A 56,825-nucleotide genomic window follows, 5' to 3' on the forward strand; every position below is an offset into this window, starting at 1 on the left:
CACGGGGGTAAAGTAACGTACAGGGGAATCGTCCAATTCGGGCGAAAAGCAGAAGGTGCTCGTTCCAATGTTGAGTGTGATACACTCATCATGGATAATCAGTCAACTTCTGATACGATTCCTTATAACGAAATCATGAATGAGAATATCTCCCTTGAACACGAAGCGAAAGTTTCTAAAGTTTCCGAGGAGCAGCTGTTCTACTTGATGAGCCGCGGTATTTCTGAAGAAGAAGCAACAGAAATGATCGTCATGGGCTTCATCGAGCCATTCACTAAAGAACTTCCAATGGAATATGCGGTAGAAATGAACCGCCTGATTAAATTCGAAATGGAAGGTTCCATCGGTTAATTATTATAGTTCAACCGTGTTGCTGATCAAATCAGCAGCACGGTTTTTCTATTTATGAAAGGGGTATGTGCTGAAAAAGGTGTGAAACCCTTCAGTGCCCTACATAGAAAATGGTATGCTAGTATAAAGATGAACAGGATTCAGAGTTGGGTGTGACGTATATGGTAATCGTATTGATCGTGTCAGCAATCATAGGGCTGGTATCAGCTTTTGTTGGCAGCATCGCCGGGCTTGGCGGTGGCATCGTGCTGGTTCCGACGATGTTATTCTTAAGTCAGATGTTTGATGTATTCAGCTGGGCTACTCCTCAAAAGATTGTAGGAATATCCATTGTCACTATGATCTTTACAGGAATGTCCTCCGCATTTTCTTATATGAAAAGTAAACGGGTAGATATAAAAAGCGGGTGGATATTCTTAATCGGAAGTATCCCTGGAGGTATACTCGGTTCCTACCTGAATCAGTTTTTCTCGGGAGATAAATTTTCATTATTCTTCGGGGTATTGATGTTGTTTCTATTTGGTGTGTTTTTTTTGCCTCGAAAGAGCAATATGGGAGTATTAGAAAAAGAGCAGGCAGGTATGCAGAGAGAAGTGGAAATTGAAGGTGAGATACATCGTTATGGTTATCGGCCGCTTGCAGGTGTCCTGCTTGCCTTCTCCATCGGCATGCTTTCCGGTTTATTTGGAATTGGCGGGGGATCGATGATGGTTCCGGCTATGATATTATTATTCGGTTTTCCGGCGCATATTGCCACTGCTACCTCCATGTTCATGATTTTTTTCATGAGTATTTCCAATTCCATTACCCATATACTTTTAGGAAATATTGAGTGGATATATACATTAGCTTTTATCCCTGGTGCTTATATAGGTGGAATGTTAGGAGCTCAAGTGAATAAATTATTGAAAGGACAATATGTGGAATGGGTTCTCCGAATAATGTTGCTCATAATAGCCATACGTTTGATTTTACAGGGGATAGGATAAGGAGATTGGTTTATGAAGGAGAAAATATTCTTTTATTACACAAATGATCTTCACAGCCATTTTGAGAATTGGCCACAAATTATTGGTTATTTTAATCATCAGAAAGCAAAACGGGAAAAACACAAGCAAAGTTATTGGCTGCTTGATAATGGTGATCATGTGGACAGGTTCCATCCGATTGCTGAAGGATTGATGGGAAAAGGGAATATTCAGCTGTTAAATGAGGCAGGATATCATTTTGCAAACCTTGGTAATAATGAGGGTATTACATTGTCACGAGAAGGGTTGTTTGAATTATACGACGAGGCTGACTTTAATGTCCTATGTGCCAACTTATCCAGGGAAGAGGACCCTCAGCCTTCCTGGCTGCAAGCGTCCAAGGTAGTGGAGAGTGAGCATGGAGTTAAAATTGGTCTCATCGGGCTCACAGCTCCATTTCAACTGTTCTACAGTATGCTCGGCTGGCGAGTGGAATCGCCAATGGAAACACTGGAGCGGGAATTGAGCTCATTAAAGGATAATGCAGATATTATCGTTTTATTATCCCATTTAGGAATCAATGACGATGAGGAAATTGCAAGGCACTTCAAGGAAATCGACCTTATCATAGGTGGACATACACATCACTTGTTCCGGCATGGAAAATATGTGGGTAACACGTTGCTAACGGCGGCAGGAAAATATGGCACTCATCTTGGAGAAGTGATGATGGAGTGGGATCATGAATTAAACGTAGTGACACGTAAAGAGGCATACGCGATTCCTACGGAAGAGATGGCGAAAGACCAGATCACTGCGGAAACATTGAAAGCGATAGAGGAAGAAGCTGCGGCGAATTTAAAAGAACATATCACGGAGTTGAAGAGGCCGGAAGAAGTAGGCTGGTTTCATGAAACGAAATTAATGAAGGGATTGGTTCAGACGCTTCAAGACTGGACCGATGCTGATGTAGCTATGCTGAATGCTGGTGTATTACTTGATCATTTGCAAGAAGGAAAAGTCTGCTACGAAGATGTACACCGCATATGCCCTCATCCCATGAACCCATGTAAAGTGGAATTAACTGGGGATGAACTCCTTGAGGTAATCAGAGCTGCCCACACAAAGGAATTTACAGAAATAAAATTAAAAGGGTTCGGTTTTCGAGGGGAAGTTATCGGACGGATGATTTTTACTGGTGTAGAAATTGAGAGTAAGAAGGATAGTGACGGAAACGAACGTATACAATCGGTGCATTTCAATGGCGAGCCCCTCGAACACGATAAGGTGTATCAGGTAGCTACTGCAGATACTTTTACATTTGGACGTTTGCTCCCTGAAGTGGCATATTCAAAAAAGAAAAAATATTATATGCCGGAATTATTAAGGGATTTGCTTGTTACAACACTGAAGCGAGAGGAATAACCTCCGAGTCTTTCACACCTTCACATCCAGTCACATAAGGTAAAGCAAAAAGGATGTGGGGACCATTATTGATGTGAAACCGATGTTCATAGAAGGTTACCCTTTTACTGCTATTCGTGTGGCACTGCCAAAGACAAACTTACTGATCGTGTCCAATGATGTTGGATATATTATGTGTGCTGCCCTGGATGTTGACCTGCTGAGTGAAAAATTGGCTGATCGGAAAGTCATTGCCGGCAGGGCTGTCGGGGTTCGGACAATCGAGCAGTTGTTAGAAGCACCGCTGGAAAAGGTGACAGACGCCAGTCGGGAAAAAGGCTGGCGCCCGGGAATGAAAGGAAAAGACGCTCTACTTAAACTGGCAGATCAATAATCTTATGAAAAACCGCCTGAAATGGGCGGTTTTTTCATTTGCTCAGTTAAATCACCTCATGGATCCTACAGTAAAGCTCCCTTTAATGTAAGACTCAGTTTCGAGATAGTTGGGTCCGTTACCGAAAGGTAAGGGATGGGCTGTGAAACGACTCGCTTTCCTGCGGGGGATCTGGCGAGCTTCCTCGGGCAAAAAAGCCCTGCGGGATCTCGCCTAGCCCCTTCTCCCGCGGGAGTCTCCCCGTTTCCCTGCCCATCCAACCAGTTATGGAACAAACGGACCCTTCAAAAGGTGTATAACTAAAACCTTTATCTTAGGGCAACTATAAACGGCAAATCGTCTTTTTTCATTATGATGGGCCTGTCCCAAAAGGTGATTTCGAGAACTTTTTATGGTAAGGGGCGATGGGGAAGGTTGAGACTCCTGCGGGAAAGGATAGACTGGCAAGACCCCGCAGAGCTTTAAGCTCGAGGAGGCTTGCCGTCTTCCCCGCGGAAAGAAATTAATGCGTAATCACCTTGGGAGACACGACACGCATAAGCAGAACAGCAAAAGGGAAGTGATTTTTCTTCCCGTTGATGGACTGCTTATGTCGCGAGTGTCTAGGTGATGGAGCTGGAAAGCGAATCCTTCCCCACCGCCCCTAAACTCCCAAATAACATTTCGAAATCAAGTCTTCGACTTTTCGGCCCTATTGTTGAATAAGGAGTCTTTTCATCAAGAAGGCTTATACTATTTCCTCTTTTGCATACATATGATGTGTTAAGGGGGTATGGCAATTGGGGAAATATACAAGAAATAATGGTCCTCCTTCTATGGGCAGCATTTTCGTGGTCACCTTCATTTTCTTTATATTTTTCACCTTTTTAAGTCTATGGATTATCAATCGAGGAATCACACCTACATTGATTGACATTGCCGAAACGAAAACACAGCAATTTAGTCGTGATGCTATATTGGAAGCTGTCAGTAAAAGAATTGCAGATGATTTGAGTTTTGAAGATCTTGTGAAAATGGAAAAAGATGAAAATGGAAATATCGTTTATATGGGATGGAATTCTGTTGTTGTCAATCGTGTGCTTCGTAATACGACATTTCGGGTTCAAAATTATTTGAAGCAGATGGAGCGGGGGGAAGTCCCAGATCCAGGCACACCATTGGATGTGCCGTTGGAAGAGGAAGAGGAAGAAACCCCCGAAGATAAACGACAATCTCCTACATTAGTTGAGATTCCCATCGGTCAGGCCACTAATAATGTGCTATTGGCTAATTTAGGCCCTCGGGTACCGGTGAAATTCGAAGTAATTGGATATGTCCAGTCCAATGTGGAAAATAAACTTACAGAATACGGGATCAATGCTGCTATGTTTGAACTGACGATACATATCGAAGTAGATGTACGGATCGTCATCCCGTTTTCAACCAAAACTACCGTAGTGACTGCAGATATTCCAGTAGATCAAAGTACGATCATGGGCGAGGTCCCAGATTTCTATAATGGTTCAGGCAGTCAGAAATCACCTTCCTTCTCGTTGCCAATGGATGGTTTCCAGGTTGATCCATCACCATAAGAACTTAAAAAAATCTTGCATAACTCGCTATTAATTGATACAATACGTGAGGAAATTTTAATACTGCGTGACCTTATCAGATCGGTGAGGTAGAGGAGCAGGCCGCATCAGTAATCAACTGGAGGATGACAACGGAGATGGTTGGTGAAAGGGTTGTCTGCCGAAGCATGAAGTAATGTCAGATACGGAAATGCTGGTGTTTTTCCTAATAGGAATTACACTGTCATGCATACTAAAAAGGATGCATGGTGCGCTACTGATCGAAATGAAGGATAATCAAATTTGCTATATAAAGAGCAATGAAGGATTATTTTTCTTTCATTGCTCTTTTTTTATTCCTCATTTTCCCCAGTAGAAGCCATATCCATGACATCCCCACATTCACTTAGAATGTGTCATCTTTCAGAATTACAAAATGGAGGGGAAAAAGCATGGAAGGTACAATTTATTCTTTAATTCCAGCAATTTTAATGCTTATTTTAGTCATTGCCACACGAAGAGTGATTTTGTCTCTTGGTATCGGAATTATAGTCGGAGCTCTGCTTCTTTATCAATTCAATTTTATGGATACAGTGGCAGCCATCTGGACAATGTTCTATGAAATCTTTATTGCAGATGCCAGCAGTCTGCTATCACTTGAAGGTTGGAATATGGGCAATATATATCTATTCTTATTCTTAATTTTTCTTGGAATAGCCACTGCATTCATGACAGCTTCTGGAGGGAGCAAGGCATTTGGCGAATGGGCCATCAATAGGATTAAAACTCGCAGAGGAGCTCAAGCAGTGCCGGCCTATCTCGGCATTATCATCTTTATCGATGATTATTTCAATGCGCTTGCAGTCGGGCAGGTTTCAAGACCATTAACGGACAGGTATAAGATATCCCGGGCAAAGCTAGCGTATTTTATTGACTCCACATCGGCTCCGGTTACTGTTATTTCACCGATTTCCAGCTGGGGCGCCTATATCATCGGTACAATCGGAAGCATCCTGGTTGCCAACGAGATCTCAGATTATCAGCCATTGGAAGCCTTTGTGAAAATGATCCCGGCTAATTTTTATGTTTTTGCTGCCTTGTTGCTTGTATTTATGGCAGCTTATATGAAATTGGATATCGGACCGATGAGGAAACATGAAAAACGTGCGTTGGAAACAGGAGAACTTACGGACCCGTCCCGTGGAGATATTCCAGGTGATTTGAATGATGAATTTAAGTCACATACTAACGGAAGAATTTATCATTTGTTGGTACCAATTGCTGTGTTGATTCTTGGTACGGTAAGCGCCATGGTGGTTACTGGAATCCAGAATACAGATGGTTCAGCGACACTGCTGTCAATCTTTGAGAATACAGACGTCAACATTTCCCTGTTTACAGGAGGGCTACTTTCTGTCATTGGTGCCGCGCTTTTATATGTAAGTCAGCCAGGACCTAAGTCGAAAATCACCAATGTTTTGTGGGAAGGTACGAAGGCTATGCTTCCTGCTATTTATATTTTGGTGTTTGCGTGGATGATCGGGACTGTAATTGACCAGCTTGGCACGGGAGAATATTTAGCCAACTTGGTAGAGCAAGCATCAATCAGTCCTGCATTTCTGCCATTTTTAATCTTCCTTGTATCTGGCTTTATGGCGCTTGGAACTGGTACTTCCTGGGGAACATTTGGCATCATGCTGCCGATTGCAGGTGAGATTGCAGCTGTTACTGATGTCAGTCTTGTTTTACCTGCATTATCTGCGGTTCTAGCCGGGGCTGTATTTGGAGACCATTGTTCACCAATTTCTGACACGACGATATTATCTTCAACAGGTGCCGGGTCCAACCATATCGATCATGTACTCACCCAGCTGCCTTATGCCATGATTGCTGCTACGGCAGCAGGAATTGGTTATCTTGTGTTAGGATTCAGCGGGCAAGTATTGTTGCCATTGATTTTGACATTAGTCATTGTGGCAGCGATAGGTCTTTTGATTCATTTATTCTCACCAGCTATTCAAGTGAATAAACAATAACAGGAAAGAAGCGCGTTAAAGTCATGACGCGCTTCTTTCCTGTTATTTTCCTGTGATAGAAAAATCTGAATAATATAATATTTCTTTGACACCCTTCTTTAGTCACGGTATAATACAAGCAGATAATGTAAATTATCTGAAAAAAGTAAATTTTTCTAACATTCTCTCTTGAATACAAGCATAATAGAAGAGTGAGGGAGAATTAAAACAAAAGGGAGGTCTTGAAAAAATGGAAAAACGTTCACAATGGGGGACGCGGGCTGGTTTTATCCTGGCAGCTATGGGTTCTGCAATCGGCCTGGGTAATATTTGGCGATTTCCTGCAGTAGCTTATGAAAATGGTGGTGGAGCATTCTTTATTCCGTATTTATTTGCTCTACTGACAGCAGGTATTCCATTATTGATCCTGGAGTTTACCATCGGGCATAAATACCGGGGGTCAGCACCGCTTTCATTTTTCCGAATGAATAAGAAAACAGAGTGGCTTGGCTGGTGGGCTGTGCTGGTATCATTTGTTATATCGACGTATTACGCAGTAATCATCGCCTGGGCTATTTCTTACAGTTATTTCGCTTTCAACCTGAGCTGGGGACAAGATACTGAGTCTTTCTTATTTAGTGATTATTTGAACTTATCCGTAGATCCTGGTCAAACAGGAAGCCTGGTACCTGGAGTATTTTTCCCACTACTCATCGTATGGTTGATTACCCTGGGAGTCTTGTTCAAAGGAGTTAAGAAGGGGATTGAAGCCGCTAACAAAATCTTCATTCCTACCCTTATTGTCTTATTCCTTATCATTGTACTTCGTGCAATCACGCTTCCTGGTGCGGCAGAAGGTCTCCAGACGTTCTTTGCACCAAACTTTGAAACGATCACGAATGGCAGTGTCTGGGTAGCTGCTTATGGGCAGATTTTCTTCAGTTTATCCATTGCCTTTGCTATCATGATTACGTATTCCAGCTACCTGCCTAAGAAATCAGATATTACAAATAATGCATTCATTACTGGTTTTGGTAACTCAAGTTTTGAATTGCTTGCAGGTATTGGTGTCTTCGGTGCACTTGGTTTCATGGCACAACAAAGCGGTGTCGGTGTTTCTGAAGTCGTCAGTGGAGGAGTAGGTCTTGCTTTTGTGGTATTCCCGCAAATTATTAACGAAATGCCTGCGCTGAACGGGCTATTCGGTTTCTTATTCTTCTTGTCATTGGTTTTGGCCGGTCTCTCTTCATTGATCTCAATTTCTGAGACTTATATTGCCGGTATTAAAGAAAAGCTGGGTATTTCCCGTACCGCTGCAGTGGGAATGGGTGGTGGTTTAGCAGCACTTATTTCTGTCCTGTTCGCTACCCAGGGAGGTCTGTTCTTCCTTGATGCAGCAGACTATTTCATTAATCAATTTGGTGTAGCCTTTGTAGGATTGGTGGAAGTTGTGGTGGTTGCCTGGTTCCTTCGTAAGCTAAACGATTTCCAGGATCATGCCAATGCTATCTCTGACATCCGTCTCGGCAGCTGGTGGAAAATTAGTTTAGGAATTATAACCCCAGTTGTCCTTGGCTATATGATGTTCGACTTGTTTAAACAAAACCTTCTCCGTCAATTTGACTCACCTACAGGAAACTATGAAGGGTATGCGGATACATTCATTCTTTTCGGTGGATGGTTCGTAGCAGCATTCGCTCTCGTAGTAGGTTTCCTATTAACATTCAAACGTTGGCATTCCAGCTCTTTAAGTGAGGATCATACCAACAAAGAGGAGGTCGTCTAATATGACAGGAAGTGCAATTGTCATGATGGTTATTGGGATGATAGTAATATGGGGAGGACTGACAGCAAGTATTACGAATGCTGTCCGGAAGTCTAAACAGTAAAAATAGTAAGCGCCGTACTCCTAGTGAGGCGGCGCTTTTATTTTACTTTAATCTCTTGCCATTCGTTCCCATCTTCTTAAATAAGGATACGGGTCAAAAGACCATTCACTGTAACCATTATCTTTGTACATCCCATAGTGCAGGTGAGGTGGGAATTTCCCGGAGGTCCCAGGTGGTCCATATCCGGTAGCACCGACCGAACCTATAACATCCCCGGGTTTGACAACATCGCCAACCTTCACTCCATCTTCAAATCCGTTTAAGTGTGCGTAATAGTGATAAATATTGAAGATATCACGGATGCCGATTCGCCATCCTCCATACCTGTTCCAGCCCTTCATTTCCACTACTCCATAGGTGGTGGAACGCACAGGGACACCATAGTTTGCAAAAATATCTGTTCCTTCATGAATCCTTCTTCCTCCAAAACCTCTCGCATCCCCCCATGTACTTCGATAGCTATAATTAGCATGAAGAGGAAGCGGAAAGTCTCGATCGGTCAAGTGGATCGTGTCAAAATGCTTAAATACACGAGCATTGTTCATAATAGTCTGTACGGTAAGGTCCCGCTTATAATACTTCCATAAAGCTATTTTTATGTCGTCGGGGTTATGACCAAATGAAGAAAGATAGGAAGCGATACTATACAATATATCTTCATCATTATTCCTATCTGCCATTTCATCACCATTCCCATCATCTCCCCAGCCATTGAACATTTTCGTTATAGCCGGGGCCTGCCGGTCAGCTGAATTAGGATTGTCCAACCCATTCCAGAATAGCCGGTCTGGCTGAATGGCAGTAACTCTATCTTCAGGAAAATCATCATGTATCTGGCGTTCAAATTGATCAACCGCTGCTAAATAATACCACGGAACCAATGTGGTAGCTGCTGTCTTTTTATATAAGTCCATTCGGGTTTGGTTTTCTTCTTTTTTAATTTCTTCTTCACTTTTCTCTGTTCCATACGTAACTGTAGGGGAAATTCCTCCTGTTAATATAAGTGTGGAGAAGAGAAGCATACACATTCGTTTCATAATACGTCACTCCAACCAATTGATGACCTTAGCTTATGATAGGCAGGCCGCAACTATTAATGGAAATTTTAGTGAAAGTGTAAAAGAGACAGGAAAGCTTATGTTACTTTCCTGTCTGGCAGTTAACGGTTCATACCCTCAGAAGAAGAGTCGCGTGGATCTTTTGTTGATTTTGTTTCATCATTGTACGTGTCTTCTCCTTGAGGAGCTTCCCGCATTCGGGTAATTATATTTTCTAATACGTTATCGTAATTTTGATCGGAGGTGCTGGTATTGCTTAAACTTTGAATATCCTTAAACGCACTTTCCTGGTCGGAAACATACACTTCATAGTAACGCGGAACAAGTGACAGTACTGTCTTTTTCACCATATCAGCGGCCTGGTTCCTTTCTGCATCATCGGCTTTCTTATAGGCAACAAGAACCTCATCATCGGTAACTAATGTACCTGCATCATGGATTTCATCCATAGTCAAAACCATTTTAGTGATCATGTCAGCAGTTTCTTCCCGATTTACTCCGGTATTATAATTACCCTCAGGATCTATCTGGCTCTTGTCGTAACGTACATAGCCTAATTGATCATTTAAATCCCCATCGCCATCCTGATCGATTGGATCCTGGTAATTATCCATAGCATTTCCGTTTAAAGACCCACGGTCCTGGTTCTGTTCACCGTAACGATCCATAGTATTTTCTTCTTCATTAGCAGTACATCCAACTAACAATACCCCGCTGATCATGATGGAAGCTGCAAAAGTATATCTCATTAAAATCCCTCCTTGTTATCCATTCTCCCTCTTCATTTATTTTTGTCGAAACAGCAGATTACATACGAAATAAATATTCTGTGACTACTTACCGTCAAGTGTGATAAAATTTAGTTATTGTAAGAGGTGATGGTAATGATTGAATTGTTTGGAAAGAAGTATGAGATCGTAAAAGATTACAGAAATGGGTATCAGGCGGAAGCGTTGGAGCAGCGGTTCAGTGATATTCTGAGCAAGTATGATTATATTGTGGGTGATTGGGGATATGGCCAGCTTCGACTGCGTGGATTTTACGATGACCAGAATCCTAAGGCTGCCTTTGATACAAAAATCAGTACCTTAGAAGATTATTTATATGAGTATTGCAATTTTGGCTGTGCCTATTTTTTATTGAAAAAAATCGATTAAAAAAGCAATCCTTCCCAGTGATCGGGAAGGATTGCTTTTTTATGTTTTAAATAGCTTCTCGTAAGAACTCCCTAAGTTCTTCAGCATCTACTTCTGTCAAATTAAAAGCATGTTCCAGATACCCAGGTTCTTCGATATCATCGTGGCCGATAATACCAAAACGATTGCCTTGGATGTCAAGCACTAAAGTCTTGCCATAATAACGACTGGTCTTCACCAGTGCCAGATCATGGCGATGGGTTTCTCCCATGAAGCTTACAAAGCGGGTGTCGCTTTTTTCTTTTTCATCATATAGAAAGAAACGTTCCTCTTCCATTTTAAGTGCCTCCTTATTCTTCATTCATTACGAGATGAGGTTTATGGGCAAGGTGGTGGTGAGCTTTCACAAATCGTACGGTTTTCGTTTTCGCCCGCATGACAATCGAATCTGTTTCGGTTAAATCGCCACCGAGAAATTTAACTCCATTCAACAGTTCTCCCTCTGTTACTCCTGTTGCAGCAAAAATAGCATCATCACTTTTTACTAAGTCGTCCATCGTCAACAATTGATTTGGGTCATCCAACCCCATGGACTTACAGCGTTCAGCCTCTGCTTCATTTTGAGGAAGCAGACGGGCTTGCATATCCCCTTCAAGACTCTTAATCGCTGCTGCTGAAATGACACCTTCAGGAGCACCTCCAGTACCGACAAACAAATCGACACCAGTGTGACTTAAACAAGTGGCGATTGAAGCTCCAACATCTCCATCACCAAACAGTTTAACTCTGGCACCTTTTTTGATGACTCGCTGGATAAGGTCCTCGTGGCGGTCACGTTCCTGGATGATCACAGTCAGGTCTCTTACACGTTTATTGTTGGCACGGGCGACAATGTCGATAGTTCGTTCTATCGGATCATCCAGATGGATCAGCCCTTTTGCGTTTTTACCGACTGCGATTTTTTCCATATACATATCAGGAGCATGAAGCAGGGCGCCTCGTTCTGCTGCTGCAATTACAGCCATAGCATTATTATGACCTTTTGCAACGATGTTCGTTCCTTCTAATGGATCGACAGCAATATCAACAGCAGGCCCAGTCTTGTTACCGAGTTCCTCTCCGATGTAAAGCATTGGTGCTTCATCTAATTCGCCCTCACCGATTACCACCACACCTTCCATAGCAACCGAATCGAACATTGCTCTCATGGCTGATGTAGCTGCATCATCTGCATTCATTTTATCGCCGCGGCCCATCCATTGTGCTGAGGCAATAGCAGCTGCTTCTGTTACACGTACAAGTTCTAATGCGAGTTCTCTATCCAATCATTTCTCCTCCGATACAATGAAGTTCTTATATATGATAGCAGAGTTTACACAAATCCGTAAATATGCATCCTTTTCCTGTTATGTATGTAAATGTGATATCATGGTGAAAGAATTAGGTTATGATGCAATTGTATGGAGGTGGAGTTATGTATTTTGTCGATCGAAAAAAAATTGAGAGTACCTTGCTTTATATGGAAGGTCTTATGCAGGAATACCAAAATCATGACTTTGAGTCTTTTTTAGAAAAGTTAAGCCTGGAGCGGATCACGCATATGACAATTGAAGCGGTTATTGATGTCGGCAATATGATGATTGATGGGTTTATTATGAGGGATCCAGGGAGTTATGAGGATATTATCGATATACTTACAGATGAAAAGGTCATACCAGAATCTCACCAGGAGCCATTCAAAAATTTCATCCGGTTACGTAGGATGCTAATTCAGGATTATTTGGAAATCGAACATACTGTCATAGAAAAGAGCTGGAAAAACACACAGGGAGTGCTTGAAACCTTCCCGGCATCCGTCAGAAAATATCTCGATGAAGAGCTAGGACCTGTTTCTGCATTTTCAAATTCCTAAACTGTGACTATGTTAAAAACATAGGAATTATAAATTTAATCTCTTCTTTCTCTTCTTTATAATGTAAGAAAGAAGAGGTGATGGATGATGAAGCAATCCTCTACGAAAGAGACACTATGGCTGAGAAGAGCATGATAAGCGGGGAAGCCTGCTGTGCTTTTCAAATCACCCATAACAGTGAATGACAGCTTCTCGCATTATGGTGCGGGAAGTTTTTCTGTTAACAAGTAGAAAGCAGGTGTACGTATGAAAAAATATCAAGCATATCTGATTGATCTGGATGGAACCATGTACCGGGGAACGGAACGAATTGAAGCTGCATCAGATTTTATCAAAAAACTAAATGAAAAAAAGCTGCCTTATCTTTTTGTAACCAATAATTCATCTAGAAGACCAGAGCAGGTGGCAGATAAACTGAACCACATGGATATACCAGCTGCCAAAGAACAAGTTTATACCACGAGTATGGCCACTGCTCAATATATCAAAGATCAGCATCCAGGTGCTAAAGTATATGCAATTGGCGAAGAGGGATTATTGACAGCATTAAAGGAATCAGGGCTGGAACTAGTGGATGAGGGTGCAGACTTTGTCGTAATCGGTATTGATCGAGGAATCACTTATGAAAAATTGGCGAGCGCTTGTTTAAATGTGAGAAATGGTGCTGTCTTCCTGTCTACGAATGGCGATGTAGCGATTCCGACAGAGCGAGGCATGATGCCAGGAAACGGGTCACTGACGTCTGTTATAACGGTTAGCACTGGAGTCGAGCCTATATTTATCGGGAAACCCGAGCCCATCATCATGGAGCAGGCGATGCAAACATTAGGGTATGCCAAAGAAGGTGTTTTAATGGTAGGGGATAATTATAACACGGATATTAAAGCCGGGATGAACGCCGGCCTGGATACGTTGATGGTTTTCACTGGCGTCACATCAAAAAAAGATTTGGAAGCATATGAAGAACAGCCGACTTATACTATTGATTCTCTGGAGGATTGGTCCTCTCATTTATAAGTGAAAATGCCGTCTATTCCAAAAGGAAAGACGGCATTTTGTCTTTATTAAACGGTTATAGCATAAAAATACCAAAGACCTATCGTAGGGCGACAAGCTACTCTAATCTTTTAAGACTATCATTCATCATCTTCTGCTTCTTCTTCTCCGACTGCACTATGCGCAAGGCGGCTTGAAGCTGCAGCAGCAATGGCTCCTACAATATCATCAAGGAAAGTATGGCATTCTCCAGTAGATTTATCATTCAGCTTTTTGAGTATGCCTGGTTTTTGTTTATCGATAAAACCATAGTTGGTAAAACCAATAGATCCGTATACATTGACGATGGATAGCGCTATGATCTCATCGACGCCATACAAGCCTTCATCTTTATCGATTGTCCCTTGTAACGGTTCTTCCAGTTGATTTTTTTCCGCTAATACATCTAATTGTATCCCTGTGAGTATCGCGTTTTGAACCTCTCGTTTCGTCAGCACCTTTTCCACATTATAGCGACATTCGTCAATGGTAAGATCCTCATGGTATTTCGATTGGAGATAATAGACAAGCTCTGAAATATCATTAATGGTTACCCCTCGTTCGACTAACCATTCACGTGCTTTTTTTTCTAATTGACTCATTTTTCTAGCCTCATTCATATATACTCTATTGACCTCCCTTTTATAAAATAAGCTTCCCTGACCGGTGAAAGATAAAACATGGTGCTAGGTGTATTGGTCTATTATATCATGATGGATAGGAGTGTATATGCTGTGAAAGAAATTATAGCAGATTATATCGACATCTCAAACGCCGCCATTGTTGAGTTTGATCAGAACCCCGGTTATGTTCACAATGGGGAGGTGTATTTTGTCATTCCAGCACATGGCCGAGAAGGAATATACCAAGAATTACAGCATGCCTGCGAGTTTTTGCAGCAGGCTGGGTTTAAAAATATCGTAAGTCCAATTCCTATCGAGGAAAGCCGTTATCAAATTAACAAAAATCAACGTCACTATGTGATTGCTAAAGCTAAACCTGATTCCTCCTGGCAGCTGCCGTTTTCTGCCCAGGGGTTAGCGGATTTTCATGAACTCGGCTCTTCTTATCCTTACCACCTTCCTGGTATATCAACCTATGGACAATGGAAAACATTATGGGGGAACCGAATCGACCAGTTCGAATCTGGAATACGGCATTGGCATGAACAGCGTCCGGTAGGTGAAATGCATCGGTTGTGGGTCGATACTGCCCCTTATATTATTGGCTTAGGAGAAAATGCTATCCAGTATGTGCAAGAAAGTGAACAGGAAACTCGCCACCAAAGAAAGGACCAGGCAACATTTACTTTCGACCGATATTTATCTGATAAGAAGAAGCTGCTATGGTTTGATCAATTAAGATATGATCATCCGGCCCGGGATTTGTCGGAAGCATTGAGAAATTATATGTTGACTGACCATTCTCCTGAACAATTAACTTCATTTTTTTACAATTACCACACGAGGTCTCCGTTATCCATATTTGGTTTGCGATTAGTATATGCCCGGCTTCTATTTCCGGTTCATCTCCTCGATAAGTTTGATGATGTATACCAGAATCCTTTTGATGAATCGTTATTAAAAGAAACAAAGATACTTTTCAAGCGGCAGAAGCGATATGAAAAACAACTTCGCCATTTCTTTCAATCATTAGGGATTAATCCGGCACCATTGAAAATTCCTGTACTTGATTGGTAAAGACTTCTCACATCCGAGTTGGATGATGGGAAGTCTTTTCTTTTACTGAGGAGCTTATGCTAAAATCAGTGGTAAGATTTTCTTTAAATGAGGGAAGGGGATTAGTGATGGCCAAACCTAAGGTGTTTATTGCTCGTAAGCTTCCAGACGAGGTAGTGGAAAAGTTCAAAGAAAACATGGAGATAACCATGTGGGACAGTGAAGAGGAACCTGTAGACCGGACAAGGCTTCTACAGGAGGCGGGGCAGTGTGATGGGCTGATCACCATGCTTACCGATCGAGTTGACGATGAGTTAATGGACCAGGGGAAAAAACTGAAAATCATTGCTAATATGGCAGTAGGATATGACAATGTAGACATTCAGGCTGCTGATAAACATGGAATTCAGATAACCAATACTCCTGATGTTCTAACAGAAACAACAGCCGACTTGACATTTACCTTGTTGATGGCAGCCGCACGCAGGATTATTGAAGCGAACGAGCATATTAAAGAAGGTAAATGGGAGAACTGGTCGCCGTTATTTATGGCTGGTACCGATGTCCATCATAAATCAATTGGTATTGTAGGTATGGGGAGAATAGGCCAGGCAGTAGCACGCAGGGCTAAGGGTTTCGGCATGGAAATTCTTTATCATAACCGCTCTCGCAAAGAAGAGGCGGAAAGGGAGCTTGGGGCTTCTTATCATAGCTTTGATGATTTACTGGAGAAAGCCGATTATGTGGTTTGCTTAGCACCTTTAACGGAGGAAACAAGAGGCATGTTTAATCAGGAAGCCTTTAAAAAAATGAAAAGCAGTGCTATTTTTGTAAATGCTTCCCGGGGAGCGCTAGTGGATGAACGTGCCTTATACGAAGCTCTGGTTAGGGGAGAAGTGAAGGCTGCGGGATTGGATGTATTTGAAAAAGAGCCAATCGATGCGGATCATCCGCTTTTAGGGTTGGATCAAGTGGTATGCCTTCCTCATATTGGATCGGCAAGTACGGAAACTCGGACAGCTATGATGGAACTATGCTTGGAAAATACCTGGAAGGTTCTCAATGGCGAAAAGCCAAAAACGCCTGTGAACTGATTCGTAATAATAGAGGGTTTATGGAGGTGTGGCAGGTGAGCATAAAAGAAAGGGGCTATCCCGTTGGGACAGCCCCTGAATAATTAAGTTATGTGTTTAGAATACCTGTTCAACCTCACGGATACCAGGTACTTCTTCGACAAGTGCGCGTTCAATACCAGCTTTCAATGTGATGGTAGAACTTGGGCAGCTTCCGCATGCACCCATCAGACGTAGACGGACAATTCCTTCTTCTACATCCACTAATTCCACGTCCCCACCGTCACGAAGCAAAAATGGACGTAGCTTATTCAGTACTTCTTGGACCTGCGTTTGCATAAGCAATCTTCCCCTTTCTCATATTCACATTATAAAACGGATAGAAATAAAAATCTATCTATTGGTTTTAATATCTCTATAGCTAAGTTCTCGTGTGTACGACACGACTGTAACGGAGCGGTCGCCTCCGCCTTTGACACAATGGCATCTAGCTACGGCTCCCAGCGTCTCGTGTACTTCCTTCACCTCCGTACGATAAGGCGACATCAAATCGCTACGCTCTTTGTGTCTTCTTTTCGCTTACGAGCACAAAATTCACTACGAGTTTCGCCATTTGGGCGATAACTCAAGTGAATCTAGTCTCCTACGGTTCAGTCCAGTCCAATCGTCGCTGAGCGGTCGCCTCCGCCTTTAATTGTATTGAGAACTATTTTCATTTTATCTTTTTTTGGTTATTTTGTAAAATGGAAATATAGGTTCAGAACAATTATGGAGGCGGTTACATGAAAAAGGATTCTGTACAGCTTATTGTGTATGGAGCAGATCAGGTGTGCGCCAGTTGTGTCAACTCACCTGGTTCAAAAGAAACGTATGAATGGCTGCAAGCGGCTATTTCAAGAAAGTATGGCGAAGAAGGTATTCATTATAAATATATTGATATTTATTCGAATCCTAAAAATGAAGAACACCAGCATTATATTCAGCAGCTGCTGGATGATGAGTTATTTTATCCATTGGTGGTTTTGGATGGGGAAATTGTTGGGGAAGGGAACCCCAGGTTGAAAACTATTTATCAGGCACTCGATGAAAAAGGATTTCAGCCTGTTTCTTAAAACATCAGTGTTGTCTGAATAAAACTGGATATGATAATATTGATGATTAGTGGGGGATTCATCTAGGTTGAAGAGGGTGACGCAGATGAATCCGATTATTGAATTTTGTATTAATAACTTAGCAAGTGGTTCCCAAAAGGCTATGGAAGAGCTGGAAAAGGATCCGGATCTTGATGTTATAGAGTATGGCTGTTTAAGCCATTGTGGGCTATGTGCCCAGAGTATGTTTGCTTTAGTCAATGGAGAACGGGTTACGGCAGATAGTGCTGAAGAGCTTGTGGAAAACATTTATCAGCACCTAGAAGAGAATCCCCTTTTTTAAGTGCCTGTTCTCAGGGTGAAAAGCAACGGAAAGCCGTGCACCAGTTGTACGGCTTATTTTTATACTTCATGGAAAGATTGATTGTTCAAACACAAGCTTCCGCTATAAAAAAGAAGGGCGACAAGCAGAGCCTTTCTGATCATAACGAATCAAGGATGTGGCAGAGATGGAAATACCGTTTATTAAAATGCATGGGTTGGGCAATAACTACATATTCATTGATACATTTAAGTTTAATTTAGAAGAGGATATGCTTCCGGCGCTGGCCAGAAAGGTCTCAGACCCCCATACAGGTATCGGCTCCGATGGTCTTATCCTGATTCATCCGAGCGATCAGGCAGAGGTCGGTATGCGTATCTTTAATAAAGATGGCTCCGAGGGGAGAAATTGTGGAAACGGGCTACGGTGTGTGGCGAAATATGCTTATGAATATGGCCTGGTTAATCAGACTTCTTTTAAAATTGAAGCAAAATCAGGGGTTGTAGAGGCTTCAGTTTCGGTGGAAGATAAGCAAGTTACAGATATTACAATTGATATGGGGAAACCGAAGCTGGAGCGCTCTCTCATTCCAATGGCAGGTCCAAAAGCGGATCAAGTGGTAGCGGAACAATTTGAAGTCAGTCACCACCCTCTTGAATTGACAGCAGTATCGATGGGAAACCCGCATGCTGTTTTCTTTGTTGAAGATATTCAGACTGCACCAGTTCATGAGTTAGGTCCAATAATCACGGATGATCAACGTTTCCCCGAAGGAGTTAATGTAGAATTTGTTGAAGTCGTTTCAGAGCAGGAAGTGCATTTTCGTGTATGGGAAAGAGGGTCTGGTATTACTCAGGCCTGTGGTACAGGCGCCTGTGCAGCCGGTGTTGCAGCCGTCCTGAACGGTTATGCACGTAAAAACTCCGAGATTCTCGTGCATCTGAGTGGTGGAGATTTAATCATCCGCTGGGATGAAGAGGACAGGGTATGGATGACTGGCCCGGCAGCAATCATTGCAGAAGGTACCTATCACTATTGATTCCACATATTTGAAAGTAAATGTGATTGTTTAGTATACTGAATATAAAGAAACGAAAGGGGAGACACGGATGGTTCTCAATATTACGGATGCTGCCAGCTCGCAAATCAAGGAAATGATGAAGGAAGAAGAATCTGCAAACATTCGTCTACGCTTCGGTGTTAAAGGTGGAGGCTGCAGTGGTTTATCCTACGCGATGGGATTTGAAGAGGATATCAACGAAGAGCTGGATGTGTTAGAAGATGCTAATGGCATCCCAGTCGTCATCCATCGTCAAGATGTGCCGATTATCGAAGGAACTACCATCGATTTTAAGCAGAATATGATGGGTGGAGGGTTTACCATCGATAACCCGAATGCTATCGTTTCATGCGGCTGTGGCTCGTCATTCAAAACAGCAACAAATGCAGGTACACCAGACGAAAACTGCTGATTTGTGCAATGTCAGGGCAGACAAATCTTTTTTAATTATATATAATCGTGGCAATAAATAAAACAGCTCTTCCTGAAGGCCCTCTTAACAGTGAGTGATAAACTTCATTGTAAGAGGGCTTTTGTTATGGGAATTATTATTAATTTTATATCCATAGTTCCTATGTAATTGCCAGCTTTAATATAAAAGGGTTCGGTATTATCTTATCAAAACAAAGGAGTTATAGAATGAATAGCTTTTTCCAAACATTTTATATCGTAGCTATACTGCTGCTATTATCTGCCTGCAACGCAGACGAAGAAGTAGAAAGAACAGAGGATAATAACAATAATACGACGGAAATGAATGAAGATACGCAGGAGGAAAATAGTCATAGCTCTCGTGAAGAAACAAAAGCAGAGGCTGCAGATGATCAATGGACATACTATGAAGATGTAAAAGCATCCGAAGAATTTGAAGAGGTGAGCTATACTATTAAGGATATCGGTGTAAGCGATGACGCTCCTATGATTAATGATGAAGGAGAACGAGTCTCCACATCGGTTTTGGGTATGACTGTAAAGGTGGAAAACAATTCTGGCTCTAACGCCTATTCTACAAATATAGATGAAGCTATTTTAATCACTTCAACAGGGGAAAAAGTAGAGGCAGATGAGATTTTTTCTGATGATTTAGGAGGAGATCTCCATGAAGAAGAGAAAAAAGAAGGGCAGCTTATTTTCTATCCTGAGAATGGTAAGGCCGCTGATATAGAGTGGATTGAGTTAAATTGGAAATCAAGTATAGTAGAAAACGAAAATTCTAGTGAAGATTACGATCATAGGGTCAAAATTGAGCTGAAATAGAAGAAATAAAACTAAGAAGATTTATTTATAATAAAGCCGCGATTCCAAAGAATCGCGGCTTTTGTCATTGTTAATTTATTGTCCGAACATACTGGTTGAGTGTTTCGGTTGTACTCTTGCGTCAGGATCAATATATGCTTTTGCATTGTTCACAGCGGTTGGACCTTCACCGAAGCCGGAAGCAATCAGTTTTACTTTGCCGGGGTAGGTACAAATATCACCTGCTGCATAAATGCCAGGAATGTTCGTTTCCATTTTTGAATTGACGACAATGCTGTTTTTTTTAATTTCGAGATCCCATTCTTTGATCGGACCTAAGGAGGAAATGAAGCCGTAGTTAATGATCAGGTCATCAACATCGGTAGTTTCCATACGGTCACCCTTCGTCTCTTTAAGGACGACCTGTCTGATGCAGTCCTCGCCAAGTACTTCTTCTGGGGCAAATGGTGTCTTGACATTGACAGATGATGCCATCAATTTCTCGACACTATGTTCATGAGCGCGGAATTTATCACGCCGGTGCACGAGTGTAACTTCATCTGCAATAGGTTCCAACATTAAAGCCCAGTCGACAGCAGAATCTCCACCTCCGCAAACCATTACTTTCCTGCCTGCGAATTTATTCATATCGGGTACGTGGTAATGAAGGTTTACTCCTTCGTAATCGGAGCAATTAGGAAGCTCCAGTTTACGCGGGCTGAACGCACCATTACCAGCTGTAATAATTATAGTTCTGGAATAATGCTCTCCCTTTGTTGTAGTCAGCTTAAACGTTTCATCCTCTAGTCTTTCTATTTTCTCCACAGCTTGATCCAGAGAAACAGTAGGATTGAAAGCCATCGCTTGTTGTTTAAGATTATCAACAAGCTCCTGAGCTCTTACCTTAGGAAAGCCTGCGACATCATAGATATATTTTTCCGGATATAAGGCAGTCAATTGTCCGCCAAGTTCTGGCAGACTTTCTATAATATTTACACTTGCCTGCCTCATTCCGCCATAAAATGCAGTAAATAAGCCGACCGGTCCTCCCCCGATGACCGTAATGTCATGTACTTTTTTACTCATAACTTTTCCCCCTATTCCAACTAAATTGTGCAGCCTTTTCCATTTTATCATAAAACAAAACCTTATGGGCTCTTGTGGAAATATTCCAATTCTGCAAAAAGGAAAATTCTAAACATTCGGATTAATACAGAAAGGGTTGAAAATTATTTTGAAAGAGTCTAAGATGGTGACTAGAAAAGTTATTACGATTTTGTGACAATATAACAGAGGATTCTGGTTTTTTTTTATGGAGTCGTGTGTGAAAACCGTCACATACATTGTATATCCCTATGCAGCAGCGTAGGAAAAAATGTAGAAAAATACTAATTGGAAGTGATAATGATGAAGAAACCTAATATTGTCATTCTTGGTGCCGGATATGGCGGGATTATGACTGCAGTCAAATTGCAAAAGAGTTTAGGTGTCAATGAAGCTAACATCAAGCTAGTCAATAAGCACAGCTATCATTACCAGACTACTTGGCTTCATGAAAATGCTGCCGGTACATTACATCATGACCGCACGCGTATTCAAATCAAAGATGTGATTGATACAAGCAAAATTGACTTCATCCAGGATACAGTTCTCTCGATTCAGCCTGATGAGAAAAAGGTTACGCTTGAGAATACAACCTTGGACTATGACTACCTCGTTATGGGACTAGGTTTTGAAGCGGAGACGTTTGGAATTCCAGGTTTGAAAGAGCATGCATTCGGAATCAATAACATCAACAGTTCCCGTTTGATCCGCCAGCATATTGAATACAACTTTGCTAAATACAATAATGTCAAAGAACCAGGTGAAGAGCTGCTCAACATCGTAGTAGGCGGAGCAGGCTTTACTGGAATTGAGTTTGTTGGTGAATTAGCGAACCGAGTTCCAGAACTTTGCAAGGAATACGACATTCCGCGTGAAAAGGTCAGAATTATTAACGTTGAAGCCGCACCTACTGCACTTCCAGGTTTTGATCCTGCTCTAGTAGAATATGCGATGAATTCTTTAGAATCACGTGGGGTAGAGTTTAAAATCGGTGCCATGATTAAAGAAGTTACTCCAAAAGGGCTCGTCTATGAAAAAGATGAAGAACGAGTCGAAATTCCTTCCAATACGGTCGTTTGGGCTGCTGGTGTACGTGGTAACTCTATCGTTGAAGACTCCGGTTTTGAAGCTATGCGCGGTCGTGTGAAAGTAAGGGAAGACATGCGTACCCCTGATTATGATGACGTATTCGTTGTAGGCGATTGTGCGCTGATTATTAATGAAGAAACAGATCGCCCATACCCGCCAACAGCACAGATGGCTATTCAACAGGCTGATACAGTAGCCCATAACGTAAAAGTATTAGCAAGAGGAGAAAAAGAACTGGAACCATTTGAGCCTAATATTCAAGGAACGGTTGCTTCTCTAGGTCATGATGATGCTATTGGAGTGGTTTTCAATGGCAAAAAGTTATTCGGATGGTCTGCTTCTGTTATGAAGAAAGTGATCGATAACCGCTATCTATTGAAGCTTGGCGGCATCGGACTACTGCTTAAAAAAGGTAAATTCAATATTTTTCACTAATCATACAAGGCAAAGGCGTTACACCGCCTTTGCTTTTTTCTTATTGGCCAGCTTTCATCGCCCAGACACTCGTGAAATAATCAATCCATTTTGCTGAAGGGAGGGACACCTTTCTACAGCTATCACTTATGTATGTCGTGTCTTTTCAGGGCGCTTGCGCTTTTCTTACACTCATAATAAAATGTAGTTTGGAATTCTTGTATAACAAGTTTACATACATAGAGGGGGAGCATGTTGGATATTGTTCAACTAGTAATAGGGATATTGTTGTATTTTGTTCTGTTTTTTTCCATTGCTTTTCTTTTGAATATGCTGTTAAGGTCGACCTGGTTTATGGCTTTTGTCTACCCCGTAATTATATTCTTAATTGTCGATGATTTTTCATTTGGTAAATATTTCACTGAACCCTCCTGGGCTTTCCCGAGGGCTCTCAGTATGATTGCTGACTTGAAGCTTTTTGATATTTTAATTTTATCCGGGGGTTTTGCCGGTACGATTGCTGCCGGAATCGTCATTCGTATGTTAAGAAAAAGTGGTTATCAGATGTTTTAATATTCACCCACCTTGGTGGTTTTTTCTTGTATATCAGTCGTATATTGACCTTCATTTTATGCAGAAATGAATAATTCATAGTCTCATTGGACAAGATGACACCGAGAGAGGTGTTAACAATGAATTGGAAAAAATGGATATTTCGCGTTGTTTTTAATCTGTTGTTTGTGGGGGCACTGTACACAACAGCAACGAATATATCCAATGTTTCTGCAAATGACTTGAAATTATGGTTAACAGAGGATCATGAGGCGGTATCATTGAAAAGTAATAGTCTTGAAATCAGAAAAACAGTATTAAATCAAAAATCCTTGAATGAGCAGCAGCCAAATCAGCAGTATATCAGTAATGCTTCGACTGGGGCAGCAGCCACATTAGAAGAAACCATAGATGTCACAAAGTATCCCTCAACTACTGTTATAGCGACCGGTTATACAGCAGGTGCTGAATCTACAGGAAAAACGCCAGAGCATCCTGGCTATGGAATCACTTATTCTGGTATCGAAGTAAAAAGAGATTTATATTCCACGATTGCTGCAGATTTAGATGTATTCCCGATTGGAACCATTTTATTTATCCCGGGATATGGTTACGGGGTAGTGGCCGATAAAGGATCTGCTATTAAAGGGAATAAGATCGACCTTTACTATCACACAGTAGATGATGTTTATAACGAATGGGGTAAACAAACAGTTGATGTTTACGTTATCGAAGAAGGAAATGGTACGCTCACAGAAGAGCAATTTCATGAGTGGAACAATGATGAAGCCTTACAAGTATTTCGGAAAGATATCATAAAGAACTAAGGTAAATACCCGCCTGTATCTTATGCAGGCGGGTATTTTTGTTCACAGATGATTTAAAAAATCGCATAATAAAGAATAGTGCTCAATAGAATTCCTGTCAATCCACCGAAAAACACCTCAATCGGTTGATGACCAAGCAATTCCCTTATTTCCTCGCGTTTTTCAAATTCTTGTTTCTTGTTCCAAAGTTTGGCTTCATCGACAAATCGCTGAAAATCATTGATCAATAAATTTAACACAATCGCTTGTTCTCCGCTTTGTCTCCTTACACCAGTCGAATCGAACATGACAATGATACTGAATACAGTAGCAATGCCGAACATAGAAGAATTAAAACCCTCTTGCAGGCCGACTGCCGTGGCCAGTGCTGTTACTGCAGCTGAGTGGCTGCTAGGCATGCCGCCAGTACTGAATGCCAGTCCCGGGTTGAAATCTCTGGTTGCAATCATTCGAATCGGTACTTTTACTGCTTGAGCGAATAAAATCGCTATGATAGCAGACCACAATGGAAAGTTATACATTAACTCCATGATTTCCTGTCATCCTTTCCAGCTAGTATGACTATAATTTCTATACTTCCCTTTGGTATGATAGGTGTAACATCCTATTTTTATCCGCCGGGGGTTGCTGATGTGTAACTTATACCCAATGTCTTATTATGAATTTTTCATTTCCTTCAATGAAGGTGATTATTACACTTGCCATGATCTGCTTGAGGAAATATGGTTGACAGATCGGCAAAATCTGTTTATCAAAGGTTTGCTTCATTTAAGTGTGGCATTATATCATTACAGCTACGGTAATGTAAAAGGTGCCCGCGCGATGCTTTTATCATCACATACCTATCTTTCAAATTATGAAGGTGTGTATTGGGGGATAGCAGTCCCTGAGGTAGTTGACTATATAGATGTTTGCTTGACTATTATATCACAACTTTCAGCAGAGGAAGACTGCAAAGACTGGGATGAACTCCCCGAATTTCCGCGGCTTTATTTGAACATTCGGGGAGAGGGAGAAATTTTTTAATCACTATGGAGGTGTTAATATTGTATACCATTCGTAAGACTCTGTTAGAACAAGATGAGGCACTAATCGTAGGGCTTTTTCATGAAAACAAAAATCAACAGCCGATCTACCAATTACTTAATGAACAGTTTGACGAAGGCTTAGATAGTTATGTGAAAAGCGGAGATATTTCCAACAACTATAAAACTGTCTCAAAAATTCTTACATATGGAAAAATTCCGGTTAAGCGTGTTTATTTTCTAGGGCTTGGGAAGAAGAAAGAGTTGACACAAACGAAAATAAAACTTGCCTTTGGTAAATTATTTCAACATCTGCAAAAGGATGGCCTGACCAAAGCTGCGATTGCTTATGATAGCTTTTCATTTGGTGAAACAGAGGAGGAGCAGATGGCAAAAACAATAACTGAAGCGATGGTTATGGCAACCTACCAATTCCCTCATTACAAAACGAGCAATTACCAGCTAAAAAAGGTAATCGATGACTTAGTGTTGATCACTGATGAAAAAAAGGAAAAAAAATTGCTGCAATCGCTTACCGCCGGAGAAGCTTTTGGTAAAGGAGCCAACACGTCACGTTATTTGGTCAACCTCCCAGCTAACTTATTGACAGCTAATGACATGGCTGAATTCTCCCGTACATTAGCTGAAGAACATGGTTTTGAAGCAGAAATTCTTGAAAAAGAAGATTTACAAAATCTCGGAATGGGTGCTTTACTTGCGGTGAATCAAGGCTCTGAAGAACCCCCTAAAATGATCGTTCTAAAGTATCAAGGGCGTACAGAGTGGACAGATGTTATCGGTCTGGTAGGCAAGGGCATTACTTATGATACGGGAGGATATTCGCTTAAGTCGAAAACAGGTATGCCAGGAATGAAGGGTGATATGGGAGGTGCAGCAGCTGTCCTGGGGGCAATGGATATAATTGGGCGGCTGAAGCCTGCTCAAAATGTAGTGGCGGTCATCCCTTCGACAGATAATATGATTTCAGGCGGCGCGTTTAAACCGGATGACGTCATTACCTCTTTAAGTGGAAAAACAATTGAAGTATTGAATACCGATGCAGAAGGACGTCTGGCATTAGCAGATGGTATCACCTATGCCAAACACCACCGTGCTCAAAAATTGATTGATGTTGCTACTTTAACCGGAGGTATGGTAACGGCTCTCGGTGAATGGATGACAGGGGCAATGACAAATGATCCTAGCTTTTTCACCCAGTTGAATAAAGCTTCAGATGAAGCGGGCGAGCCTATGTGGCTGCTGCCTTATAATAAAGACTATCAAGCACAGGTAAGGAAAAGCAGTGTCGCTGATCTTAATAACTCACCAACTAGAAAAGCTCACCCAATCATGGGCGGTGCTTTCGTGGCAGAGTTTGCGGAAGATACCCCATGGGTGCATATTGATATCGCGGGGACGTCCGTAGCAGAGTCCGATCATGACTTAGGGCCAAAAGGGCCGACGGGTGTTATGGCTAGAACACTGGCAAATTATATTTTAAAGGCATAAAAAAAGATTGGTTCCGATAATGGAACCAATCTTTTTCTTTTATGACTTAATTGCAGCTTCCAGGGCTACTTCAATCATATCGTTGAAGGTAGTTTGTCTTTCTTCTGCGGAAGTTTCTTCCCCAGTTAAGATGTGGTCGCTAACAGTCAACACTGACAATGCCTGGCGATTATATTTTGCTGCCAATGTGTATAGGGCTGTGGTCTCCATTTCAACCCCAAGCACATTATAGTCAGCCAATTGGTTGAAAAGATCCATCGCATTATCACGGTAGAAACTGTCACTTGTGAAAACATTACCGACACGAAGCTTCAAGCCTTTTTCTTCACCAGTATCATAAGCATTTTTCAAAAGTGCGAAATCAGCGGTCGGAGCATAATCAATGCCACCGAATACCATTCGATTCATTTGAGAATCAGTAGAAGAAGTGGATGCCAGAATGACATCCCGTACCTTGACGTCTTTTTGCAACGCTCCACAAGTTCCCACGCGAATCAGTTTTTTAACGCCATAACTTTCCATCAATTCGTTGATATAGATAGAAATGGAAGGTACGCCCATTCCTGTCCCCTGTACGGAGATGCGTTCTCCTTTATAAATACCCGTATACCCATACATTCCTCTGACTTCGTTATAGCATACGGCGTCTTCTAAAAAGTTTTCTGCTATATACTTTGCGCGTAAAGGGTCACCGGGAAGTAGAATCGTCTCCGCTATATCCCCTTGCTGAGCGCCAATATGTACACTCATTGTACAACCTCCATTATTTACATTGTTTACTACAGTTACAAGTTATCATAGTGAAAAATCAAAAACAAATATAGCGCCTTCATTTACTGGTATGACAATAATTTACCACAATTATGAATATGCATTCATTCACATAACTTTCATATAATTCATTCATTTGTCGATATTTTTGTGCATGAAAAAGAGTAAAATAAAAATATAAGGAGGGGTTGTGATGCAAAACAATTCTGTGGCAAATATCCAAGGATGGCTGGATGGTTTAGAAGCGGAGAAGCAAGCCCTGTTACATGAGATGAATGAAGATGTAAATCATTTACCTACTGAGGAACAAAGTATGAAATTAGAACAATTAGAAGCTTTGATTTTTGCCACTCAGGCGAATCAAAGTCTGAAAAGAAACAGGAAAGCCCGGAGATAAGGGCTTTTTTTTTTTGCATTTGCGAAAATTTTTTCAGAATGGAGAGGATTGATAACATAATTGGGGAATTATTATATAATACCAAAAGGTGTTACTATAATAATCAAATCACCTGAACAGAATGGAACGTGTTGTAGAGGAGGAAAAGGGCTAATATGAATATTTCAGTTTCACAGCTTCCAGGCATTGGACAAAAAATTTCTTTGAAAACTGGGGAAGACAGTATGCTTGTCTTGATTGTCCATCATACTGGCAAGCGGGAGTTATATTTCTTCGAAGATAAAGATAGCGAGGAAGCAGATTTTGCAATGGATCTCACAGCGGATGAAACGAGAGAGTTTGGAGCTCAGTTGCTCGGTGCTACTTACCAGCCTGTAGATGCCGATAAACTGAAGATGTTTCAAAACCAGATTGTCATAGATTGGGTAGAATTAAAGAGCATTTCTTCCCTTGCTAATAAGACAATTGAAGAATCCGAAGTAAGAAACCGAACAGGAGCTACCATTATCGGTATTGTCCAGGGGAATGAGTCGATTGCCATACCGGAAGCTGATACAAAGCTGGAACCGGGAAATGTCTTAATGATTATTGGGAAGAAGGATCAGATAGATAGCTTAGCTGCTTTATGCAGAGGCGAGGAATAATATGGGAGGGCATGATTTTCCATCCTTACTTGGAGCTGGATTGATCCTCCTCTTCGTTTTTTATTTAGGTTATTTAAGCCTTAAAATAAAATTCCCCAATGTCATTCTCTATATCCTGCTTGGCATCGTTTTAGCCGATGTAGTCAGCGATAATGAATTGCTTCACTTTGCGAGTGAAGTAGGTATTGTTCTATTGTTCTTTTTATTGGGGTTGGAATTCAGTGTGAAAAGGCTCGGTGGTATTGCAAAGAAAATTTGGCCCGCGGGTTTCCTGGATGTTTTTCTCAGTATGGGAGTCGCTATGATATTGGCACTGGCCTTTGGGATGGATGTATTCCATGCCTTTCTGATCGGGGCTGTTACATATGCTACAAGTTCCTCTATTACTGCAAAACTATTGGATGATAAAGGACGAATGGCAAATACAGAAACGGAATTCATTTTGGCATTGTTGATTTTTGAGGATTTAGTAGCCCCCATTGTAATCGCAGTGCTGATAGGTATCAGTTCGGGAGATAACTTTACCGTGGTGGATTCGATTATTTTAGTTGGAAAAATTATCGGACTGACGGCAGGTGCTATTGTACTTGGTAAGACACTCTTCAAACGTTTTGGTAAATTCCTGGATAAGATTGATGATGAGGATTTCAAGATAGCTCTTTTGATAGGGGTGGCTTTAACGTATGGCGGGCTGGCTTTGTACTTAGGACTCTCAGAAGTTCTGGGAGCATTTTTAGCAGGAATGATGCTGGCTGAAATCGGCAATATCGATCGAGTCCAACAAACAGTTGTACCTGTCAGGGATCTGATGCTTCCCACCTTCTTTGTTTACTTCGGTACTTCCATTGAATTTGGAGACGGGGTTCCTTTTCCGTTATTACTGCTTGTATTGGTCCTATGGTCAGTTATCGCAAAGTTATTAGTAGGTATAATCGGAGGGAAATTGTTTGGGCTTTCAAAGCGATCATCACTACGCGCGGGGTTTTCATTATGCGCGAGAGGAGAGTTTTCCGTTGTAATCGCAAGTATTGCCAGTGGAAACATCAAAATATTCAGTGGAATTTATATCATTATCACCGCATTTCTTGGCATGCTATTATTTGATTTAGCCCCAAAGTTAACGAATGCTATTTATGGTAAACCGGAAAAAAAGAAACGGAATTTAAAAGTGCCTGGAAGTTGAAAGGAGCTGCATGGTTTCCCAATGCAGCTCTTCTTTTTTATCCAAAATAAGATTTCTCTAATGAAGTTACCTGATCCAGCGCTTTTTGATTGAATGCAGAATCTTTTCTTTCCAGGCGCTCTTTCAACCTGTTCACCGCATTTCTTAGCGACTGTTCATAATCAGGTATCTCGCCATCATAGGCTTTTACGGCGGATTTTGAAATGTTCGCTTTTTCATGGTGGCTCAGCGCTTTTCGTTCGTGGAAAAATACATCTTCCGTTTTTCCAGGGTTATGTAGATCTCCTTGCATCGGGTGTTTTTCTACAGCTAATACTTCAACTAAATAAAAACGGTCTCGATCCTCGGTGATTTTTCCGATATAACTGCCTGATTTATAATGCGCGATTACGGAATCTCCGATATTAAGCTCTGACATGGTCAAACCTCCTTTGTTTCATTGTAACAAATATATCCTTCATTTTTATTTATGGAGATTGGAAAATCTGATATACTAGGCGTGTAAATTGATAAGGAAGTGATGCCATTTATGATGGATTTTTTATATTTTCCAGAGGATAAAACGGAATACATTCCTGCTGTATTATCTTTGTCTGTATTTATTGCCCTTGCAGTACTTACCATGTATTTGATCATTAGAGTATCAAAGAAACAAGAAGAACGTACAGAAGAACGATTCAAAAGCGAAGAGGAGCACAAGCCACTATCTTAACACGCAAGCCAGGGGAGAACCCCCTGGCTTTTTACATTTAAGCTCCATTTTGCTGGAGACTCCGTTTCAAGATATAATGGCCGCTTCTTTTCAAATGCTTGTGTAAAGGAATAAATATTTGGTTAAGCTATGGGAAACAAGGGAAAGGGCGTTTCTCATGGAGTATAGAAAGTTCTTTATTATATGTCTTCTTACTGTTGGTTTGATAGGCTGTCAAAGCAACAGCAGATCAAATGCTACCATCGGAATGTATAACCCGGATGGCGATATGATTGGTACAGCTAAACTGACAGAGCGGTCAGAAGGCGTCCAGGTACTAGTAAATGTGGAAGGTTTAGAACCTGGTCCGCATGGTTTTCACGTACACGAATTTCCGGTGTGTGAAGGACCTGATTTTACAAGTGCCGGTAACCACTTTAACCCTACCGGAAAAATGCATGGGTTGATGAATGCGGAAGGTCCTCATGCAGGCGATATGCCTAACTTAGAAGCAGATGAATCAGGGAAGGTAGTGGAAGCGGAAGTGATGCTTCCGGAAGCGACTTTACTGGATGGGAAAAATTCATTGATGAAAGGGGAAGGCACTTCCTTAGTCATCCATGAAGCAATCGACGATGGCTTTTCGCAGCCTGCTGGAGATGCGGGAGAACGTGTTGCTTGTGGAAAGATACAATTAAACGATGACGGGGAGATGCCAACCGACCCGATGGAGCAAAAGGATAAGAAAGAGGAATGAAAAAAGACGGGCTTTTGATAGCCCGTCTTTCTTAATATTAAAGTTCTTTTAAAGCTTTTACGATGCGATCTACGCCCTCTTCGAGGGTCGCTTTAGGGCAGGCAATGTTCATACGCATAAATCCTTCGCCTTCTTTACCAAAAGAGGCGCCGTCATTCAGTCCTACTTTTGCGGTCTCCTGCATAAAAGTCTTCAAATCTTCATGTGCAAGCCCGGTTTTTTTACAATCCAGCCATAAAAGGTAAGTACCTTCGGGTTCTACTACTTCTATTTTTCCTGTTGCATTCAAATGTTTCAGCGCATAATCTTTATTTTCCTTTATGATTCCAAGGAGTTCCTCTAACCACTCTGCACCATGTTGATAAGCAGCTTCTAAAGCTGTAATACCCATTGTGTTCAGCATGTTCATTCCCTGTGCAAGGAACTTATCATCCATTTTTTTCTTCAATTTCTTATCGGCAGTGATTACATACGATGCCTGTAATCCTGCTAAATTGAAAGTTTTGGTAGGCGACAGACAGGTGATCGTTTTTTGGTTGATATCTTCTGACAAAGAAGCGATCGGTGTATGGTTATATCCAGGAAGAACAAGGTCTGCATGAATTTCATCAGAAAATATGAGGACATTGTGTTTTAAACAAATGTCTGCCATTTTCTTAAGCTCTTCTTCTGTCCATACCCTCCCTACCGGGTTATGAGGGTTACATAGAATGAATGCTTTTACATCATTCTTTTTTATTTGATTTTCGAAATCAACGAAGTCAATTTCGTAACGGTTCTCTCTGTAGATTAGTTCATTCTTGATAATATTGCGCTCATGCTGTTCCACTACTTTGTAGAATGGGGGATAGACAGGAGTCTGAATCAAAAGGTTATCCCCTTTTTCAGTAAGTGCCTGCACCATCATATGTAGGCTTGGGACGACTCCGGGACTATAGGTGATCCAGTTGGTATCGATTGTCCAATTGTACCGTGACTTTACCCAGTCGTATATGTTCCCTCCAATTAACTCATCTGTTAACGTATATCCAAATATGCCATGCCCTGCTCTTTCCCTTAATGCATCGATGACGGCTTGGGGAGCTTGAAAATCCATGTCTGCCACCCACATAGGAAGCACTTCTTTGGATTTAAATAACTTTTCTGCCATATCCCATTTCACAGAGCGAGTACCCATGCGGTCTTTCACTTCATAAAATCGGCTCATTTCTTATCACTCCTTTTAATTTCCTTCACCTTTTCATCTTAACCAAAAGTGTTAGAAATGAGAAATAAGCTGTTTTTATTAAAATAAATAACTGATTGTGACAAACATCATGTTTCCAAACTGTAATATGAGCTATATTGTAAGAGAATAACAGGAGGTGATAGAAATGTTGCATAATGACGGCGGACTCCTATTACTACTGGAGCAGTTCCTTAAGGAACACCAGGCCCTTCAGTCAGAAATGGAGATGATTGATGACTGTTTGACTGACCTTGAGCGGTCTGTGCGGATTTCTTTTGAGGATATGAAGGGACTTGTTTTGCTAGTCAAGCATTTCTATGAACAATTGGAAGCCCATCTGCTTTCAGAGGAGAAAGGACTCTTTCCTTTATTGTTAAATGAAACGGAAGAACATGGCTACCTTTATTTCACCTTTGATTTAGAGCATAAACAAATAAAACAGTACATCAAACAGTTCTTATTTATGGCTGAGCGTTATCAGGAAAGGACAGTAGAAATAAAAAAGGATAATGTATTAATAAGCCTTCGTTTTGCACTGGAGGCAGTAACTGCTCATTTTATCCGGGAAGAGGAAAACCTCTTTCCTGAAATTCTAACTTGCACGAAAAATTGGTATAACAAATAAAAAAAGCAAAGCGGTAACCGCTTTGCTTATACAGGGGGAATACGAGAAAGTCTTACGTTATACATTATTACCAGATTAAACATTGTTTAAACCTGCTTTTAATTATTTTTTCATAGATTCATTGATTTTTTTATGGAATAGGATGTTTCATTTCGATAAATTAGACCATTCGATTCTGAACATAAAGCGCCTGCCTCTATAATAGCTCCTATTTTTTAGAACTTTTGTTGCAATTTGCGAGTATTCTTTGCCAGCAGCTGATTAATGTGATAGAATCAATAATTGCGTAAAAGTATAATAATATATAAATCAGGAGTTGTATAGCATGTCAGAGAAGTTCGAAACAGGTCAAGTATTAGAAGGTAAAGTTACTGGAATTCAACCATACGGTGCATTCGTTGCCCTTGACGATCAAGTCCAAGGCTTGGTTCATATTTCTGAAGTGACCCACGGTTATGTAAAAGATATTAATGAACACCTATCCGAAGGCGATGAAGTAAAGGTTAAAATTCTTAATATCGACGAAGAGAAGAACAAGTACTCTCTTTCTATCCGTGCTACTCAGGAAGCACCTAAGAAACAACCTCGTCGTCCACGTAATTCCCAGCCTGCACAAGCACAATCTCAAGATAATTCAGCAGGGTTCAACACGTTGAAAGACAAGTTGCAAGAATGGATCGAGCAATCTGAAGATCGCTCTAAGACCTATAACAAAAACAACTAATACTATTCCTTACCAGGAAGATATGAAGAAAGCAGTCACGAATTAATCGTGACTGCCTTTTTTTTAGCGGGTAGTATTCGGTTCTGTCCGATCAGCAGTTTCCAACTCTGGACGGAACAAATAAGATAGCGCAATAATACCACTGATACCGACAAGCGTGTAGATGATACGGGCAAATGCACCACTTTGTTCACCACCGCCGAAGATGGCAGCGACCAGGTCAAATTGGAACAATCCAATCAACCCCCAGTTAATTGCTCCTATAACCGTTAGTATTAATGCAATCCGTTTAATTGTATCCATGTTTTTCCCTCCAATTATTTAAGAATAGGTTCTTTGTTAGGTTTTCTCGAAATCCATATAATATGCATATTGCTTATGTTTTGAGAAATCTGGATAAATTCGTCATAATTAATTGAGAAAGAAAGGAGTTTTGATAAAAATGGATACATTTCAATTTCATAATCCAACGAAGTTGATTTTTGGAAAAGACCAGCTGGAAAAGCTTATTGATGAGCTTCCTCAGGGAACAAAGAAGGTTCTTATGATATACGGTGGAGGTAGCATCAAGAAAAATGGCATATATGATAAAGTGATGGGTAAATTGAAAACATTTGGTGCAGAAGTGTTTGAATTGGCTGGAGTAGAGCCTAACCCAAGGATTTCCACCGTCCGTAAAGGCGTGGATATCTGTAAGCAGGAAAATATTGATTTTCTATTGGCTGTCGGCGGCGGAAGCGTAATCGATTGTACAAAGACAATTGCTGCCGGGGCAAAATATGAAGGTGACGCATGGGATCTTGTTACAAAGCAGGCTGTCCCTGAAGGTGCCTTACCTTTTGGTACTGTACTCACTTTAGCCGCGACTGGTTCTGAAATGAACGGAGGAGCAGTAATCACTAACTGGGAGAGAAATGAAAAGTATGGATGGGGATTCCCTCCATATACGTACCCTTCTTTTTCTATACTTGATCCTGCTCATACTGTTTCTGTACCTCGGGATCAGACGATTTATGGCATTGTAGATATGATGTCCCATATTCTAGAGCAATATTTCCATAATCCTACGAAATCACCTGTACAGGATGAAATGTGTGAAGGAGTATTAAGGGCTGTCATAGAAACAGCACCGAAGCTGCTGGATGATTTGGAGTCCTTTGAACACCGGGAAACAATTTTGTATGCAGGTACGATTGCGTTAAATGGTATGCTCCAAATGGGGTATCGTGGCGATTGGGCAACACATAATATTGAACATGCTGTCTCAGCAGTTCATGATATTCCTCATGCGGGAGGTTTGGCAATCCTCTTCCCGAATTGGATGAAACACAACCTTGATCAGGACCCTGCCCGTTTCAAGCGATTGGCTGTCCAAGTGTTTGGCGTCAATGCAGAAGGTAAATCAGACCGTGAAGCAGGATTGCAAGGGGTTAAAGAATTGCGTAAGTTCTGGTCATCACTTGGTGCTCCTGAAACCTTGCGGGATTATGATATCGATGATTCGAAATTCGATTTGATTGTCGATAGAGCAATGAAACGTGGTTCATTTGGTAACTTTAATAAGTTGGAGAACGATGATGTAGCAACTATTTTGGAGATGTCCAAATAATGATAATAAAGCCGTCTGGCAGGCAGCCAGACGGCTTTTAAAAATAAATTCCACTTGTATCCGTTTACATCATGGGGCGCGCTTGAATTGCACGGTGTGTTCCGCTAAAGTGAAATTGGATTGGTTTTTATCATAAAATCTGGAGGGATAAAAGTGACACATATTCGCTTTGATTATGAAAAAGCTTTACCTTTTTTTGAAACGCACGAATTGGACTACATGGAAGATGCAGTCAAGCTCGCTCACCATGCTTTACACGAAAAGACAGGTGCTGGCAATGATTTTTTAGGATGGGTTGACCTTCCTGAAACTTACGATAAAGAAGAATTCAGTCGTATCAAGAAGTCTGCAGAGAAAATACAGTCAGATAGTGACGTTTTGGTTGTGATCGGGATTGGCGGGTCGTATTTAGGAGCCCGTGCAGCATTGGAGATGCTGAACCACAGCTTTTACAACGAATTGAGCAGTGAACAACGAAAAAATCCACAGGTGTTTTTCGTTGGTAACAGCATTAGTGCACCATATATAAATGAGCTGTTTGATGTGTTGAAAGATAAAGATGTCTCTATTAACGTTATTTCCAAGAGTGGTACGACAACCGAGCCTGCAATCGCCTTCCGTTTGTTCCGTAAGTTCTTAGAGGAAAAATACGGAAGAGAAGAAGCTCGGAAGCGTATCTACGCTACAACGGATAAGCAAAAGGGCGCTCTGAAAACATTAGCTGATGAAGAAGGCTATGAAAGTTTTGTAGTACCGGATGACGTCGGTGGCCGTTTCTCTGTATTAACAGCGGTAGGGCTGCTGCCGATAGCGGTCAGTGGTATTGATATTGACAGCATGATGGAAGGCGCAAAAGCAGGAATGGATGAATTGAGTGGTTCTGAACTTAGCAATAACCCAGCCTACCAATATGCTGCTGTACGGAATATTTTCTACAATAAAGGCAAGTCGATTGAAATGCTGATCAATTACGAACCAGCCTTACAATACTTTGCTGAATGGTGGAAACAGTTGTTTGGAGAAAGTGAAGGGAAAGACCAGAAAGGAATCTTCCCTGCATCCGCAAACTTCTCGACAGATCTTCATTCCCTTGGCCAATATGTCCAGGATGGCCGGCGAGACCTGTTTGAAACGGTATTGAAAGTAGAGAAACCAAAATCAGATATTACGCTTGAAGAAGATGACCAGAACTTGGATGGCTTGAATTATCTTGCAGGTAAAACAGTAGATGAAGTCAATGAGAAGGCCTATGAAGGAACTTTGCTCGCACACACAGATGGTCAGGTTCCGAATCTGACTGTTCATGTTCCTGAGTTGAATGCCTATACATTTGGCTATTTGGTTTATTTCTTTGAAAAAGCCTGTGCCATCAGCGGATATTTATTAGGTGTCAATCCTTTCGATCAGCCGGGCGTCGAGGCGTATAAGAAGAATATGTTCGCCTTGCTTGGTAAACCAGGATTCGAAAAAGAGAAAGAAGAACTGGAAAAACGGTTGTAAGTAAAAATAGCAAAGCCCCGCGGGAAGCGGGGCTTTTTTATATTCATAAACTTCAACCATTTTGGGGAAGGTAACAAGAAAGGAGTGATGATTGTGATTCCTGTAACTTCAAAATTGACAGGTGAAGCTTTCACTTTGAGCGAATTAGAACAGACCTTGAAACCTTTAGGTTATCAAATAGGTGGTAATTGGGATTACGACCATGGTTATTTTGATTATAAGATTGCCGATGAGGGAGGTTACCAGTTTCTGCGTGTTCCGTTTCAAGCAAAACAAGGTTCCTTAGACGACTACCATGTAACAGTTGAATTAGGCGAACCTTTTCTACTTTCCCATAAGTATCAGCGAGGGATGGACGACCACGTACATGTGGGTGTCGGTAAAGCTTCCATTGACCAATTTTCTGAACCTGTTGACCCGGATGCTTCGATCCCTGATAAATATGTTGAAATAGGCAGAGAACTAGTAAGAGAACTGGAATCTCATTTACTTCGATGACAATAACACCAGTCGGTCGTCCTCACGTATTGATTCCTGTGGATCGACATTAATCAACAAAGAATTTTTTCTTAGCAATCCAATGAGGATGGAAGTTTTTTCAGCATAGTAAGCTGCCCCCGTTGAAAAGGGTACATCAATTAAATGGGTAGGAGGGGTGAGTTCATAAAACTGTTCCTCCGTCAATATTTTCAATAACAATTCAAATGGCTGGACAGGGTCGTTCCGATATAGTTCATGGTAAAATAAAGAACTCATAAAATCATTGGATCGGATGACATCTTTCGCTCCTGCCCGCTCAGCATTGATGACTTGTTTTTCGGTAAGGATTTCAGCCGTTATGTTAAGATCTGGATTACATCCTTTCATCGCAACAATACCTAATATAACTGCCTGATCTGCCTTATCTTCCGATTGCGAAGGGTCAGCGGTTATCAGAGCTTTACGAGCTTTGGTGATATTTGCCATCAATAACGTTTTATCTTCGTAAAAATCACCACGGATAAAATGAACCGGATATTTCCGGTAGGGGAGGGTTTTCATTGTCTTATCAATGACCACTACTTTTTCCGGGTCTTTTTGTTTTTGCATGATATCGATCAGTTGTCTTGTGCGTTCATTCCATCCCACCACGATAATATGATTTTCACCTTTAAAGGCGACTTTTCCACTTGATAAATCACGTTCATATTTAATCGTTCCCGCAGATATAGTTGCCATATAAAAAGTCAGGAGGCCTCCACCTGCTAGAATCAGTAAAATAGCAACAATCCTTCCTATGGTGCTTAATGGTACATAATCTCCGTAGCCTACCGTCGATCCTGTGACGAAAGCCCACCATACGCCATCAAAAAGTGTGGGAAAATGACTGGGCTCAAGTAAATGGATGATACTTCCGAAAAATATCATAAACATAATGACCGTGAGCAAAAGGCGCACAAAGATTGGTAAACGGAAATAAAACTGAACAAAACCATACATACAAGTACGCCTCCTTTTAAGCTACTAAGGTATATGGTGGTAGGGTTTTAAAATTAAAGATAACGAGGCAAGCTTTTCTAACATCCAGTATAGACAACCTTTTCTTATATCATACAAAAGTAAAAAAGCCTGCCGTGTTATGGCAGGCTTGATTCCAACTGTCCAAGCGACTGTTTTAAACTGTCATATACTTCGCTCCAAAAGTCCTGGTTATCACGGTAAGCTTTCGTGATGAATTGAAACATTTGCTGTTCTTTTAGTTGGTAATCTTTTGGATCTTTGTTAGGCAGACTGTTTCTGGATTTTTCGATAAATTGTTGAATAGCTTCTGCCCTTGGTCCCCAATGGGTGACTTCATTTCCTTCCGGGTCAATAAAAATGAAGATAGGAATGGACCTGGCATCACCAGTCAGATAATCATCCATTAATTCCGGGTTTTCATCACGTGATAACAAATGAACATTCATGTGCCCTGCCTCAGCGAATTTTAGTAAAATCGGTATGTTTAGCATGGCATCTCCGCACCAATCTTCTGTTAAAACGATTACTCGTAAATTTTGTTTTTGCAAGTGCTCAAAAAAAGGCTGATCTTCCGTGGGAATATGGAAGTTCTCATATATATGAATAAAATCTTTTTGGTATTTACCCATTGAATCTACATACTCTTGTGCAGTTATTCCTTTTTCAAACCACTCTTCCAAATTCATGTTAGCTCCTCCTCATAATATTGAACATATCAAGAATCCATTCCCCGATTTGTAATGATTCATGCACACAATTTTAATAAGTTATCAAAGTGTAAAAGTAGCTTATCTAACATAGGCCATCTTTCATATAAAAAGCTTCTCATCTACGATTTGTTTTTTTGGTATGATGGAGAAAGCAGTGGTAGAAGGAGGAAATTATATGGAACAACAACGTAGGAACTTTTTACTTGAATTATTAAGTACAGCATCTCCCTCCAGTATGGAAATGGAGATCCAAAAGAAATGGATGAAAGAATTTAGCCCTTATGCTGATAAAATGCTCACCGATCTCGCGGGCAATGCAATTGCTGTCCTCAATCCCAAAGCTGATTTCAAAATACTTTTAGCTGGACATTGTGACGAAATCGCATTGGTCATCAATCGGATAGATGAGAAAGGCTACCTGCATTTTGACAAAATGGGCGGAATTAATCCCAAAGCTGCAATCGGTATGAAAGTACAAGTACTCGGTTATCAAAAAACAGTGACAGGGGTCATTGGGGTTAACGCCCAGCATCATGGTGGGATTAAGGATGACTTTGGTCTGGAAGATCTATTTATTGATTGTGGAGCAAAATCAAAAGAGGAAATGGAAGAACTAGTACAAATTGGTGATTTGGCGGTCTATAAGCGGGAGCCTGAATTGATGATGGATCGCTATGTATCTGGAAGAGGGCTTGATAATAGAACAGGCGCTTTTATTGTTGGGGAAGTAGTTCGCAGACTATCAAAGAAAAAATTGAAAGTGGGTGTCTATGCCGCTTCCACTGTCAATGAAGAGACAAATATGGGCGGTGCCTATTTTGCAGCAGCAGGTATTGAACCAACCATGGCGATTGCCTGTGATGTCACTTTTGCAACCGATTATCCAGGTGTCAATACCAACAAATATGGAGATGTCCGTTTAGAAGGTGGACCCGTATTGGCTAAAGGTGCACCGATCAACCGGAAGATCAATCAACTACTTGAAAAAACAGCAAAATCGCTTGAAATGAAGGTGCAATATGAACTGACTCCAAGAGCTACAGGGACAGATGCCGACAGAATGAGGCTGACAGGAAAAGGGGTGCCGGTAAGCCTGGTTTCTCTTCCGCTTCGATATATGCACTCTCCAGTAGAAACGGCCAGCATCAAAGATATCGATGAGGAAATTGATTTACTGGTGGAGATGATTGCTAACATGACAGGAAAAGAAAGCCTTAATCCATTAGAGGATTAAGAACAATGTATTTGACCAGATAAGGAATTAGTGAGAGTTTGGAAATTTCTCAGAGCTCCATCGGGAAAATAGTAAGCTGAACGGGGCGAATGCTGCGATAAAGCTTACTATTTTTCCTGTAGCAGGAGAAGAGGGATTCCGTCTCTCTTTTTATTAGCCACAAAATCGGAAGTCTTTTAAATTATTTAGGAGTTATGGATGAATTTTCATGTGTACTACCGAATACGATAAGGGTATAATAAGAACAGATGTTCGTTTTCGGAGGTGGCGGAATGAAGAACATAGATAACATCCTAAGTCGAGCGAAGGAAGATGGCAAAACAATTGAGTTGATCTATCTCAGCAAAGGCAATGATTTTACCCATCGGGTTGTTAAAGTCCTTCGGGTAAATGAGGAAGAAATACTTGCCTTCTGTTATATACGAAGGCAGGTAAGGAGGTTTAAAAAAGCAAACATCTTATCGGCAGCTCCTGCTCGAAACAAGAAGGGCGCCTAATTCAAGATAAATCCATTACTATAGCCATGACTTGCGCAATAAAAGTCTCAACCTGACATAAATTCCAAGTCTAGAAGCCTGCATGATTGATACAGGCAAGGCTTTTTACATCCATGGAAAGAAGGTTTGATCGGAATTCATTTGAAAAAAAGTAAAGGCCAATAACGTGGCAAATAAACTCCCCAGGAAATAACGATTCCTAGCCGCTCTTACTTCGGATTTGGTAACGGACCTCAAAATATCTCAAAATCAAGTCTTCGACTTTTATAAAAAAGAAGAACGGTATATTACCGTCCTTCTATCTCTTGGCTCTCTTCTACTGTATAGCGAGCGGTAGGTTCGATTTCCAATCTTTCGACAGGGATTGGATCGCCTGATTTTTCACTAAGTCCGTAATTTCCGTCTTCGATTCGTTGCAGGGCATCTTCTATCTCCATCATACGTTCCCGTGCTTTTTCGTAAAAAGTCTGATCCTTGGCACGCTCAAATTGTTCTGTCCCATGGTCGCCGGGATGGTCAGGCATATCAGATAATTCCTGATGGCTTTCTGCAGAGGAGTCTTGATTTCCCAGAGAGTCGCTATGTTTTTCAAGATCCTGTTCTGTTTCCTTTTTCATTTCCAATAATCGTTTTTTGAAATCCTGGATTTGTTTATCATTTAGCATGGCTTCGTCTCCTTTCGAAACACTAGTATCGTTATAGAGGAACTACACCAATCGTACAGCGAGAGATGGAAATAAGCTTTTCGGCTTCATCGGTGATTTTAATTTCCCAAACCATCGTGTTCCTGCCAATGTGGAACGGTACAGCAGTAGCTGTCACAACACCTTCACGTTTACTTTTGATATGGTTGGCGTTGATTTCAACTCCAAATACGCGATGTGTTTCCGGATTAATATTATGGAACGCGCCGATACTTGCTGCTGATTCTGCAAGCGCGACACTGGCTCCCCCATGAAGAAATCCCAGTGGCTGGTGAGTCGCAGCATGGACCGGCATCGTCATGACCACCTTGTCTTTCTCCAGTTCTTTTACTTCCATCCCTAAAGCTTCCATCATCGTATTGTCGAATTGTAATTCCATTACACTCATTCCTTTGTAATTATTTCCCGTAAAATCTTCAATAAAACATCACAGGATGTAAAAAGAAGCGGCAAAAATCCTTTGCCGCTTGATGTTAAATAGGTAGATAGATTTGTAGTAACAAAGAGACACCCAATAAGAAACCATAGATTGTATTGGTTTGAGCGGTGGCCTTCATGGCCGGCATCATTTCAATTGGCTGTGATTTACCAATGAATCCTTTTACTGCCGGTACTGCTTTCTTTATGCTCAAAAACGCGAGGAAGCTCAATAATGGCAATAGGCCAATGATGATATAAATCAATGTTAAAAGATAGGCTGTGGTGAATAATGCCCCAAGAAAGCGGATAGCCCCTTGTTTTCCTAACAGGATGGCAATTGTCTTCCGTCCGTTTTCTTTATCTCCATCTAAATCCCGGATATTATTGGCAAGTAAGATGGCGCCAACAAAAATGGCGACTGGTATGGAGATCCAAATGACTCCTCCGTGGATGGTAAGGGTTTGGATAAAATAACTGATGCCGATAATGATGGTGCCCATGAAGAATCCTGCTGCCAATTCGCCAAATGGAGTATAAGCGATTGGATAAGGACCACCGGTATATAAATAACCGAATAACATGGAAATAGCACCGATAGCAGCAACCCACCAGCTGGTTGTTACTGAAATATAAATACCAAGCAGGATAGCAGCGCCGAATAAAGAAAGCGCCAACGCTAATACCGTTTTAGGGGAAATGCCATCCCTGACAATTGTACCCCCGATACCAACGGAGTTTTCATTATCCAGACCTCTTACATAATCATAATATTCGTTGAACATATTGGTTGCGATCTGTATCAATATGGAAGCTGTCAGCATCGCAAGAAACAGACCTGCATGAAAGCCACCATCTAGTACGCCCAGCATCGTTCCAATAAATACTGGGACGAATGCTGCTGTCAACGTATGGGGGCGAAGCAGCCGCCACCACACTTGAAAACCTCCCTTTTCATTCAAGGAAGCCTTTATATCTTCACCTTGCACAGGATTCATAGTTGTTCTCTCCCTTTATTTCTATCAAATTATTACAATCAATCTTAAGTTTATGGAATCAAGTAGAAAGTGTCAATCTATGTAAGAAACTATTGGATATAAGTAGGGATTCCTTGAGTCCTGTTCAAAAAGAGAATAAAATAGAAAAGGAAGTGAAAAACAGGATGCAAGTAATACACCCGTTCGTGAGCAGGGTGACTTATATAGGGCTTATTCTTAGTATTCTCTAAGACTATCATTCCTGGTACTCAGGGGGGACACGTATGATTCATACAGAAGCAGCGACACTGGATGAAGTCATAGATCAGGCATTGAATAAAGCGAAACAGACCAATAAGCAACAGCTGGTAAGTTTCGTTGATTATATAGAACCAATTGACCCGATTTTGTTTTATGCGGGAGCATCCGTGATGGGTGATTCCCGACTTTTTTGGAAAAGTGCGGATGAAGACTTTGTAATGGCAGGAGTTGGTGCGGCTGTACGTTTAGCTTCACCAAAAAACGACCGTTTTCAGGATATCCAATTTCAATGGAAGAAGCTGATGGAGCACGCCTACAGGTTCGATCGCTATGAGCAAAAGGGAACCGGTCCGGTAGCCATGGGTGGTTTCAGCTTTGATCCTTTCAAAGAAAGCACCGAACTGTGGGCTTCTTTTGAAAACAGTCAGCTGGAAATTCCGGGCTATTTAATGACAAAAGTGGGAAGTGATCATTATCTTACCATTAATGCCATCATTTACCCGGATGACCATAAAGAACAGTTGAAATTCCAGTGGGAAGAAGCGAAGGCGTTATTGTTGCAATGTAATAACCGTTCTTTTAGTACCCCGGAAATTTTGGAACAAACCGAAATTGAACCAGAAGCATGGAAGCTGTTGGTTAAGCAAGCAACGGATGATATTGAAGCCGGAGTGGTGGATAAAGTAGTGCTGGCACGGGAAATGCAGTTGAAGTTTGATGACAATGTTGACATAGCTCAAGTACTTCAACATCTGGATGATACTCAGACGAACAGTTATATTTTCGCATTTGAAAGTGAGGGTACCCAATTTGTCGGGGCTACCCCGGAACGGCTGGTTAAAGTGGAAAATCAAAACTTATTGTCTACCTGTCTGGCCGGGACAATCCCCCGCGGGGAAACAACCGAACAGGATGAACAGCTGGGGCAGGAACTGCTGGCGGACGAAAAGAATCTGGAGGAGCACCAGTTTGTTGTGCGAATGATACGTGATGCGATTGAAGCCTGCAGTGAAAACGTCGATATTCCAGCTTCGCCTGTACTTTATCCATTAAAGAATCTTCAGCATCTTTATACACCAGTAAGGGCAAGATTAAAGCAGGGACATACATTATTGGATGTCGTTGCCCGTCTCCACCCAACACCGGCGTTAGGTGGATTGCCGCAAGAGGAAGCGATTGAATATATCCGGGAGTTTGAACCCCTTGATCGAGGCTGGTATGCCGGTCCAGTAGGATGGTTCGACTCGAATCAAAATGGGGAATTCGCCGTGGCCATTAGATCTGCATTGATTGAACAGAATAGGGCATCCCTATTTTCAGGATGTGGCGTAGTAAAAGATTCGGATCCCGAAATGGAATATGAAGAAACAGCAATAAAGTTTACACCGATGTTAGCCGTACTAGGAGGAGCATAATGGAACACACCGAGACACTGACCAGGTACATGGCCAAGTTTGTGCAAGGATTAGTGGAGGCGGGGGTACGGGATGTAGTTATATCGCCTGGCTCTCGTTCTACTCCAATCGCCATGACCTGTGCTGAATACGATGAAATTAATCATTGGGTTAACCTGGATGAACGCTCGGCTGCCTTCTTTGCTCTTGGCATGGCAAAAGAACGAAGAAGACCTGTAGCGCTGGTATGTACTTCCGGTACCGCTGCTGCCAATTATTATCCTGCTGTGATTGAAGCTTTCTACAGCAGGATTCCTTTAGTTGTACTTACTGCCGACCGGCCTCATGAGCTTCGGGATGTAGGGGCTCCCCAGTCAATAGAGCAGCTGAACTTGTACGGGGAGTACGTAAAGTGGTTCCATGACCTTGCATTGCCAGAAGGGAGCGAAAAAATGCTCCAGTATGCAAAGACTACCGCTGGCCGTGCTGTTCAGGAAGCTATTCTTGGGAATGATGGCCCGGTCCAAATCAACCTTCCGTTACGGGAACCGCTGATACCTGACTTTACTTTACCAGGTTTATGGGAAGCTGACAGTGCTACAAAAGAACGGAGTCCGGTCATTGGCAAGCGGGCAATAGATCGTGGATATTTGGATAGTCTGATTGAAAAACTCAAAGGGTTTTCAAAAGGACTCATTGTTTGCGGACCGCAGATGGACCCTGTGCTTGGTGAAGCCCTCGCCTATTTGGCTAAGCGTATCGGCGCTCCTGTATTGGCAGACCCACTGTCCCAGCTTAGAGCAAATAAGTATGAAAAAAATAATATCATCGAGACGTACGATGCTATTTTAAAGCATGATGAAATTAAACAGACACTGCAGCCGGAGTTTATTATTCGTTTCGGAGCGATGCCGGTTTCTAAGCCTTACTTGCAGTGGCTGACTTCCTTGAATGCCCCGCTTCACTTCATAGTGGAACCGGAGGCAGGCTACCGTGAACCAGCAGGCGTCGAGACTACAGCTATCTATGCCGACCCTGTTATTTTTGCTGAGCAGTTAGCTGAACGGCTGGATCAGCCTATTGTGGAAAATAGCTGGCTTGAAACCTGGAAGAATATGAATCAGATTGCGAAAGATCTGCTGCTTGCGGAATCACCTGAAGAAGGAATGAATGAAGGACATGCAGTAGTAAAGCTTGCTGAAGTGATACCTGACCAGTCTATTTTATATGTCGGAAACAGCATGCCTATCCGTGATGTTGATACTTTCTTCATGACCACGCCAAAAGCAGTCGATATCATGGCTAACCGGGGCGCAAACGGAATTGATGGTGTCGTGTCTGCCGCCCTGGGTACAGGTGCCAATGGTAAACCGGTAACATTGCTGATTGGAGATTTATCCTTTTTCCATGACATGAATGGGCTGTTGATTGCTAAACAAAAGAACCTTAACATCACTGTTGTTCTGATAAATAATGATGGAGGCGGTATCTTTTCCTACTTGCCCCAAGCCAGCCATCCTGAACATTATGAGGAGTTGTTCGGTACTCCCATGGGCATTGAATTTCAACCATTTGTGGAAGCTTATGGCGGCTCTTATTGCCTTGCAGAATCTTGGGATGAATATACAAATGCATTGGCTGAAAGTTATGTTTCATCCGGTTTATCGGTGATAGAGGTCCGGACGAGACGAGAAGAAAATGTTCCTTATCATAGGGCGAAATGGGAAAGTGTCAAAGAAGCGATTGGCAAACAGTTAAAGGGTTGATCGTTATGTACTATACAATTGATGGCACAAAATACTGGGTGGAAATCAATGGCCAAGGACTTCCTATGATGTTTCTGCATGGTTTTACCGGAAGCACTCGGACGTGGGATGACGTAGCTGGGCTACTAATAAAAAAGGGGTTTCAAGTGATAACGATTGACCTGCCCGGGCATGGAAAAACGATTTATAACACCGGTCACAAATTATCGATGAAACGTGCCTGTCATGATTTGAAGAGCTTAGCAGACGAATTAAATCTTTCAACTTTTAATCTGACAGGATACTCCATGGGAGGGAGAACGGCTCTTTCCTTTGCGGCATTATATCCCGATTATATCGCACAACTTATATTAGAAAGCGCCTCTCCCGGGTTGGAATCGAATGAGGATCAGCAAGCAAGGATTAGTAAGGATGAAAGACTGGCCAAAAAGTTAGAAGATGAAGGGATTTTATCATTTGTCGACTTTTGGGAAAACCTTCCCCTATTTGATTCCCAACGAAGACTCCCGGAGAAAGTGAAAAGAAAAATTCGGGAAGAAAGGTTGAGCCAGTCTGCAGATGGTTTAGCCCTGTCACTCCGCGGCATGGGAACTGGTGTCCAGCCATCATGGTGGGAACGGTTGGAGCAGCTGGAATTGCCAGTCCAACTGATTGTGGGCGAGTCGGACAAGAAGTTTGTATCTATCAATGAACGTATGAAAAGCAAGATATCAGATAGCTCGCTGCACGTGATCCGGGAGGCTGGACATGCAGTTCATGTCGAACAACCGAAGCTTTTTGCTGAAATTGTCAGCGAATTCGTGCTAGAATAAAAAGCGGAAAGCGTTTTAAAGGAGGAGTTTCCATGACTATTGAATGGGTAAACGAAAGAAACTACGAAGATATTCTTTATGAAACATATGATGGTATTGCAAAAATCACCATCAACCGTCCGGAAGTTCGTAATGCTTTCCGTCCACAAACGGTTAACGAACTGCTGGATGCTTTTACTTATGCAAGAGATGATTCCAAAATAGGCGTCATCGTATTGGCAGGAGCTGGAGACAAAGCATTTTGTTCCGGTGGCGACCAATCAGTACGTGGGCATGGCGGTTATGTAGGAGAAGATGAAATCCCTCGCCTGAATGTACTGGACTTGCAGCGCTTAATCCGTGTTATTCCAAAGCCAGTCGTTGCCATGGTCTCAGGCTATGCAATTGGTGGCGGGCATGTTCTGCATGTAGTTTGTGATTTGACCATTGCGGCTGACAACGCCATTTTTGGTCAGACAGGCCCTAAAGTGGGAAGCTTTGATGCCGGCTACGGCGCAGGGCTGCTTGCTCGTATTGTCGGTCATAAGAAAGCACGCGAAATCTGGTACCTGTGCCGTCAATATGATGCACAGGAGGCATTGGACATGGGCTTGGTCAATACGGTTGTACCAGTGGAAGAATTGGAGAAAGAAACCGTACAATGGTGCCAGGAAATGCTTGAAAAGTCACCGACTGCTTTACGTTTCCTAAAAGCATCCTTTAATGCAGATACAGATGGCCTTGCAGGACTTCAGCAAATGGGTGGAGATGCAACTTTACTTTATTACACTACCGATGAGGCAAAAGAAGGCCGTGACGCCTTTAAAGAGAAGAGAAAACCTGATTTCAAACAGTTCCCGCGTTTCCCTTGATCGGAATTGGAACAAGTCAGGACAAACAAAGGGGAAAGCATCAGTTCGTGCACAAGCATGGAAGCTGATGCTTTCTTCTCTTTTTTACATGGCTCTGTTAACCGTTATAATTGATCATTAAATTATAGGCCCGAAAAGTCGAAGACTTGATTTCGAGATGTTTGTGATAGTTTAGGGTGTGGGGGAACGAGTCGCTTTCCACGGGAGTTCGTTGAGCCTCCTCGAGCTAACGCTCTACGGGGTCTCACCTGGAACTCTTTTCCCGTAGGAGTCTCCCCGTTCCCCCACGCCCCTTGCCATATAAGATACTCGAAATCGTGTTTGGAAAGTACATCCCTATTTTGTGATGAGTATCCTATTACAATGGTAAATTGACCGTATTTTCTGCTCCAAAAGTACTCTATTTCTGATAGAAGTTTCGAGAAACTAACAAACGTAAGGTGGCTGGAAAAACGGTGAGACTCTTCGAAAATGCTACCTTCGTGCGGTGTCAATTCAAGAAGCTTATTCAAAGTCCTGTGGGATGAACATGAGCGGTGAGATCCCGCAAGGCGAAGCCTGAGGAAGCTCACCACATGCCCACGGAAAGCGATCCGTTTTCCCAGCCACCATATTCGCTACCTAAAGTCTCGAAACTGAGTGAGCTTTTTACATAACAAATAAGTAATTGGACTATTTTAAAGATTTAAGGAGGCTTATGACATGATAACGACTATCCCTCACTGGCTGCTGAAGCAGGCAGAATTGAATCCAGGCGAAACAGCAATCGAAATGGATGATGGTGCCACCCTCTCTTATCAGGAACTTCACGAAAAAAGCTTGCAATACGCTGCTTATTTTGAAAAATCGGGCGTTAAAAAAGGGGACCATGTAGCAGTTCTTTCTTCTAATCGGATAGAAATGCCCATCGTTATCCACTCACTTAGTTATATCGGTGCAGTCATTGTATTGCTGAATACTCGTCTTACAGCTAAAGAACTTGCTTTTCAACTGCAAGATGCTGAAGCCGCGCTTATGGTTACAGAACCGGAATTCCATTCTGTAGCTGGCGATGCAGCGCATAGAGCCGGCCTTAGTCGGGAGAAGATTGTGGAATTTCGGGAAATTCATCTTGAAGAGGCCCAGCCAACACATATGCAAACAGAAATAAACTTAGGTGATCTTTTCACGATCATGTACACATCAGGAACGACCGGTAATCCTAAAGGGGTACAGTTGACTTATGGAAACCATTGGGCCAGTGCAGTAAGCTCCGCTCTTAATCTCAGTCTTTCCCCCTCTGAGAAATGGCTGGTATGTTTACCGGTGTTTCATGTCAGTGGATTCTCCGCGTTGATTAAAAATGTGGTCTATGGCATGCCAATTTTGTTAATGAAGCGTTTTGAAGAAAAAGCGGTCATAAATAACATCCGTCAAACAGGTGTTACCATGTTATCGGCAGTGTCCGTCATGTTGCAGCGGATGATGAGCGAGTTAGGAGAGCAGCAGCTGCCTGACTATTTCCGCGGGGTACTGCTGGGAGGTGGACCAGCGCCAAAGCCGCTTTTAGAAAAAGCGAAAGATAAAAAGATCCCGGTCTTCCAAACCTATGGAATGACAGAGACGGCATCACAAATAGTTACCTTAAATCCTAAAGATGCTCTGAGGAAACTCGGATCAGCTGGAAAACCCTTAAGTACAGCAAGTCTTAAAATCGACGCAGCCATGGGGGAAGTGGGCGAAATTAAAGTGAAGGGACCCATGGTGACTACTGGCTACTATAAACGGGAGGAAGCAACTGCTGAGGTTATGTCAGATGGATGGCTTGCAACCGGGGACCTTGGCTATCAGGACAACGAAGGATTCCTTCACGTGGTCGATAGGAGAAAAGATTTGATTATTTCGGGCGGGGAAAATATCTATCCTGCTGAGATAGAAAGTGTACTGTCAGGGATGGAAGGTATTAGGGAGGCTGGTGTTACAGGCATAAAGGATAAAAAATGGGGACAAGTACCTGTCGCATTTATAGTTTCCGATACTAGTGGTGCAATTCGGGAAGAGGATGTGCTTCAATTTTGTAATAGTGAACTGGCAAGCTATAAATGTCCGAAGGAGATTCACTTTGTAGACAAGCTTCCTCGCAATGCCTCTAACAAGCTGATGAGGCGGGAACTCCTGTATTTACGAAAAGTTGATGGTGACAAAGGATGAATATAGCAGAGATTCGCATGCGTAAAATTGAGATGCCCCTGAGGTATCCCTTTCAGACACATGCCGGCCAGGTCAATGACCGGGAGCTAATTATTATAGAAATAATGGATATAGAAGGAAGAAAGGGTTTTGGAGAAGTGACAGCTTTTTCTACCCCCTTTTATACGTCAGAAACAAGCGAATCCGCCTGGTTGGTATTAAGACGAATATTCCTTCCTGCTGTTAATTGGCACCAAATTGTCCATCCATCCAACATGGCCAGCCAATTGTCAATCTGGCAGGGTAATCGCATGGCAAAAGCCGGGTTAGAAGCAGCGTTATGGGATTTGTATGGAAAACAATTAAACAAAAGTCTCAGCCAGCTGATCGGTGGAAGTCGATCGTATGTGGAATCGGGTGTTGTACTGAGCCTTGCGGATAAGCTTGAAGAAGTGATCGCTAACTATCAGAACGAAGGGTACAGGCGCTATAAGCTGAAAATAGAAAAGTATAAAGAAGGGCAGATGATTGACGAAATCAAAGCTTATGCTCCTTCTCTTCCTCTCATGATTGATGCCAATGGTCTCTATGAAGAAAAGGATATCCCTTATTTACAATCACTGGATTCCAAGGGTTTGATGATGATTGAACAGCCATTTCGTCCCGGAGATTTCTATCTTCACCAACAGTTGCAAAATCAGTTGGATACCCCTCTATGCCTGGATGAAAGTTTAACCTCTCTGGCTGATGTCAAACAGGCAGTTCTCATGGGGAGCTGCCAAATAATCAACATTAAAATCAGCCGTGTGGGAGGGATGACGGAAGCACTTGCAATCCATGAGTGGAGTAGAAAAAACAATATTCCTGTCTGGTGCGGAGGGATGGTGGAGTCCGGGATATCTAAGGCTCATAATATCGCGCTGGCGTCCCTTGATGGATTCATTATTCCTGGGGATATATCTGCTTCTGCCCGTTTTTGGGAACGGGATTTGATCATACCGGAGGTTGAAGTCAAACAAGGAAGAATAAAAGTCCCATTGGATCCAGGGATAGGTTTTAAAGTGGATGAAGAGTATTTGCAATTTGTGACCCAAAATTCTTATATATTCCAACCTGATATAAGCTAAGTTTTAAATCTTAGAAACTTAATGAAAGACATTCCAATTTTTGGGGAGAGGTTTATCCTCATAAAGGGAAGGGTATTTCACAGTTTCTAGGAGGGCCTATGAAAAAACTACTTATAACAATCACAATCATTTTGGTCATTATCGCAGCGGTTACTTATTTTCTTGGACAAAATCAGAAACAAAAAGCGGAAAAGCAGGAGGAATTAGTCGCCTTAGGAGATTCGCTCACCTATGGTGTCGGGGATAATACAGGGAATGGCTATGTAGGCGATCTGCAAACCTTATTGAGTAAAAATCACGAAGGTCCAGTAACGGTCCATAATTATGGTATTCCCGGCCAGCAGTCCGATGGCTTACTGCAGCAGTTGGATAAAGAGAATGTGACGAAAAATATAGAAGATGCCGATTACTTTATCATCTTTATCGGAACCAATGATTTAATTCATAGTAATGGCGGTGATCTTGCGAAGGTTTATGAAAAACGTATCGAACAAGGAAAAATAGACTATGAAAATAACATAAATGAAATATTGACGATAATACGTGACAAGAATGCAGAAGCTCCTATATTATTCTTAGGCCTCTACAACCCATTTCCTTCTTCTGAAGAATTAGATCAAGTGGTGCGAGATTGGAACAGCCTTAGTCAGCAAATCGTTAGTGATTATAGTAGAACAAAATTCATTGAAACGAATGGATTATTCGATAAGAAGTCGGATAAGTATTTCAGCGATGAGCTGCACCCGACAGAAGAAGGATATCAGCTGATCACCAAAAAAATATTGAAAGAATATGATTTTTAAAGGGAAAAACGAGTATGTAACTTTGTGGTTTCATACTCGTTTTTTTTATGAAACCATTTTCCAAGGAACTGCATATAAGCTGAATTACTAATTTTTTAATATAGATGGGAGCATATCTCACGACACAAAATTTCCATATTTTTTTAAGTTTCGTGAATGAAAATGATTATCAAATTCATTGACACAGTTCACCGAGCCCCATAGACTTATAATTGGAATATTAGCAAAAAAAAGAACTTATACTATATGGAATGGACAGTGCATTGAGGTGAATACAATGACTCGACTGACTGAAAAAGAAGAAACCTTTTTGGAAGACCACTTCCGATATGTTTCACGAATACAGAAAGGGATCGAACCTTATGAGATGATCAATGCTTCCGAGCTATTGGATAAACAGACGCTACAGAAAAAATTAGACGATATCCATGCTTTTATGGAATCCGATTTTTACTTGACTACAGCGTCTATTTTTTCAAAACGTTACAGTTATTATATTGTGACAGGCGTTTTGGCGATGATATCGGCGTTCGACAAATGCCCGGATTATCGACCGGAGAATATAAGGCTCGTACGTCTAGATGAGGAGAAGAAGTGGTTTCCGAAGCTTACATTTGTTTCTAAGGACGCAGAGGAACCTGTGGCGGTTAACCGTCACGCTTGGTTACGTGATCAACTGACCGAATTATTCTCGGAACATGTCCGACCTATATTTTTTCAGATCAACCAATTGACCAGACTATCCATGAGCGTATTATGGGAAAACTTCGCTATATATCTCTATTGGTTTTATGAACGCTATGCTGAGAATCATTTTGATGAAGAACGGATGGCACAAATCCGTGATGATTTTCATTTCATCGTACATGAATTGGATGGCTCCAGTTTTGGAGAAGAGAAGAACCCGTTCCATTATTTCAGCTATCAGCCAAAGTTGCCAAATGGAACTCGGGAAAGGAAATGCTGCTGTTTAAGCTATAAATTGCATGAGGACAGTGGATATTGCAAAGTTTGTCCCCATCGTTGTTGATGCTGCGTTTTCTTTCATTAGCTATTAAGTAGAAAAATCATGATAATTCTTCTCTAGTTTGTAAAAACTATTGGTAAGATGAGGAGGGTTATCATGGAAAGAAACAAATATTACGTAAATATTGGTTCCCAGGAGATTTCAGTCAACCATGATGGGAATAATGATATCTTCACAATTTACGCGACTGAAGAAGAAGTATTGGAACTTCGCGCCTTTTTTGATGAAATATATAATTCGGACCAACGTGCATTTTGGAGGGCGCATCTTCCCTTTCGCCATTATCATAATGATGAACCAAATGCTGAATTTGATGATGGCCTGCTGACAGTATTCCACAGGGTATATGAGTTAGGAGACGAAAAGACAAAAGAACATATTGGAAGTATGGGAATCCTTGAAAATCATGATTCTACCGAAGGCCGTAGACATTTATAATGTTTACGGTTTTTTTTGTATTTATTTTTAATTATCTGCTAGCAAAAAGGGTTTATGGAAGATTTGGAACAGGAATACTGATTATATAAAACAAGAACATCAAGGGGTGGACAACAATGAAAAAAACTTCAACAGCGAAATTGGTCAAATCGATTGTGATAGCTGTTCCGCTAGCGCTTTTTGTTCAAACCGGGGCATCCCTGAATGCGGAAGAACCTAAACAAGTTAACATGCATCAGGAAGCCGTAACGGATGTGGAAGTAAAAACGGCCTCCAGTAATGAGAAGGAAAGTAAAGAGAGCCTGGGAAAAGCGACGATTGAAGAACGTACGGACCAGTTTATGGAACATTTGGTTCAGGAGACAGACGAAAATTATAAAGTTTTAAATTATGACAGTAAAGAAGCATTGCTTGATGGGTTTGAGCCAATTGCGACAAGGCAAGCCGCTAAAGAATATGTTGATTTTTATTATAAAGAAAAGCAATCAGGTCTTTATATTCTTCCAACAGAAACGCCGCCTTGGTTTGTAAATGGCCAACCTTATGATACCATCGATATAGATAAGAATCATAAGAAGGTCATCCAAAAGAATAATAATGAACTTTACGGTGACTATAAAATTGCCATTACCTTTATATATGACGGCGAGTGGCGAATTCAGGAGATAGAACATAAGTAATTAACGAAGCAGTCAAAGGCAGTTGAAGCGGCGATGAAGACATTTTATGATTACTATAATAATGAAGTAAAATTATCTTTTGATAATCACCCTTTTTCCAAAAACCCTAAGCATGTCTGGGTGATATGCAGTTACAAAAATAAATGGCTGCTCACCCAGCATAAGGATCGTGGTATTGAATTTCCAGGCGGAAAAGTCGAAACAGGTGAAACAGCAGAAGAAGCAGCTTATCGAGAAGTAAAAGAAGAGACAGGGGCAGATATTAAAGAATTGGTGTACCTTGGGCAATATCATGTGGATGGTAAAGGTGGTACGATTATAAAAAACATCTATTTCGCAAGAATCGAATCCATTGAAAAGCAGGAGCATTATTTTGAAACAGAGGGACCGGTACTTTTTGATGCATTGCCAGTAAACATTAAAAAAAATAAGCGTTTCAGTTTTATGATGAAAGATGGAGTTTTACCTAGTAGTTTGCAATACATCGAAAAAATGCAATTGCTATAAGAAAAGGACGCATAATAACCTTAAGTATCAAAAAAGCTTAGAGTACACAGTGGCTCTAAGCTTTACTTATGTAAAAAAGGTCACCCTATTATACTCTGCTGAATAAGGCTATCCCCTTTCCGGCGGTAAGAACCCTTAACCAGGATACGGGCGTTTTCTATTAAGACCTTTGAATTTATTTGAACAGTCGATTTGATATATAATATATATGTGAAAATATTCACGATATTCTTATGGGAGACTGAAATACTTATGACTGACTTAAAAGCTATTGCAAAGCAGCAAAAAAAAGAACGAGTAATGCTGGCCATGATTGCTTTACTGACAGGGACTATGGTTATAGGACAGGCTTATCTGTTTGTTTCGGTGGTCGACAGCATTTTTTTGCAGGGGCTGTCATTCTCTGGTGTTCTGCCAAGTTTAGCCGGCTTGTTAGTAGTGATGATTGCAAGGGCTGCGTTAACGTACTGGAGTGGGCGGACTGGTGTTAAAATGGCTGCTAATGTAAAAGCTGATATTCGCAGGTCTTTATTACGTAAATATACCAGAAACCCTATACAGGTTTCATTTAAAGGACAAACAGGGCAGAAAGTCAGTGTGATGCTGGATGCAGTGGATGAAATTGATAGCTATTTCAGTCAATATGTGCCGCAAGTGATCCAGAGCTCCATTGTTCCATTGATGATCATCGGAACAGCGTTTTATTTCCATACACCAACTGGAGTCATCATGTTGATTACTGCTCCCTTTATACCGATTTTTATGGCTATCATTGGAATGAAAACGAAGGCTAAATCTGAAGAAAAAATGGAAGAAATGGCGGCATTCTCAGGAAAGTTTCTGGATATATTACAAGGTTTGACCACACTTAAATTATTTGGTCAGGCTGGACGGCAACAGGAAAAAATAAGAAACAGCAGTATCAAATTCAGGGATGCCACTATGGAAGTGCTGAAGCTGGCTTTCGTTTCTTCATTGACCTTAGAGTTCATTTCCATGTTGAGTATTGGGATTATCGCCCTTGAGGCAGGGCTGCGTTTGATTGTATTTGATAACATCAGTTTCTTTACAGCTTTCTTTGTACTTGTGCTTGCCCCTGAATTTTATACGGCACTTAAAGACTTAGGTAGTGCTTTCCATACTGGACGTGGAAGTATGGGAGCAGCTGACAAGATAACGAAAGAATTAGAAGAAGAAGAAAACATACCAGAGTGGGGAAGACAAGGGTTTACAATTAATGAACCGCCTACTATTAGCTTGAACGATATTAGTTTTCGGTATCAGGAGAATGGATTTTCTCTGGAGGATATCAATGTTGAGCTTCCCTCTAACCAACAAATAGCAATTGCAGGTAGAAGTGGTTCAGGAAAGACAACACTCCTTTATTTGATAGCCGGGTTGATCACTCCCGAAAAAGGCAGAATAAAAGTAGATGACAAGCAGTTATATGATTACGAAGAAGCGGCATGGTTTCAGCAATTAAGTTATATTTCACAACACCCCTATTTATTTGCAGGTACAATTGCAGATAATATAGCTATCGGTATCGAGAAAGAGGTTACAAGAACAGAAGTGGAGAGGGCTGCTGAACAAGCAGGAATTTCCGGGCTCCTCCACTCTCTTGAACAAGGTTTGGATACTGCAATCGGTGAAGCGGGCCGGGGGCTTTCTGGCGGGGAGATGCAACGGGTTGCACTAGCTCGAGCCTTTTTGAAAAAGCCTTCGATCATCCTGTTTGATGAACCAACAACAGGGCTGGATCTGGAGACAGAGCGTATATTACAGCACTCAATCGAAGCACTTGCTAAGAAATCTACGGTTATTACAGTCGCACACCGTCTTCATACGATTAAAAACGCAGATAAAATTCTTTTTTTGGATAAAGGTAGACTGATTGCTCAAGGATCTCATCAGGAATTACTGAGTAGTACACCTGCCTATCGTGAGATGGTGACAGCACAGCAAGGGGGTAGATCGGAATGATTTACTTGAAATATGTTCTAAAGGAAATAGTGACAGAAAAAAAAGATATCTTCCTGTCTGTTCTTTTCGGATATCTCGCCGGCATGACAGCGATTGTGCTGTTTGGGGTAAGCGGATACTTAGTATCAAAAGCGGCATTGGCTCCG

The 56,825-nt window shown here is 41.6% G+C and carries 65 protein-coding genes and 1 riboswitch (2 of these 66 cut by a window edge); of the genes, 48 read left to right on the forward strand and 17 right to left on the reverse strand.

The features are described from left to right. The 8 genes from sufB to FHS45_RS10610 all read left to right on the forward strand — a co-directional run. Positions 1-351, forward strand: partial view of a Fe-S cluster assembly protein SufB gene (sufB, locus tag FHS45_RS10575; protein WP_062440910.1) — the final stretch only. The gene continues 1,047 nt to the left of window position 1, outside the view; the window shows 351 of its 1,398 coding nt (coding positions 1,048-1,398); its start codon lies beyond the left edge, outside the window; the stop codon is at positions 349-351. A 161-nt stretch (positions 352-512) separates the two neighbouring features. Further along, positions 513-1,340: a sulfite exporter TauE/SafE family protein gene (locus FHS45_RS10580; RefSeq protein ID WP_062440909.1), complete on the forward strand. Its 828-nt coding sequence runs from the start codon at positions 513-515 to the stop codon at positions 1,338-1,340. Positions 1,341-1,352: 12 nt separating this feature from the next. Continuing rightward, positions 1,353-2,744: a bifunctional metallophosphatase/5'-nucleotidase gene (locus tag FHS45_RS10585; RefSeq protein WP_062440906.1), complete on the forward strand. Its 1,392-nt coding sequence runs from the start codon at positions 1,353-1,355 to the stop codon at positions 2,742-2,744. 64 nt (positions 2,745-2,808) lie between these two features. Next, positions 2,809-3,117: a YunC family protein gene (locus FHS45_RS10590; RefSeq protein ID WP_062447483.1), complete on the forward strand. Its 309-nt coding sequence runs from the start codon at positions 2,809-2,811 to the stop codon at positions 3,115-3,117. A 779-nt stretch (positions 3,118-3,896) separates the two neighbouring features. Next, positions 3,897-4,688, forward strand: a complete 792-nt coding sequence (gene yunB, locus FHS45_RS10595; protein WP_229717826.1) for a sporulation protein YunB — start codon at positions 3,897-3,899, stop codon at positions 4,686-4,688. 82 nt (positions 4,689-4,770) lie between these two features. Next, a riboswitch (Lysine riboswitch) is annotated at positions 4,771-4,952 on the forward strand. Between the two features lie 167 nt (positions 4,953-5,119). Continuing rightward, positions 5,120-6,703 (forward strand): Na+/H+ antiporter NhaC family protein, encoded by a 1,584-nt coding sequence (locus FHS45_RS10600; RefSeq protein WP_062440903.1) that lies wholly within the window; start codon positions 5,120-5,122, stop codon positions 6,701-6,703. Between the two features lie 229 nt (positions 6,704-6,932). Continuing rightward, positions 6,933-8,468 (forward strand): sodium-dependent transporter, encoded by a 1,536-nt coding sequence (locus FHS45_RS10605; RefSeq protein WP_062440898.1) that lies wholly within the window; start codon positions 6,933-6,935, stop codon positions 8,466-8,468. A gap of 1 nt (position 8,469) precedes the next feature. Next, positions 8,470-8,571, forward strand: a complete 102-nt coding sequence (locus tag FHS45_RS10610; protein WP_148350001.1) for a methionine/alanine import family NSS transporter small subunit — start codon at positions 8,470-8,472, stop codon at positions 8,569-8,571. Between the two features lie 47 nt (positions 8,572-8,618). Here the strand turns inward: FHS45_RS10610 and FHS45_RS10615 are convergent, their stop codons facing one another. Together FHS45_RS10615 and FHS45_RS10620 are read right to left on the reverse strand one after the other, a co-directional pair. Beyond that, positions 8,619-9,608, reverse strand: coding sequence for a M23 family metallopeptidase (locus tag FHS45_RS10615; protein WP_062440896.1), 990 nt, complete (start codon positions 9,606-9,608; stop codon positions 8,619-8,621). A 122-nt stretch (positions 9,609-9,730) separates the two neighbouring features. Beyond that, a complete protein-coding gene (locus tag FHS45_RS10620; RefSeq protein WP_062440893.1) occupies positions 9,731-10,378 on the reverse strand; it encodes a YhcN/YlaJ family sporulation lipoprotein in 648 nt (215 codons plus the stop codon). A gap of 135 nt (positions 10,379-10,513) precedes the next feature. Between FHS45_RS10620 and FHS45_RS10625 the strand changes: the two genes are divergently transcribed. Next, positions 10,514-10,786, forward strand: a complete 273-nt coding sequence (locus FHS45_RS10625; protein ID WP_062440890.1) for a YutD family protein — start codon at positions 10,514-10,516, stop codon at positions 10,784-10,786. A 46-nt stretch (positions 10,787-10,832) separates the two neighbouring features. Here the strand turns inward: FHS45_RS10625 and FHS45_RS10630 are convergent, their stop codons facing one another. Together FHS45_RS10630 and glpX are read right to left on the reverse strand one after the other, a co-directional pair. Then, a complete protein-coding gene (locus FHS45_RS10630; RefSeq protein ID WP_062440887.1) occupies positions 10,833-11,102 on the reverse strand; it encodes a DUF3055 domain-containing protein in 270 nt (89 codons plus the stop codon). 13 nt (positions 11,103-11,115) lie between these two features. Further along, entirely contained in the window at positions 11,116-12,090 is a 975-nt protein-coding gene (glpX, locus tag FHS45_RS10635; protein WP_062440884.1) for a class II fructose-bisphosphatase, read from the reverse strand. A gap of 149 nt (positions 12,091-12,239) precedes the next feature. Here glpX and FHS45_RS10640 point away from each other — a divergent pair, with 149 nt between their 5' ends. Continuing rightward, positions 12,240-12,677, forward strand: a complete 438-nt coding sequence (locus FHS45_RS10640) for a DUF86 domain-containing protein (RefSeq protein ID WP_062440881.1) — start codon at positions 12,240-12,242, stop codon at positions 12,675-12,677. Positions 12,678-12,923: 246 nt separating this feature from the next. After that, entirely contained in the window at positions 12,924-13,694 is a 771-nt protein-coding gene (locus tag FHS45_RS10645; RefSeq protein WP_062440878.1) for a TIGR01457 family HAD-type hydrolase, read from the forward strand. Positions 13,695-13,813: 119 nt separating this feature from the next. Here the strand turns inward: FHS45_RS10645 and FHS45_RS10650 are convergent, their stop codons facing one another. After that, positions 13,814-14,314 carry a phosphatidylglycerophosphatase A family protein gene (locus tag FHS45_RS10650; protein WP_371872021.1) on the reverse strand — a complete coding sequence of 167 codons (501 nt, stop codon included), beginning with the start codon at positions 14,312-14,314 and terminating at the stop codon, positions 13,814-13,816. 108 nt (positions 14,315-14,422) lie between these two features. Here FHS45_RS10650 and FHS45_RS10655 point away from each other — a divergent pair, with 108 nt between their 5' ends. After that, positions 14,423-15,412: a protein kinase family protein gene (locus tag FHS45_RS10655; RefSeq protein WP_166761404.1), complete on the forward strand. Its 990-nt coding sequence runs from the start codon at positions 14,423-14,425 to the stop codon at positions 15,410-15,412. Positions 15,413-15,519: 107 nt separating this feature from the next. After that, positions 15,520-16,485: a 2-hydroxyacid dehydrogenase gene (locus tag FHS45_RS10660; RefSeq protein WP_062440868.1), complete on the forward strand. Its 966-nt coding sequence runs from the start codon at positions 15,520-15,522 to the stop codon at positions 16,483-16,485. Between the two features lie 96 nt (positions 16,486-16,581). On the opposite strand, the gene FHS45_RS10665 is transcribed toward FHS45_RS10660, so the two are convergent. Further along, entirely contained in the window at positions 16,582-16,803 is a 222-nt protein-coding gene (locus tag FHS45_RS10665; protein WP_062440865.1) for a NifU family protein, read from the reverse strand. 443 nt (positions 16,804-17,246) lie between these two features. Between FHS45_RS10665 and FHS45_RS10670 the strand changes: the two genes are divergently transcribed. The 5 genes from FHS45_RS10670 (at position 17,247) to FHS45_RS10690 (ending at position 20,194) form a co-directional block, all read left to right on the forward strand. Further along, on the forward strand, positions 17,247-17,576 hold the full coding sequence (locus FHS45_RS10670) for a YuzD family protein (protein WP_062440862.1): 330 nt from the start codon (positions 17,247-17,249) through the stop codon (positions 17,574-17,576). An 85-nt stretch (positions 17,577-17,661) separates the two neighbouring features. Beyond that, positions 17,662-17,898, forward strand: a complete 237-nt coding sequence (locus FHS45_RS10675) for a YuzB family protein (protein WP_062440859.1) — start codon at positions 17,662-17,664, stop codon at positions 17,896-17,898. 166 nt (positions 17,899-18,064) lie between these two features. Continuing rightward, the gene (gene dapF, locus FHS45_RS10680) at positions 18,065-18,916 is read left to right on the forward strand and encodes a diaminopimelate epimerase (protein ID WP_062440856.1); all 852 of its coding nucleotides are present in this window, start codon (positions 18,065-18,067) and stop codon (positions 18,914-18,916) included. Positions 18,917-18,986: 70 nt separating this feature from the next. Further along, positions 18,987-19,349, forward strand: coding sequence for a HesB/IscA family protein (locus FHS45_RS10685; RefSeq protein ID WP_062440854.1), 363 nt, complete (start codon positions 18,987-18,989; stop codon positions 19,347-19,349). 227 nt (positions 19,350-19,576) lie between these two features. Continuing rightward, positions 19,577-20,194, forward strand: coding sequence for a hypothetical protein (locus FHS45_RS10690; RefSeq protein ID WP_062440845.1), 618 nt, complete (start codon positions 19,577-19,579; stop codon positions 20,192-20,194). A 75-nt stretch (positions 20,195-20,269) separates the two neighbouring features. On the opposite strand, the gene FHS45_RS10695 is transcribed toward FHS45_RS10690, so the two are convergent. Then, positions 20,270-21,259: an NAD(P)/FAD-dependent oxidoreductase gene (locus FHS45_RS10695; protein ID WP_062440841.1), complete on the reverse strand. Its 990-nt coding sequence runs from the start codon at positions 21,257-21,259 to the stop codon at positions 20,270-20,272. 321 nt (positions 21,260-21,580) lie between these two features. Between FHS45_RS10695 and FHS45_RS10700 the strand changes: the two genes are divergently transcribed. The 3 genes from FHS45_RS10700 to FHS45_RS10710 all read left to right on the forward strand — a co-directional run bounded on the left by FHS45_RS10700 (position 21,581) and on the right by FHS45_RS10710 (position 24,159). Then, entirely contained in the window at positions 21,581-22,801 is a 1,221-nt protein-coding gene (locus FHS45_RS10700) for an NAD(P)/FAD-dependent oxidoreductase (RefSeq protein WP_062440837.1), read from the forward strand. A 231-nt stretch (positions 22,802-23,032) separates the two neighbouring features. Then, on the forward strand, positions 23,033-23,353 hold the full coding sequence (locus FHS45_RS10705) for a YuiB family protein (RefSeq protein ID WP_062440834.1): 321 nt from the start codon (positions 23,033-23,035) through the stop codon (positions 23,351-23,353). A gap of 119 nt (positions 23,354-23,472) precedes the next feature. After that, positions 23,473-24,159, forward strand: a complete 687-nt coding sequence (locus FHS45_RS10710; RefSeq protein ID WP_062440832.1) for a 3D domain-containing protein — start codon at positions 23,473-23,475, stop codon at positions 24,157-24,159. Between the two features lie 53 nt (positions 24,160-24,212). Here the strand turns inward: FHS45_RS10710 and FHS45_RS10715 are convergent, their stop codons facing one another. Beyond that, positions 24,213-24,689 carry a divergent PAP2 family protein gene (locus FHS45_RS10715; protein ID WP_062440829.1) on the reverse strand — a complete coding sequence of 159 codons (477 nt, stop codon included), beginning with the start codon at positions 24,687-24,689 and terminating at the stop codon, positions 24,213-24,215. Between the two features lie 100 nt (positions 24,690-24,789). Between FHS45_RS10715 and FHS45_RS10720 the strand changes: the two genes are divergently transcribed. Both FHS45_RS10720 and FHS45_RS10725 read left to right on the forward strand, forming a co-directional pair. Further along, positions 24,790-25,185, forward strand: coding sequence for a DUF309 domain-containing protein (locus FHS45_RS10720; RefSeq protein WP_062440826.1), 396 nt, complete (start codon positions 24,790-24,792; stop codon positions 25,183-25,185). A 20-nt stretch (positions 25,186-25,205) separates the two neighbouring features. Next, positions 25,206-26,693, forward strand: coding sequence for a leucyl aminopeptidase (locus tag FHS45_RS10725; RefSeq protein WP_062440823.1), 1,488 nt, complete (start codon positions 25,206-25,208; stop codon positions 26,691-26,693). A 39-nt stretch (positions 26,694-26,732) separates the two neighbouring features. Here the strand turns inward: FHS45_RS10725 and deoD are convergent, their stop codons facing one another. Beyond that, the gene (gene deoD / locus FHS45_RS10730; protein ID WP_062440821.1) at positions 26,733-27,443 is read right to left on the reverse strand and encodes a purine-nucleoside phosphorylase; all 711 of its coding nucleotides are present in this window, start codon (positions 27,441-27,443) and stop codon (positions 26,733-26,735) included. A 214-nt stretch (positions 27,444-27,657) separates the two neighbouring features. On the opposite strand from deoD, the gene FHS45_RS10735 reads away from it, so the two are divergent. From FHS45_RS10735 to FHS45_RS10745, 3 genes are all read left to right on the forward strand, one after another. Then, positions 27,658-27,861, forward strand: coding sequence for a hypothetical protein (locus tag FHS45_RS10735; RefSeq protein WP_062440817.1), 204 nt, complete (start codon positions 27,658-27,660; stop codon positions 27,859-27,861). A 155-nt stretch (positions 27,862-28,016) separates the two neighbouring features. Beyond that, positions 28,017-28,505 (forward strand): cation:proton antiporter regulatory subunit, encoded by a 489-nt coding sequence (locus FHS45_RS10740; protein WP_062440815.1) that lies wholly within the window; start codon positions 28,017-28,019, stop codon positions 28,503-28,505. 1 nt (position 28,506) lies between these two features. Further along, entirely contained in the window at positions 28,507-29,688 is a 1,182-nt protein-coding gene (locus FHS45_RS10745; protein WP_062440812.1) for a cation:proton antiporter, read from the forward strand. Between the two features lie 37 nt (positions 29,689-29,725). On the opposite strand, the gene kapB is transcribed toward FHS45_RS10745, so the two are convergent. Further along, a complete protein-coding gene (kapB, locus tag FHS45_RS10750) occupies positions 29,726-30,106 on the reverse strand; it encodes a kinase-associated lipoprotein KapB (RefSeq protein WP_062440808.1) in 381 nt (126 codons plus the stop codon). A 111-nt stretch (positions 30,107-30,217) separates the two neighbouring features. On the opposite strand from kapB, the gene FHS45_RS10755 reads away from it, so the two are divergent. Both FHS45_RS10755 and FHS45_RS10760 read left to right on the forward strand, forming a co-directional pair. Continuing rightward, the gene (locus FHS45_RS10755; RefSeq protein WP_062440804.1) at positions 30,218-30,400 is read left to right on the forward strand and encodes a hypothetical protein; all 183 of its coding nucleotides are present in this window, start codon (positions 30,218-30,220) and stop codon (positions 30,398-30,400) included. A gap of 157 nt (positions 30,401-30,557) precedes the next feature. Then, the gene (locus FHS45_RS10760; protein WP_062447479.1) at positions 30,558-31,136 is read left to right on the forward strand and encodes a superoxide dismutase family protein; all 579 of its coding nucleotides are present in this window, start codon (positions 30,558-30,560) and stop codon (positions 31,134-31,136) included. Positions 31,137-31,173: 37 nt separating this feature from the next. Here the strand turns inward: FHS45_RS10760 and FHS45_RS10765 are convergent, their stop codons facing one another. After that, the gene (locus FHS45_RS10765; RefSeq protein ID WP_062440801.1) at positions 31,174-32,343 is read right to left on the reverse strand and encodes a MalY/PatB family protein; all 1,170 of its coding nucleotides are present in this window, start codon (positions 32,341-32,343) and stop codon (positions 31,174-31,176) included. Between the two features lie 166 nt (positions 32,344-32,509). Between FHS45_RS10765 and FHS45_RS10770 the strand changes: the two genes are divergently transcribed. After that, on the forward strand, positions 32,510-32,989 hold the full coding sequence (locus FHS45_RS10770; protein WP_062440798.1) for a hemerythrin domain-containing protein: 480 nt from the start codon (positions 32,510-32,512) through the stop codon (positions 32,987-32,989). 325 nt (positions 32,990-33,314) lie between these two features. Then, positions 33,315-33,713: a S1 domain-containing post-transcriptional regulator GSP13 gene (yugI, locus tag FHS45_RS10775; RefSeq protein ID WP_062440794.1), complete on the forward strand. Its 399-nt coding sequence runs from the start codon at positions 33,315-33,317 to the stop codon at positions 33,711-33,713. A gap of 63 nt (positions 33,714-33,776) precedes the next feature. On the opposite strand, the gene FHS45_RS10780 is transcribed toward yugI, so the two are convergent. Continuing rightward, a complete protein-coding gene (locus tag FHS45_RS10780) occupies positions 33,777-34,016 on the reverse strand; it encodes a DUF378 domain-containing protein (RefSeq protein WP_062440791.1) in 240 nt (79 codons plus the stop codon). Between the two features lie 139 nt (positions 34,017-34,155). Between FHS45_RS10780 and FHS45_RS10785 the strand changes: the two genes are divergently transcribed. From FHS45_RS10785 to FHS45_RS10795, 3 genes are all read left to right on the forward strand, one after another. Continuing rightward, positions 34,156-35,322, forward strand: a complete 1,167-nt coding sequence (locus FHS45_RS10785) for an iron-containing alcohol dehydrogenase (RefSeq protein WP_062440789.1) — start codon at positions 34,156-34,158, stop codon at positions 35,320-35,322. 153 nt (positions 35,323-35,475) lie between these two features. Beyond that, a complete protein-coding gene (locus tag FHS45_RS10790) occupies positions 35,476-36,822 on the forward strand; it encodes a glucose-6-phosphate isomerase (RefSeq protein WP_062440786.1) in 1,347 nt (448 codons plus the stop codon). A 93-nt stretch (positions 36,823-36,915) separates the two neighbouring features. Beyond that, positions 36,916-37,320: a YugN-like family protein gene (locus tag FHS45_RS10795; RefSeq protein WP_062440783.1), complete on the forward strand. Its 405-nt coding sequence runs from the start codon at positions 36,916-36,918 to the stop codon at positions 37,318-37,320. On the opposite strand, the gene FHS45_RS10800 is transcribed toward FHS45_RS10795, so the two are convergent. Both FHS45_RS10800 and FHS45_RS10805 read right to left on the reverse strand, forming a co-directional pair. After that, positions 37,309-38,301, reverse strand: a complete 993-nt coding sequence (locus FHS45_RS10800) for an ion channel (protein WP_062440781.1) — start codon at positions 38,299-38,301, stop codon at positions 37,309-37,311. The two genes, FHS45_RS10795 and FHS45_RS10800, sit on opposite strands and share 12 nt — an antisense overlap. Positions 38,302-38,438: 137 nt before the next feature. Then, a complete protein-coding gene (locus tag FHS45_RS10805; RefSeq protein ID WP_062440778.1) occupies positions 38,439-39,008 on the reverse strand; it encodes a thioredoxin family protein in 570 nt (189 codons plus the stop codon). Positions 39,009-39,207: 199 nt separating this feature from the next. Here FHS45_RS10805 and FHS45_RS10810 point away from each other — a divergent pair, with 199 nt between their 5' ends. Together FHS45_RS10810 and FHS45_RS10815 are read left to right on the forward strand one after the other, a co-directional pair. Next, complete coding sequence (locus FHS45_RS10810) at positions 39,208-40,266, forward strand: M20/M25/M40 family metallo-hydrolase (protein ID WP_062440775.1); 1,059 nt, start codon at positions 39,208-39,210, stop codon at positions 40,264-40,266. A gap of 272 nt (positions 40,267-40,538) precedes the next feature. After that, a complete protein-coding gene (locus FHS45_RS10815; protein ID WP_062440773.1) occupies positions 40,539-40,763 on the forward strand; it encodes a hypothetical protein in 225 nt (74 codons plus the stop codon). Between the two features lie 287 nt (positions 40,764-41,050). On the opposite strand, the gene FHS45_RS10820 is transcribed toward FHS45_RS10815, so the two are convergent. From FHS45_RS10820 to FHS45_RS10830, 3 genes are all read right to left on the reverse strand, one after another. Continuing rightward, entirely contained in the window at positions 41,051-41,428 is a 378-nt protein-coding gene (locus tag FHS45_RS10820) for a TraR/DksA C4-type zinc finger protein (protein ID WP_062440770.1), read from the reverse strand. Between the two features lie 31 nt (positions 41,429-41,459). Beyond that, positions 41,460-41,846, reverse strand: a complete 387-nt coding sequence (locus FHS45_RS10825; RefSeq protein ID WP_371872019.1) for a hotdog fold thioesterase — start codon at positions 41,844-41,846, stop codon at positions 41,460-41,462. Positions 41,847-41,940: 94 nt separating this feature from the next. Then, a complete protein-coding gene (locus FHS45_RS10830; protein WP_062440764.1) occupies positions 41,941-42,882 on the reverse strand; it encodes a 1,4-dihydroxy-2-naphthoate polyprenyltransferase in 942 nt (313 codons plus the stop codon). A 263-nt stretch (positions 42,883-43,145) separates the two neighbouring features. On the opposite strand from FHS45_RS10830, the gene FHS45_RS10835 reads away from it, so the two are divergent. From FHS45_RS10835 to cydC, 13 genes are all read left to right on the forward strand, one after another. Continuing rightward, positions 43,146-44,537, forward strand: a complete 1,392-nt coding sequence (locus tag FHS45_RS10835; protein ID WP_062440761.1) for an isochorismate synthase — start codon at positions 43,146-43,148, stop codon at positions 44,535-44,537. Beyond that, a complete protein-coding gene (gene menD, locus FHS45_RS10840) occupies positions 44,537-46,282 on the forward strand; it encodes a 2-succinyl-5-enolpyruvyl-6-hydroxy-3-cyclohexene-1-carboxylic-acid synthase (protein WP_062440757.1) in 1,746 nt (581 codons plus the stop codon). Before FHS45_RS10835 ends, menD begins: the two co-directional genes overlap by 1 nt. A 5-nt stretch (positions 46,283-46,287) precedes the next feature. Continuing rightward, positions 46,288-47,094, forward strand: a complete 807-nt coding sequence (gene menH / locus FHS45_RS10845; RefSeq protein WP_062440754.1) for a 2-succinyl-6-hydroxy-2,4-cyclohexadiene-1-carboxylate synthase — start codon at positions 46,288-46,290, stop codon at positions 47,092-47,094. Between the two features lie 32 nt (positions 47,095-47,126). After that, entirely contained in the window at positions 47,127-47,945 is an 819-nt protein-coding gene (gene menB, locus FHS45_RS10850) for a 1,4-dihydroxy-2-naphthoyl-CoA synthase (RefSeq protein ID WP_062440751.1), read from the forward strand. Positions 47,946-48,647: 702 nt separating this feature from the next. Continuing rightward, positions 48,648-50,135: an o-succinylbenzoate--CoA ligase gene (locus tag FHS45_RS10855; protein ID WP_062440748.1), complete on the forward strand. Its 1,488-nt coding sequence runs from the start codon at positions 48,648-48,650 to the stop codon at positions 50,133-50,135. A 17-nt stretch (positions 50,136-50,152) separates the two neighbouring features. Continuing rightward, positions 50,153-51,241, forward strand: coding sequence for an o-succinylbenzoate synthase (gene menC / locus FHS45_RS10860; protein WP_229717819.1), 1,089 nt, complete (start codon positions 50,153-50,155; stop codon positions 51,239-51,241). 98 nt (positions 51,242-51,339) lie between these two features. Continuing rightward, positions 51,340-52,044, forward strand: a complete 705-nt coding sequence (locus FHS45_RS10865) for a DUF459 domain-containing protein (protein WP_062440743.1) — start codon at positions 51,340-51,342, stop codon at positions 52,042-52,044. 277 nt (positions 52,045-52,321) lie between these two features. Beyond that, complete coding sequence (locus tag FHS45_RS10870) at positions 52,322-53,074, forward strand: IucA/IucC family C-terminal-domain containing protein (protein WP_062440740.1); 753 nt, start codon at positions 52,322-52,324, stop codon at positions 53,072-53,074. A 93-nt stretch (positions 53,075-53,167) separates the two neighbouring features. Next, positions 53,168-53,509 (forward strand): hypothetical protein, encoded by a 342-nt coding sequence (locus tag FHS45_RS10875; protein WP_062440737.1) that lies wholly within the window; start codon positions 53,168-53,170, stop codon positions 53,507-53,509. A gap of 116 nt (positions 53,510-53,625) precedes the next feature. After that, positions 53,626-54,189: a hypothetical protein gene (locus FHS45_RS10880; protein ID WP_062440734.1), complete on the forward strand. Its 564-nt coding sequence runs from the start codon at positions 53,626-53,628 to the stop codon at positions 54,187-54,189. Positions 54,190-54,222: 33 nt separating this feature from the next. Then, complete coding sequence (gene ytkD / locus FHS45_RS10885; RefSeq protein WP_062440731.1) at positions 54,223-54,696, forward strand: RNA deprotection pyrophosphohydrolase; 474 nt, start codon at positions 54,223-54,225, stop codon at positions 54,694-54,696. Positions 54,697-54,948: 252 nt separating this feature from the next. Then, on the forward strand, positions 54,949-56,679 hold the full coding sequence (cydD, locus tag FHS45_RS10890; RefSeq protein ID WP_062440728.1) for a thiol reductant ABC exporter subunit CydD: 1,731 nt from the start codon (positions 54,949-54,951) through the stop codon (positions 56,677-56,679). Then, positions 56,676-56,825: the 5' end (the start) of a thiol reductant ABC exporter subunit CydC gene (gene cydC, locus FHS45_RS10895; RefSeq protein WP_062440725.1), read on the forward strand. The gene runs 1,569 nt beyond the window's last position; 150 of the gene's 1,719 nt are visible here — the first part of the coding sequence; its start codon is at positions 56,676-56,678; its stop codon lies off the right edge, out of view. Before cydD ends, cydC begins: the two co-directional genes overlap by 4 nt.

It is taken from the genome of Thalassobacillus devorans (assembly GCF_011761345.1).
In the GTDB taxonomy this organism is placed as follows: Bacteria; Bacillota; Bacilli; order Bacillales; family Halobacillaceae; genus Thalassobacillus; species Thalassobacillus devorans.

Coding starts and splice junctions, on each gene's coding strand:
- FHS45_RS10835 (WP_062440761.1), top strand. CDS start 43,146: ATGATTCATACAGAAGCAGCGACACTGGATGAAGTCATAGATCAGGCA.
- FHS45_RS10585 (WP_062440906.1), top strand. CDS start 1,353: ATGAAGGAGAAAATATTCTTTTATTACACAAATGATCTTCACAGCCAT.
- FHS45_RS10740 (WP_062440815.1), top strand. CDS start 28,017: ATGAATATTTCAGTTTCACAGCTTCCAGGCATTGGACAAAAAATTTCT.
- FHS45_RS10660 (WP_062440868.1), top strand. CDS start 15,520: ATGGCCAAACCTAAGGTGTTTATTGCTCGTAAGCTTCCAGACGAGGTA.
- FHS45_RS10760 (WP_062447479.1), top strand. CDS start 30,558: ATGGAGTATAGAAAGTTCTTTATTATATGTCTTCTTACTGTTGGTTTG.
- FHS45_RS10715 (WP_062440829.1), bottom strand. CDS start 24,689: ATGGAGTTAATGTATAACTTTCCATTGTGGTCTGCTATCATAGCGATT.
- FHS45_RS10665 (WP_062440865.1), bottom strand. CDS start 16,803: ATGCAAACGCAGGTCCAAGAAGTACTGAATAAGCTACGTCCATTTTTG.
- FHS45_RS10710 (WP_062440832.1), top strand. CDS start 23,473: ATGAATTGGAAAAAATGGATATTTCGCGTTGTTTTTAATCTGTTGTTT.
- FHS45_RS10600 (WP_062440903.1), top strand. CDS start 5,120: ATGGAAGGTACAATTTATTCTTTAATTCCAGCAATTTTAATGCTTATT.
- yugI (WP_062440794.1), top strand. CDS start 33,315: ATGTCAGAGAAGTTCGAAACAGGTCAAGTATTAGAAGGTAAAGTTACT.
- FHS45_RS10615 (WP_062440896.1), bottom strand. CDS start 9,608: ATGAAACGAATGTGTATGCTTCTCTTCTCCACACTTATATTAACAGGA.
- FHS45_RS10805 (WP_062440778.1), bottom strand. CDS start 39,008: ATGAATTTGGAAGAGTGGTTTGAAAAAGGAATAACTGCACAAGAGTAT.
- FHS45_RS10875 (WP_062440737.1), top strand. CDS start 53,168: ATGGAAAGAAACAAATATTACGTAAATATTGGTTCCCAGGAGATTTCA.
- ytkD (WP_062440731.1), top strand. CDS start 54,223: ATGAAGACATTTTATGATTACTATAATAATGAAGTAAAATTATCTTTT.
- FHS45_RS10735 (WP_062440817.1), top strand. CDS start 27,658: ATGCAAAACAATTCTGTGGCAAATATCCAAGGATGGCTGGATGGTTTA.
- FHS45_RS10605 (WP_062440898.1), top strand. CDS start 6,933: ATGGAAAAACGTTCACAATGGGGGACGCGGGCTGGTTTTATCCTGGCA.
- FHS45_RS10865 (WP_062440743.1), top strand. CDS start 51,340: ATGAAAAAACTACTTATAACAATCACAATCATTTTGGTCATTATCGCA.
- FHS45_RS10785 (WP_062440789.1), top strand. CDS start 34,156: ATGGATACATTTCAATTTCATAATCCAACGAAGTTGATTTTTGGAAAA.
- FHS45_RS10855 (WP_062440748.1), top strand. CDS start 48,648: ATGATAACGACTATCCCTCACTGGCTGCTGAAGCAGGCAGAATTGAAT.
- FHS45_RS10610 (WP_148350001.1), top strand. CDS start 8,470: ATGACAGGAAGTGCAATTGTCATGATGGTTATTGGGATGATAGTAATA.
- FHS45_RS10695 (WP_062440841.1), bottom strand. CDS start 21,259: ATGAGTAAAAAAGTACATGACATTACGGTCATCGGGGGAGGACCGGTC.
- FHS45_RS10685 (WP_062440854.1), top strand. CDS start 18,987: ATGGTTCTCAATATTACGGATGCTGCCAGCTCGCAAATCAAGGAAATG.
- FHS45_RS10815 (WP_062440773.1), top strand. CDS start 40,539: ATGAAGAACATAGATAACATCCTAAGTCGAGCGAAGGAAGATGGCAAA.
- menB (WP_062440751.1), top strand. CDS start 47,127: ATGACTATTGAATGGGTAAACGAAAGAAACTACGAAGATATTCTTTAT.
- FHS45_RS10625 (WP_062440890.1), top strand. CDS start 10,514: ATGATTGAATTGTTTGGAAAGAAGTATGAGATCGTAAAAGATTACAGA.
- FHS45_RS10755 (WP_062440804.1), top strand. CDS start 30,218: ATGATGGATTTTTTATATTTTCCAGAGGATAAAACGGAATACATTCCT.
- dapF (WP_062440856.1), top strand. CDS start 18,065: ATGGAAATACCGTTTATTAAAATGCATGGGTTGGGCAATAACTACATA.
- menH (WP_062440754.1), top strand. CDS start 46,288: ATGTACTATACAATTGATGGCACAAAATACTGGGTGGAAATCAATGGC.
- FHS45_RS10580 (WP_062440909.1), top strand. CDS start 513: ATGGTAATCGTATTGATCGTGTCAGCAATCATAGGGCTGGTATCAGCT.
- menD (WP_062440757.1), top strand. CDS start 44,537: ATGGAACACACCGAGACACTGACCAGGTACATGGCCAAGTTTGTGCAA.
- FHS45_RS10810 (WP_062440775.1), top strand. CDS start 39,208: ATGGAACAACAACGTAGGAACTTTTTACTTGAATTATTAAGTACAGCA.
- FHS45_RS10720 (WP_062440826.1), top strand. CDS start 24,790: ATGTGTAACTTATACCCAATGTCTTATTATGAATTTTTCATTTCCTTC.
- FHS45_RS10630 (WP_062440887.1), bottom strand. CDS start 11,102: ATGGAAGAGGAACGTTTCTTTCTATATGATGAAAAAGAAAAAAGCGAC.
- FHS45_RS10780 (WP_062440791.1), bottom strand. CDS start 34,016: ATGGATACAATTAAACGGATTGCATTAATACTAACGGTTATAGGAGCA.
- kapB (WP_062440808.1), bottom strand. CDS start 30,106: ATGTCAGAGCTTAATATCGGAGATTCCGTAATCGCGCATTATAAATCA.
- FHS45_RS10770 (WP_062440798.1), top strand. CDS start 32,510: ATGTTGCATAATGACGGCGGACTCCTATTACTACTGGAGCAGTTCCTT.
- FHS45_RS10655 (WP_166761404.1), top strand. CDS start 14,423: ATGATGGATAGGAGTGTATATGCTGTGAAAGAAATTATAGCAGATTAT.
- FHS45_RS10620 (WP_062440893.1), bottom strand. CDS start 10,378: ATGAGATATACTTTTGCAGCTTCCATCATGATCAGCGGGGTATTGTTA.
- FHS45_RS10745 (WP_062440812.1), top strand. CDS start 28,507: ATGGGAGGGCATGATTTTCCATCCTTACTTGGAGCTGGATTGATCCTC.
- menC (WP_229717819.1), top strand. CDS start 50,153: ATGCGTAAAATTGAGATGCCCCTGAGGTATCCCTTTCAGACACATGCC.
- cydD (WP_062440728.1), top strand. CDS start 54,949: ATGACTGACTTAAAAGCTATTGCAAAGCAGCAAAAAAAAGAACGAGTA.
- FHS45_RS10870 (WP_062440740.1), top strand. CDS start 52,322: ATGACTCGACTGACTGAAAAAGAAGAAACCTTTTTGGAAGACCACTTC.
- FHS45_RS10690 (WP_062440845.1), top strand. CDS start 19,577: ATGAATAGCTTTTTCCAAACATTTTATATCGTAGCTATACTGCTGCTA.
- FHS45_RS10645 (WP_062440878.1), top strand. CDS start 12,924: ATGAAAAAATATCAAGCATATCTGATTGATCTGGATGGAACCATGTAC.
- FHS45_RS10800 (WP_062440781.1), bottom strand. CDS start 38,301: ATGTATGGTTTTGTTCAGTTTTATTTCCGTTTACCAATCTTTGTGCGC.
- FHS45_RS10650 (WP_371872021.1), bottom strand. CDS start 14,314: ATGAGTCAATTAGAAAAAAAAGCACGTGAATGGTTAGTCGAACGAGGG.
- FHS45_RS10765 (WP_062440801.1), bottom strand. CDS start 32,343: ATGAGCCGATTTTATGAAGTGAAAGACCGCATGGGTACTCGCTCTGTG.
- FHS45_RS10830 (WP_062440764.1), bottom strand. CDS start 42,882: ATGAATCCTGTGCAAGGTGAAGATATAAAGGCTTCCTTGAATGAAAAG.
- FHS45_RS10705 (WP_062440834.1), top strand. CDS start 23,033: ATGTTGGATATTGTTCAACTAGTAATAGGGATATTGTTGTATTTTGTT.
- FHS45_RS10675 (WP_062440859.1), top strand. CDS start 17,662: ATGAATCCGATTATTGAATTTTGTATTAATAACTTAGCAAGTGGTTCC.
- FHS45_RS10670 (WP_062440862.1), top strand. CDS start 17,247: ATGAAAAAGGATTCTGTACAGCTTATTGTGTATGGAGCAGATCAGGTG.
- FHS45_RS10700 (WP_062440837.1), top strand. CDS start 21,581: ATGAAGAAACCTAATATTGTCATTCTTGGTGCCGGATATGGCGGGATT.
- FHS45_RS10640 (WP_062440881.1), top strand. CDS start 12,240: ATGTATTTTGTCGATCGAAAAAAAATTGAGAGTACCTTGCTTTATATG.
- FHS45_RS10820 (WP_062440770.1), bottom strand. CDS start 41,428: ATGCTAAATGATAAACAAATCCAGGATTTCAAAAAACGATTATTGGAA.
- deoD (WP_062440821.1), bottom strand. CDS start 27,443: ATGAGTGTACATATTGGCGCTCAGCAAGGGGATATAGCGGAGACGATT.
- FHS45_RS10825 (WP_371872019.1), bottom strand. CDS start 41,846: ATGGAATTACAATTCGACAATACGATGATGGAAGCTTTAGGGATGGAA.
- FHS45_RS10880 (WP_062440734.1), top strand. CDS start 53,626: ATGAAAAAAACTTCAACAGCGAAATTGGTCAAATCGATTGTGATAGCT.